The sequence below is a fragment of the Komarekiella delphini-convector SJRDD-AB1 genome, assembly GCF_014831675.1.
Classification (GTDB): Bacteria; Cyanobacteriota; Cyanobacteriia; order Cyanobacteriales; family Nostocaceae; genus Komarekiella.
On the sequence record NZ_VJXY01000021.1, the window covers coordinates 1 to 57,671 of the forward strand.

The window sequence follows — 57,671 nt, forward strand, 5'->3', positions numbered from 1 at the left end:
CCTATTAGTCGTTTTGCTTCTTGTGGATGTGACTCTATTCTCACTAAAGGGCTTGTCATGTTAGATGTCAATTCTTTATCGTTTCTTCTGATTATTTCATTATTTTTGTATTAAGGATAGGTCTATTCAGTCTTGATGATCGCGATCGCTCATATCTCTTGAGTAACCACAAACGAAGAACTTAAATCTGTAGCTGGTATACTTGAAAAAATACAAAAACTGTAAAAATTTGCGAGTTACTAACTTTCAATTAATACTTTTCGCCAACGTTGCCAAAGTGTTTGAAGGACTCTAAGCAAATCTTGCAGCAAAAAATACTCATTACCTCTCAACTGCTGGTACATACTTCTAAAACAATAAATATACTCATATAAACTCAATGAACTCTGCCACATGGAAAGCAAATGCTCCCAGAAAATTCTCCAATGTGGCAACATAATTTTGCCTTCATTTGATGAATCAAACCATACAGAATATGCATAGTAATCAGGCATCATACTTAATGAGTATTTTTGATCTTTGTTAGCAAATAATAAGTAATCATCAACAAACATACTCATTGATTGTTGCGGATGCTTTCTAGCAAAGAAGAGATATTCTGGAATTTCATAAAATCGACCTAAAAGACCAAGTCTTAATAAAAAAATTCCATCTGTATGACCGTAACCACCAAGAGGCGGTACCATCTTGAGTGCGCTGGTACGGATTACTCCAAAAATCTGATAACATAAATGCTTATGCAGCAATTCGTGAAAACGTTCGTGTCTTTTTAGTGAATCCGTCTTTAGGTGAACATCGTAGTTTCGGATAAATTCCCCATATTCATCAATAAAATATGCATAGGAGTGGCACAAGATGAAGCTAGAATCTTGGTCAAGCACCTCAACACACTTCATGATAAAATCTGGAGCATATAAATCATCATAGGCTGCCCACTTAAAGTACTCGCCCGAAGACAATTCAAAGACACGATTGAAGTTAATAGCACAACCCAAATTTTTTTCATTGCGGTAGTAGCTTATACGTTTGTCTTGGTCAACGTATGCTCTACAAATTTCCTCAGTATTGTCTGTAGATGCGTTATCTGAAATAATTAGCTCAAAATCTTCAAAGGTTTGAGACAACAGTGAATCTATGGTTTCTTTGATAAACTTTTCACCATTGTATACAGGTAATCCGATGCTTAATCGTGGCTGATTTTTATTCATAGGAAATATGTTAGTCAAAGGTCAAGGGGAGCCACTGCTTGACTAGGGTTTCCCGGCAACCGCGCAAGTGGCGTTCAAAAGTCAAGGGGAGCGCAATGAAGTGCCAACTCCTTTAAAAGTAATGTTTTGGATAGCTTTCACTCCAGCTTTGTAGATTAGAGCGATCGCAAAATCCTTATTCAACTCCAAGATAATGTTGTGCTTATTCCAGGCAGAATCACCCTGCAAGCAGATATGCAACGTCTATCTAACATTTAGCTTTCTACATTGCATTGCTATAAACCCACTAACGGTTAAGTGTTGTGAATTTCTTACAAGGTAGGAAGTGAGATGTTAATGAAGAATTATCGTGCGTGCCGAACCTCAGACGTATGATTCCGTAAGCCATGAGCCGCTGAAACCATCCTGGCATCCACTATCTAAATAATTCTAAGTTCAACATGTCTGCGTAAATCAAAATGATTGGTAAAAGCGTTCAAGTAATCCCACATGTTTTGAGCGCTGGAGAAGTCTGGGTAATTATCTGGTATTGGGAAACTGGCAAATTGGATAATCTTTCGTGATGACATGATGTGTGCGTTTTCGTAAACACCGTGATAGCAATTTCCGCCGATATTGTCGCTGGCATCGACTTGATCGTAGGGAATATCAACAGCCTTGAGTGCCTGAGCCATACCCAATCCAACAAAACCAGTCCCGATAATCAAATGTTTGTGAGTGGTATCAACCATTTTCTGAGTTCTACTGGAGCTACTCACTTTGATCACTTTTCATTAATCCAGTTAATTCACTTGGAGAAATATTGTTTGAAAAGATGGACACTGCTGGTTTAAATATAACCGTTTGACTATGTACTTGATGAGCGAATATTATCAGGCGCACACCAAAATAAACAATAGAAATGCAACATCATCTATCTAGCAAAAAATTTATTGTTAAAATGATATAATAAACAAGTAAAAATAATAAGCAACAAAAGTAAGATTTGATTGTCAATAATTTGCTATCATCATAATTTGACTAGTAAATCGGAATCAATTATTTAAGCGAACAAAGTGGCGATTAGCTCTGTGATCTACTGGTATGATGGATGTAATTCTCAGCTTGCATGGATTTAGTCTTTATGAGGCGATCGCTCGCGCAATACAGGCGGTTTTGGGGATAACTCATTGCTGCTGCGATCGCCTCTGGCAGGTGATTACGCCATCGCCACTGCACATTAAGGCAGCATAAACTTAACAGCGAATTAGGCAAAGGTACTATATTTACTATTTGCTTACCTTCTAAACAAATTAGAAGTCATGGACAAAATACATCTATTAATTAGCAGAATGTTGTAATTAGTAGACTTATTCGGAAATTAACTTAGTATCTGAGGAGCATCCAAAAACTCAGAATACAAGAAATTCTGAGCGTTGCCTAAATACGGGATGATTTAACGCAAGATTTTGCATTTCGCATAAACAAAGAGTGGCATGGTGTAGCGGTATTAGTTACCCACGTTTACCAACTACAGACTTGATCATACTATCATCTATATGTTGTTGCTTTTCTAGGCGCATCCGGTTAAATTTTGGTATATCAATCCACCGATAGATTGCATCTACAAATGGTGAATACAATTGTCCAATTGCAAACAGTAACCTCGTAAAAAACTCTGTTATTAGTTCTTTATTAACAATTATTTCTGCCTTATTCTGCTTAATAGCCTTGATTACAGCATTCGTTGTATAAGTTGGTGTAGATATACCAGCTAAATGTGGTGTAGTTAAGCCATTTTTAGAAACTGATGCTTCTTGATAAATATAGCCTGGACAAATTACAGAAATCTCTACTCCAGTACCAACTAATTCTTGTCGTATAGCATCACTCCACATAATTAAACCAGCTTTACTTGCAGAATAAACACTGCTGTAAGCAACGCCTTTTTTACCAGCTAGAGAAGCAATATTAACAATGTGTCCACTACGTCGCTCTAACATACTTGGCAAAAATAAACGGGTTAATTCTATAGGAGAAAGTAGATTGGTTTCCAATACTGACTGGATTTCATCTAGAGAGTAATCGGTAAAAAACTGACAAACTTCTATGGCGGCATTATTAATTAAGATATCGACTGGCCCGACAAATTGATTGATTATTTTTTTGAGAGTTGACAATTTTCTTACATTCTTAATATCAAAGGGAATGCTGATACTTTTACCACCCAAATTAGTTATTTGATCACATGTTATATCTAGTCCTTCCTTTGAACGGGAAACACAAATTACAGTTGCTTTTTCTATTGCTAGAGCACGAGCAATATATACTCCCAAACCGCGTGAAGCGCCGGTTAAAAGTACTGTTTTACCTGCTAAAGTTGTCATAACTAACACCTTATCCTGTCATTGCTAAAAGTATTTATTTAGAGAAGTGAAACTGTATAACTGCTTTTTTTAGTTCCTATTATTATCTGATTACAGCCACTTTTTACTTCACTTTTTTAACTTAATAACCTGAGTTAATAAAGTGCAATGCTGTAATTTGTAGTAACTTGGCAGTATACATCTACTGGGGTAAAAGCTTGCCAAAGAAAACCTGCTGTGTTCTCTTTCGGAATGCACGTAGTTCTAGTTTGAGTTTACTAGATTGAAAGAGCGATCGCCTCCGGGGGGTGGTTACGCCATTGCAACAGCACATCAAAATAGTCTAAAACTGACGAGCTAATTGGTAATCATTTACAACTGTGTTTATACTGTACTGCAAAAACTAACCTGCCATCCAACTTAAGCTAGTACAATATTAGAGTAGCTAAAGGTTTTTAAACTTTTAAACTCTCGTTTTCTCAAGTTGGAATTATTCATATATTATGCTGTTGAGATACTCAATTGCAACTCATATGCAACACTTTGGATAATCAAGAAATTACCATTAGTGATTTAGTTTTTTATTTTTGTAAAGAAAATAGCTAAATTACAGTTTTATGTAAAACTAAAATTTTTAACAGCTGAATACTTAATAATTACTATTAATAATAGTTATGTAACTTAACATAATGTTCAATAAATAATCATAATTATATCCGCTTAAATTTAATAAGCGATCGCCAGGTTAGACACTCTAGCTTTTCTCAAAGCTTTATCATTATAGGTGACTGTTGATATAGCATGTTAACAAAAAAAGCAAAGCGATCGCTCTTGTAATCCAGGTAGCGATAGTTTGGATTTACATATTACAAGAGCGAATACACATTAAAATAGTTTAGAAGTTACGAAAAAAGGAGAATCTAAATATTTTATGAGTTAAATACTAGCATGATATGTGTCAATTCCTCAACCTTCACCAACAGGCTTTTGCTCTGCTACCTTTTAATACATCAGGATTTTGTCTACTACTCTTTTTTATTTGTCGAGATGTTAAAAAGGCAATAATCGAGAATTTTAATTTCTTAATTACCGTAAACAAGTTATTTTCTTTTCCTCTTATAAGCTTAAAAATTTCAATTTGTTTTGTCAAAGCCAACCACCAAGGTAAGCTATCATCTACAATCCTTTTAATATTATGTTCACCATACAGTAATTTCAATGCTTGAACAGAAGTAGACCATCTATATACTTGTTCTATCCAAGCTTTTTTTGGCGGTTTACCTGTTGTCATATCTGTAATATGAGGAGATCTATTTGTAGCAACAACATCTACAAATATGTCGCCGATAAAGCCTGCATATTCTGCCAATATAGTGAGATGAGAGTCTTCACATCTACTTCCTGGATAGCTTTCAGCAATTACTGTTAACAAGCTAATTATGGTATCACTTTTACCAAATGTTCCACCTCCAGGCTTAGTCATAAAGCTACTAAATCTACCGTGAACAATATCTAAAAACCATTGGATAGGAGGTAAATCTTCGTTAAAATTGGGTACTAAAACTTCAGTTTTATTTACTATATCTTTTCGGTAAACTAAAAATTTATGTCTTACTCCCAAAATATCTATCTCTGGATGAGTTATAAGCTGATTTAATATTAGTTTTAACCCGTTAGAATCTGGCTCAATAAATGAATATTTCTGCTCAATTAAAAATTGAGATTCAGCATCAAAAGTTACCAAAATTGCAGGTGGTATCCATCCATTATCTATACTATTCATCAGTAATGAGCCATAAACATCGCCCAAAACTCGAATTTTTCCTGCTGAGTATTGCCCCTCTTGTTGATGGACAACAAATATCCTATGTTTAGCTTGCTGAAAGTTGATATTAGTTAAGCAATAGGGTTTACCTTCGCACATCAAATTGTCAAATATTTTAGCTGGAGTATTATTTGCCGTCTTTTCTCCAGTATAGAGATGAATAACTTGGACATCTGGACGCATAAAACGGTTGATAACAGATGGACATTGAAAGCCGTTATTTAGACCTATTACTATATCAGCCATCATCCCCATTTCAGAGATTTGTTGAATAATTTTTGGGATAGTATAGGGTAAATAATTTTCAGCTCCTTTGGTAGCTGCTACTATTCCTAATACTCTTGTACTATCAAAAATATTATTAGTTTTAGCTTGAATCCACGCTCTGTAAGATAAAACATTTTTTACATCTATTTCTAAAGTTTTATCTTGCTGTTTACGTAATGTAAGTATTTCATGTCCTAAAATGTTGGATAAGTCATATTTTGCTGATAGCTTGGTTAACAACATTGCTTAGCTCCTTTCCAATCATTAAATGTTAAACTTTTACTTTGCCGTATTCCAGTTTGAGAATCCGGTCTGCTAAATAAAAATATCGGTCATCATGACTGATAATCAATACAGTTTTTCCTCTATTTTTTAGCTCTGCCAAGAGTTGAGTATAAAAAATTTCTTTGAATACAGGGTCTTGATCTGCTGCCCATTCATCAAACATATAGATTGGACGGTCTTCTAGGTAGGCAGTAATGAGAGCAAGACGCTTACGCTGTCCTTGAGAAAGATCTGTTGTAGAAAGTATGCCATTATTGATTTTAACTTTATGATCAAGTTGTAATTGAACGAGGTATTTTTGAGTTTGAATATCTAACTCATTATTATCCAAACCCAGTAAACGTTCAAAAAGATAAAAATCAGAAAATACTACAGAAAACTGCTGGCGATACCACTCGCGATTTTGATTGTTAATGAGTTTGCTATCTAGATAAATTTCTCCATTTTCAGGGACGTAAAGCCCAGTAATCAACTTAGCAAGGGTAGACTTACCGCTACCATTGCCTCCTACAATAAAAACTAGCTCTCCTGGATGAAATTTCAAACTCATAGGCCCAAGGATAAAATTGCTTTCCTCTCGCTCCTGATAATAAGTGTGGGTTACATTTACCAATTCCAGAAACTTCCAATTTTTGTCTAACTCAAGCAAGGTATCAAACTCATTTTCACTTGAGTATTTATCTAATGATAAACCTAGGGATTCAACTTTTTTTAAAGCAACAAAGGCTTTAGTTACAGTTGGTATAAGACTCATAATATACTCCAAAGGAGCTATTAAATAAATTGTAGTTAGAGCATATGCAGTTATAATTTCTGGAGGAATATTATTGAGAGTTGGTATGGTAAATAACAATATACCAATAGCAACAAAGAACAGAATTTGTCCCCAACTAGCAGCAGCAGCAAAGATACTCATACCTACAATATTATGACGGCGATATGTTAGAGCAGTGGGATGAAGGTCTTCAGAGAGAAATGCTTGCCGTCGCTGGCTATGCAGCTTGAGTTCCTTTGTACCTTGAGTTATAGTACGAAAATGCTTAAACAAGTTATCTTCCTGCTCACGGGCCAATTTCAAAAAAGATGTAGCTTTCCTCATTGGTAGTAAATAGCTAAATATTCCTATGAACATAAAGCTAATACCTACAAGGAAGACAATTTTGTCAAGCCAGCAGAGATAAATCAGGCAAGCAATCACAATGGCAATGTTAATGCACAAAAAAGGTATAGTAATAACCGTGCTAGAAACTGTTTGGATATCTTCAGTGAGGACGGCTAAAAGAGCATGAGGGCCGATTTGTTCTAAGTGACGTAACGGAGAGGCAAGGATACTGCGGCTTAAAAGCATCCGCAAGTTAAGAATGGCTTTTTCTGAAAGATGAATTAACAAAAACTGGGAAGTAAAATTAGCAATTAGCCGTAGTAAACAAAGACCGACAAAACACCAAATTAGTATATTTGTTGATGGCTGTTTTTGAGTTAATGTTGTATTAATTAAGGCAATCAAACCTGCGGCACTGCCGCCACTGAAAATACCAGCTAATATTGCGAGACTGAGGTGAAGAGAGGAAGTACGAAACAGAAGGCGGATTAGGTTCATAAAGTCAATAATTTACGGCTTTGCATAATACAGCAGAATAAAGGCATCAGTCGTCAGGACGAGCCAGTGCGGTCTTTAGGATCTTGTAGATAAGGGGAGCCACTGCGTTGCAAACAGAAGTTGGAGCATCTAGGTTCAGGAGTAAAACAAGCGCTGTATGTAGATTTAAGTCTTCATTTCTGTACTTCAGTCACTTGCAGTGAACCTACATCATTGTGGTAAACAGAACTACATGGGCTTGCATAATGTGAAACGTTAAGCCGATTAGCTGAATTCTATTCTTAAAGAGGTAGGAATTTTATATATGCATTACTATACAAAAATAAAAAATGTGAATAAATGGGCTAGGATAGCGAACCCAATACTTCTTGATTAAAGGAGAAATAGGCAAGGGAAAAAGTTTTAATTTACCCTTGACCCCTTAATTTTTATCAACCTACAAGAGAGAGTTTTAGGCTTAACTAAAAAGTATTGATAGCGAATCTTTATTCAAAAGTTTATTGAGCATTAAAATTCTATAATTTCATTAAATGTACTCCATACATACGTTGAAATATTGTAAATAAGGACATTATTAACCGTTCAAATAAAGGAAATCTATTCAAGTATTGAGGAAAGTCTGCTGGTATATAGAGTGAACGATATACCTGATATCTTGAATCCCAAGTTTTAATTTCCTGAATATTGCGAATTCCCCACTGGAACTGAGCATTTGTATATTTAACTGCATCAAATCTGCGTCGAATTCTGATCAATAATGGGGAGGTGGCATCAAATAAAATCCACGAGCCTGGAAAGCGTTCTGCTAATGTTTTAAACAGATTTTTAACTTGCTGCTCAGAAAAATAAAGTAAAACACCTTCTGCAATAAATAACATCGGCTCATTGCTTAAGCTTTTTACTTCGTCTATCCACTCTGTTTCTAATACTGAAGCTGAGATAAATCGATGGCGATCGCTTTCCTGAAAAAAGCGTCTTCTGACAGCCATCGTATCAGGTAAATCTAGGTCAAACCAGTGTATTTTTCCATTATCTAATCGCTCAAATCTGTTATTCAGACCCGTACCAATTTCTAAAATTGAGGTCTGCAAATGTGTTTGTAAAAACTGTTTGGCTATCTCGTCGAATGCCCTGTTGCGAAGACATATTATAGCTTGAGAACTTTTTTCCTGGGAAAACTTATGAAAATCATAGTCAATTTTAGACAGGATATCAGTAGCTTTTGAGTCAATCAGAATGGGATTGAGTTGGTTCATCTCAAACGCTCGTGCCCAGAGTGTAATTAGCAGTGTTTCTTGGATAGTACCTAAGCTAACAGTGTTTGTATTAATCATTGCTATCTAAGAGAGAAAATTGAGGATTTGTGTTATCTACTTAGATGTTGCATCAGTTGTAAGAAGCTTGTGATATTATTTCATCGGCACAGCTTGCTGATTTCATCTTTTCACCTGACTTATTGACAATGATGCAACATTTAAATTTTAGAAACTTGTGCTTTAAAGTGAAATGTTAGTATCTAGTGACTTATTCGAGTGTTGATAAGGATAGTATTCAGTTAATCGAACATTCCAAGCATCTTTGATTTGATAGGTTATGCCACGCCACTCGACACTTTGCGCCAGTATTGCAGCTATGGTAGTGACTGCATAAACTAACTGTGTTAACGGAATCGCTATCAATATTTTTGCCATCATCAGAACTGAAAAACTCTGTGTAGATTCGCCTCGCGCCTGAAGCACTCGTCTAACGCCTTGCTCCCCTAATACTAGTAGTAGAGCCATTCCCAGAATATAGCTGACGGCTCCGCCTACAATCAAAATTGCGGTATCAAATTTACTAGTGATTAAGGCAACCAGTAGCATTGGCGGAATCATTAGCAAAGCTAATGTACTGATGAATACTGCGCTAGCAATCACAATCCAGTTGGGATTGTAGAGCCGTGCGACGAGTAATTGACGTGTAATAAAGCGCAAGCATTGGGCAAAGTTACACTCCTCACGATTGCTCATCATGACTGAGGGTACAAATTTGACTTTTAAGCCAATTTCTCGCAATGCTTTATGGATAGGCGTATCAACAGAAACTCCTTGTTTCCATGTTTCTAGCAACTGCGCTTTGCGTAATACTGAAAGTTTCAATGCCATTGAGCCTCCCCAAGGGCATTGGTAGACATACATGAAGGTGACAGCTGCCGCGTTCCACACATATCGAACTAGCGTACCCCACTTTCCGATTTGCGGTATATACCAGCGATTTCCTGTAGTAGCTCCGACTTGCTTATCTGCTAGAGGTGCAACCAGTTCACGTAGCCAATTAGGATGAGCGACAACATCAGCATCTAATAGTGCCACCACATCATAAGAATCATCTAGTTGTGAGATGGCTTGAACTAATGCACTACATTTGAGACTGCAAGTATCGTGTCGAAAGATTAAAGGGTTGACTTGAACATGTGTTGCTTGCTCTCGCTGGATAGTATCATTGACAATTTTCCAGGCGGGGTCTTCCTGACTATCGATGACAATGTGTATTTTATACTGTGGGTAATTCTGATTTAGCAGAGCATGCACACAATCAGTTAAAAACGGATCGGCACCTCGCAGGGAAAGCACAATTGCAGCTTTAGGCAATGGCTCATCCTCTACCGGCCCTAGACTTGGTGAATAGAATAACGATACTAAATTCAGCGCTTGCAGTGTTTGGTAAATCACCAAACCTGCTAAGATGCCAAAAATAATGATTGCTAGCTCGTTCATATTACCGATAATCCTATCAATTCAATTTCTGAAATCAGAAGCCTTTGTTGAAAGAAGCTCATTGGACTTAGAGACTAAACTTGATTAAGAAAAGCAGTACGCTGGGGACGAGAAGTGTTGGTATTGATCAGCTTTTCTGTACTAATTTAAATTACGCGTACTGCCAAGCTAAGTCTTAAGCATGTGCCTAATCAGCTTTTACGGAACATAACTGCCATTCCAGTTCGGAAACTCAACCAATAACCAAAAAGAGAGTAGAACCAGAATTTGTAAGAAGTCAGTGCTTTCCAAGGTTGAATAGATTCATAAACAACGTCAATCGACCCATCAAAAAGATTTTGGTACTGATTAAAAGCACGAGTATTCATACTAAACCAGGGTGTATCGTAATAAGATCGATCAAAGAAATCTACAGGCTTCCATCCTTGGAGACGCCCTAATGATTCAAGAGCTTCACGAGTGTAGATATGAAGATGATAGGGGACATGCACTTGATTATAAAAGTCGGATACATTGGGTTGGTTCAGATCAAGATGAGCAGCATTTGGTGTACCGATTAGAATCTGACCACCAGGTGCAAGCAAGCTATCCAACTCAGATAATAGTGTATTGGGATCTTCAACATGTTCAATCACTTCTTGGAGCAAGATGTAATCGAATGGGCCGCGTTGGAGTGTTGTGCGATCGCCAAAGCCGTCCTGAGGAGCATAAAGGTCATAACCGTGACAATTGGTGAAGCCGTGTTGTCGCAGATACTCTAGAAATAGACCATTAGCACAGCCATAATCGAGCAACGAATGATTTTTGGAAAAACCATGTTTTGTCAGTCTTCGAGTAAGATTTTGATAGATTAAGCGGTACTGCCACGTGAGTTTTGCCTGGGCAATAGGATATTTTGCATAGTAGTATGGCAGATCGACAACTTCTAAACAATTAATTGTCTGACATTTAGGACATCGCCAGACATTGAAGGTTTCATGTTTAAAAGCTCTAAGATTACAGGCAAAAGTCGCAAATGCAGATTTGTCATTCTCATTGATTAAGTGATCACAAACTATACATTGAACGCGCTTTTTACTAGTTTGTTCGTTGGATAACTGGGTTTTTAAGATACTCTTGATCATCTGTTCTTAACCTTAATTCCAAAGTGTTTTAACGGCTTCATTGAGTGGTTAGTAAATTTCTTACCCTGATTCCACCCTTTTAACTAATACATGAAAGATTTGTGGATAATTCATAGTGTTACGTTCATGTTTTGCCTATTTACATTTTCAAAAATTAAGATTTTTATCTTAGCAAATTGCTACAACTAAATTAGCTTTATGGTATCGGTTTTTTGTAGCCATTCCTGTGTGTACTGCATTCCCTCTTTCAGATGAATTTTGGGTTTATAGCCCAAAATTGTTTCTGCTTTAGCAATGGAATAAGCATAGGGGCGAGAGATAAAATCTATCGACTCAGGCAAAATATCAGCCTTTTTTCCAAAAAGTTTCTGTCCCTGGTAGCGCAGTTGTGCTAAAACTTTAAGTTCTTCTTTTGGCAGAGAATTAGGTACAGCTACACCTGCTATTTCTGCTAAGCGTGTGAAATACTCTTTCCAAGAAGTTTCTTGTCCGTCGGTGATATTAAAGATTTCACCGTAGGTTTCTTTTTCTATTGCCAAAAAGATGGCATCAATCAGGTTATCTACATATAGATGATTGATGACTCCTCGTCCATCATTAACATAGAAAAATAATTTTTGGCGCATTAAGAGAATCGGTTGGACTACCCAAGGAATGCTCCCTGGGCCGTAAACATCGCCTGGTCTGATGATAATAATTCCAAAATCGGGTGGGGCATTCAGTTGTAAGATGGCTTCTTCAGCTTCTATTTTCGTTTGACAGTAAGAATTATTTTCACCAGATAACGGCCCTGATTCTGTGATGCGATCGCCATAGTTGAAGCCGTAGACCATTACACTGGAAAGATGCACGAAGGTTTTGACACCAGCATTTTTGGCGGCTTTAGCAATGTTGACAGTACCACCTACATTTACCTCACGAAAACGCTCAAGTGACGCGCTTTCATTAGCCATGTCAGCCGTATGCAAAACAATGTCCACTCCCTGGCAGGCCTTTTGAGCAATAGCAGGATCGGTAATACTGCCCAAAATCACTTCAAAACCTAGTTCCTGCGCTTTTTTAGCTTCATCTGTGCAATGTTGCAGCCCACGGACTTTCATCCCCTGAGCTAGGGCTAACTCAGCAGCTCGCAAGCCAATAAACCCACTAGTCCCCGATATCAAAAGCTTTTTTTGCGAGAGATTCATAAAATTTAGTAACCAAACTTGGTTGAGAAATTCAGCATAATTAAGACGAAAAGCGTTGCTTAAATTTCGTCTTCGCCTACCTTTGCTTTCAAAGAAGCAAAATGTTTTCCACCTAGTTCAATTTGCCCATCTGCACACCCAGTCTTTAATCTTTCGACTAGATAATCTAAATCATGAGCTATGAAATTTGTGCCATGATCTGGTTCTACCAAACTAACTAAAGCATGATTTTTCACCTGTTGATTTGCCAAGCTGGCAATACCCAGAAAGTTGAATACTCCTGATTCATAGGTTCCACAAGGTACTGAAGGGTTGTGTACTCCAACGCAAAATTCATTAGGTTTAAACCAGTCAAATACCGGATAACCGTGGAAATGAACAATTGGTGCGCCATTTATAATTAATTCCGGTGTGTACAAAGCAGCACCAAGACTAATGGCAAGCATTACATAAACATCATACGAAGGCTTGATATCTACTAATTGAGAGTCAACTTTCTGCGGTAGCTCTAGTAATAATCTGTCTGTCAAACCAATTCTGAGAATATCACTCTCAAGACTCAAGTTTGTTTTATTTGAGCCAGAACGAGCACTTAAAATCCAAATATCAGGAATCTGCTTAAATTTATATTCTGCTCCTATCTTGGTTTTTAAATATCGTCTACCTATGGCATTTTGGCGAACTTCATTAATAGGCAATTCTGCAACAGGATCTAGGCTATTCCAATCTTTCTCAGTTAGCTCAATTTCACCTACATAATGTGGTGGTTCTGCGTAAGCTACAAAGCCGTAAGAAACACCAGTTCTACCATTAACGATGACATTAACAATATCTCTATGAGACTTTCTTTTAATTACCTCACTTAGCTTTGAGCCAGGAGGAAATAAATTTGTTTCTGCTAGATAATTACTCAATGTCACTAACTTTTTGGCATAGATAGATTCTTGAGGATTAAATTTTCCTAATTTAAATTTGCTCAATGGCAGAGGCAATATGGGAACATAGACTTTAGGAATGAGTGATTTTAAGACAAAATTGTTTATTTCATGGCGAGAGAATACAGAATCAGACAGATTCATGTTTAAGATTGAAAACTGAGTATCAGAAACTCCAATTACAATTTCTGAAAATGTTCTGATTAGAGCATTTAATCCAATTTTTATTTTCTGTTGATAGGGAGTTTGCGAATTAACAAACTCTTGATCTAAATCTGTCAGGACAATTATCTGAGTATTCGTGGGGTCTTCAACATATTTAGCTGCACACTCTTCAGCCCAACCTATTAAGCGAGCAATTCCTGAAACCGATATTTTGCGGTCTTTCAAAATAAAGCGAGAATAAAATTGATACAGCTTCTCAGCTACAAATGTCTCTACTCGACTTCTTACAGAAGGTAGCCTATCTACATCAATTACAGCATTGATACTAGTTTTAACTACTCTAGTTTTGATGCTTTGCTTCCAGTTAATAAATGGTATCTTAATTTCATAACAAAAATCTTTTGTAGCTTGTTGCCAAGGTGTAACTTTTACCCCATGTTCTCGGAATTTTTGTTCTAGTTCGGCTCTAAATTTAATAATTTTGGTATTTTTATATCCATTTTTTAGAGGTCGAAAGGTAACAGTTAACCTTTGAGCCATTAGCCTTGGATCAATAATCGGTTGCTTGAACTCTGGATTTGATTCATCGCCTACTTCTCCAATTAAACGACCAATTGTTTGCAAGCTTAAACCTTGAGCAAGTGGCATAGGAGAAGAATTATCAAGGTTGCGATCGCGTTGCAGAAATGCTACAATTTCCGATTTATGTTCAACTAAATGTGCCTGAATATCTTGTGTTATTACTCCTTTAGGAGAACGAATATTTAATGTTTCATTTTCAACCCAAATATCTACACCTTGTTGTCTAAGACTATTCACAATTTCGGTTGTATTCATAGTTTTAAGTAAAAACTAAATTTCAAATGTTTCTGACTCTGAAGCTTGAAGTTCTTCAGCTAAACGCTGGGAAAGTAATTCAATAGTAGGGTAATGCCACAGCACCAAAGGAGACAATTGAAATCCTAATAACTTTCCTGTTTGAGCAGCCAAAAGCATCCCCTGAACTGAATCTAAGCCGTAGCTATCTAAAGGCTCTGTGATACTTATTTCATCGGGATTAACTTTTAGCAATTCAGCAATGTGAGAGACTAGCCAGACTTGAATTTCTTCAGCCGTGTAATATGGCTTTGCAGTTGAATTAGGAATAAACTTGCTCATTTATATACCTCAAAATAACAGTATTAGACAATACTGATAGTAGTAAAATGGTATTTATATACCGGAGTTATTTAGATTATTATCCAGTATAAAAATGTATATTACGTCATGATCAAGATTGACAACATCAATCAAAGTACAATTATTTGGCTGAGTAAGAAATGCACATATCGTATGTAAAATGAAGGTTAAATTTTAAATTGCAAACATCAAAAATGCATGACATTACATTGTTTACCAGACCCTCCATCGTATCCTGACTGATTGAAGGCTCTGAAAACACGAAATTCAACAGCATTTTTCCCTGAAAGGTTGAAGCATGGGTAATAAACATACCTGCATATAAAGAATGTGAGCCAGCGAAACTAATTTCTTCTAATTCAAATTCACCGTAAATTTTGGGAATATTTACTTTGCCAGCATTGGAGACAGATACCGTGGCTGCGACTTCTTTGGGTTGTATGAAACAAAAATTGATAAGATCCTTAGTAATTAGCGCCATTTTGAAGATATCACCTTGCTTTGTACCAGTTTCCAGCTTTTGTTTGACCTCCCTAGCTAATTCCCAGAATGAAGTATTTTTTTGTATAGTGTAAAAGCCCATCATAGAGGAAGCTAATACACCCATTTGCTTATCACTGATTGCAGGTTCAATATGTCTCCTCAAATCAAAATATGATAGGCAATTCACTCGTACATCTTTTCTATTTACTTTAGTTATTTTTTTCGCTACTGTAAACATTAATGCAGCACATAAAGCGCTATTTACTGTCGTACTTTCTTGCCGACAACGATTTACAAACTGTTGGGTTAGTTCTGGGTCAAGTTGTCTATGAATAAGATTGCAACGACGTTGTGCAATGGGTGCGTACTTCTCAAAACCTAATGTTTTTGGTCGATGCCAAATCTTTTGAACTGCCAGCCGCAACAAAAAGCGTAGACTACTTATTCTACCTTTAAAACCCTTTGTCCATTCAGGTAATAGTTCTTCGGTAGGTGGGAGCGGAGCTAACTTAGTAACTGGGTTAATGACCTCGCCAGACACAATTTTTTGACAATAAGTCAAGATTTCTGAGTGCAGTTGTATGCATGATAAACCATCTGCGATCGCATGGTGTACTGTTGTAATTAAATAACTGATATGTTTATCACTTAAAGCATGAACTAGCACCACTCGCAGCAGACCTTTACTACTATCAATTTCCTCGTTCATCTCTTCATAAACGACTTCTTGCCACTGCTGAGCCTCTAACTTGTTCACAACACGCAAAGTAATCTTTGTTTGATCACTTTGAAAGTAGAGACTATTCTTAGAACGAACAATCTGAGAATTAAGACGGGGATGACGATACTGAACTATGTCTAAAGCCTGTTTAAGAATTTCTTCGTTGAGTGCTCCCTTGATGCGACTAATAGTCAGTATATTCCAAGTTTTGGCACGCCTATTTAAGATTTCCATAGCTTGCTCAAGGCGACCCAGCTTTCTATTATCAGTCATTATTTTTCCTTTGATCTAATTTTATTAGACTTCTCACACAAATATTTTTGACATTGCTGGATTTTAAAGCCTTAATCTTTATCTAATAAATTAATGTAAATCATTGGTAAATACTGATTGTAATCATCTGGAATTTGTAATCCTTGAATTTTTAAACTTTGTATTCGGTACAAATATCCGGCTCCAGTCATGATGTGGTGAGCAACATCAACTACCCGACGATTATTTGGCTCAGATAAATAAGAACCTTTCACCCAGTCATTAAAGCTGCCTATTGCAGGGCCACACCAGATTTGATAATCAATTTCCCGACCTTTTTCACCAGAATTAGACCACCGAGAAGATAATCCGAGATACCAGCGAAAAATTAAAGCCATTTTTAGTTTTGAGTTGCTGGCTGCTTTGATTAATTTATCGGGGCTACGCTGGGACAAATAGTTAACTGTTTCTTGCCAAACTGCTTCTAGACTATTTCTAAAAATTTGTTTTTCTAACTTCTCTCTTTCCTGAATAGGAATGTCTTCTATCGAGTCATAGGTTTTGTATAAATCAAACAGTTTTTGGGCGCGTAGAGGAAAGAGAGTCCCTTTTTTTAGTACTTGAAGTTTCACCCCCATTTCAAACATATCTGCGGCTGGAGCCATCATCACATCAGTCATCTCGGCTTGAGCCAACAATTGTTTGGTATATTGAGAAGCCCCAGATTCAATGCATGATTGATTAATGGAGCCAGTTACCACATAAGCAGCACCCATCATAAAGGCTGCTAAAGCTGATTGTGGTGTGGCAATTCCTCCTGCTACTCCCACTCTAACTGGTGTTTGGTAATGATATTTTTCCTGAATTTCATCGCGCAAAGCAATCATAGAAGGCAACAAACAAATCAAGGGACGATTGTCTGTATGACCACCAGAATCAGCCTCGACGGTAATATCATCAGCCATCGGAACTTTGGCTGCAAGAGTTGCTTGTAACTCAGTTATTAATCCTTGCTCAACAAGTTCTTTGAGGATTCTAGCTGGTGCTGGTTGGATAAATTTAGTCGCTACTTCTCGGCGAGAAATTTTGGCAATGACTTTATTTTTGATTTCAATTTGATTGGCGTCATTTAAACCAAGTCCAGCAGCACGGTAGTAGACGATGTTAGGAGTCAAATCGAGAAATGCTGAAGCTTCTACCGTTCTTACCTGATATTTGAGGTATAAATCTACCGCACGCCGTTCAATTGCGGGTTCATTGGGACTGTGAATTAAATTAAAAGCATAGGGCCCTTGAGGTAAAGCTTGTTGAATGCGATTAATCGCTACTTCTAAACGCTCAGGAGTTAAACCACCTGCGCCAAAGGAACTTAAAATTTGTTGTTTTCCGAGTGCAATGACCATTTCTTCAGAAGCGATACCACCAGCCATTGCACCAGTGACATAGGCATATTTGACGCCATGAAAGGAAATAAAATTGGGATCTCCTAATTGTTGAATGCGAATTGGTGGTACATATGTCAGCAGTTCTACTTGTGATGTTGTGCCATTATCAGCAAGAGATAAATATCCTTCGTTAGTGACACCGATTTTTCCAGCAACTTTAACGATGTAGCAAGGTTTATCTAATACCATCAATTTCTCTTTGATGGCTCTCTGTTCAAAAGATATAGATTCTAAAGAACCTTTCCAAACTTGGTTTTGCTTATAAGAATAAGCGGAAAAGCCAAGACTATTAACATGTTTGTTGAGTACCGTATCTACAGCTTGCATAATAGTTGTGTACATAGAAGAAGTAATTAACCACAGAGAGAAGTCGGAGCGGCAGCTTCCGCCGTTGGCGCAGCCCGCTGTAGGAAACTTTTAAAGACAGGCATCTTCACTTCAGTGTGAACACTGACAAACACTGATGAATTTGTACCTCAGCCGACTAGGAAACGCTATAAGCTATCACTTATTGATTAAGCAATTTTTGAACAGTAGATAATTGTAATTGGATGATTGCACTTAGTTGCTTGCTAGATTCTTGTCTAGCTTCTAAAAAAGCAGCGTGAGCTTTACTTGTATTGCAATTATTGACAATCAGTTTTTGAAACTGAGACTTATTGAAATTGGATAAGGAGCCTGTATAACTAAAATAGTTAGATACATTAACAGAATTCTGAAAGCTTTGAGTAAGTTTTTGTTGATTGACATTTGATTTTGAAGGTTGTAACTGTTCTTTTGGTTCCGAGTAGTTGTTGATCAAAGTTGAAGCCTGAAGAGAATTAATGACTTCCAATTCTCTAAAAATAGGCGTTTTTTCAGCAGGTTTATGCATGATACCAGCTTGATTTTGAAAAATTTTGCGGTTTTCTTCGTTCAGGATTGTGGCAGTAATTGAATTGCCACCCAAGGTAACAGTTTTAAGAGTTGTTGTACTTTGATTGGTAGTTTCTTCAGTGAAACTGTAAAGTGGCGATAAGTCCAAATCAACTTGATGGCTGATGAGTTTTGCTAATGCTTTGACAATAGAAGTATGGTCATCTACACCTTTGCGATTTAGGGATACTGTGATGTGTTCTTTATTTGTGAGAATTTGATCAATCCATCTAGAACAAACACTACCAGCGCCGGCTTCCAGAAATATTCGCGCACCATCAGCATAGACACGGTTAACTAATCGTGGAAAATCAAGTTGTTCACACTGGGTTTTCGCAATACTGCGAGCGATGGCTTCGCCAACGCCAAGGGCGGACGCTTCACTATCAAGTGTGATAGGTTGATAATCACCTGCGGAATAAAAGACAATATCTGGGATATTTTTAGATGGTAAATTGTTTAATTTTACCAACTCGTCATACTGCGATCGCATTACCTCGCAATGGATTACATGGTCGAAGGGAGCCGCAAAAGCATTGCAACCTAAAGTTTCAATTACTCTCTGACAAGCTGCCGTTTCACCAGCGATTAAAACTTCTTCTGGTGTATTTATCTGAGTTAAATAAACACGATTCTCAGATTTAAGACATTCTCTGACCTGAGATGGAGTGGCCATGAGAACATAAATACTCCAAAAATCTTTGTCTTGTGAATCTGGTGCATCTGGCAATCCCCAATACTCACGCACAGCATTTTTCGGGCCAGATAACTTGTTTCCAAACAGTGAGGATGAGTTTAAGGTGTTACTCCCACCATGAAAATTACTCCAAACTCCTTGAGCAACCATCATGCTAGTTTCACCAAGGCTATAGCCAAATACATATTGTGGTTTGACTTGGAAATCATCTCGAATAATTGTAGTAATGAGTCGAGAATAAGCTATTTCCGTTTCAAACATTGATAAGGAATCATCTAGAAATTGCTGTTCAAGAGTTTCTAGTTGTCTGGTTGACAATTTCTGCAAACTTCGGGGATAAAGTTGCTGATGAATTTTGGTGGCACGGCTAGCAAGACTATTAAATAGTGGGTCACTGAAGACTTTCGGAAATAAACGGAAGAGATTTTGAGCAATGCCAATATAAGAATTGACTGCTGCTGGATAAACGTAAGCTAACGCTCCAGTCTTACCTAGTGGTTTAGCTGTGAAATAACTACCGAGTGGTGTTTGCCAGTCTGCGTTTCGCTCAAAAGCGCTATTGACACCCTTACGCGCAGATGCAATTTCTTTAACTAATTCTTGCTGATTACGTCCTGCGATCGCTAAAGTATATTTTGTCTGTGAACGCTTTTGAAAGGTAACAAATGTCTGGCTAGCAGTAGTTGATAAAGCAGAACTGTTTTCAATGTTTTGTTGCAGATGATCCAAAGCTTCTAATAAATTTGAGCGCTCATTACCTGCTATGGGAAAAAGATAATAAGGTGTTTGCTGCAAATACCTGCTGCTGCGCTCTTGTTGATTGGGTTCTTCTGACAAAATTAAATGGGCATAAGTTCCATCACACCCCATACCATTAATTGCTGCTATTCTCTTGATGCCGTCCTTACCAAACAACCAAGATCTTGAGTCCGTGGCGACATAAAAAGGACTGCCTTGCCAAACTTCTGGTGTTTTGACGCCAGACCAGTTGGGGGTGGCCGGAATATATCTGTAATAGAGACAGAGAGCGGTTTTGATCAGGCTAGCAATTCCTGAAGCTACATAAGTATGACCAATATTGGCTTTGACACTACCCAGCGCACAGTACAAATCATTTCCCTGTGGGGGATAAGCTTGGATCAAACCCGTGATTTCGGCTGCATCTTCTTGAGGAATGCCGCTACCGCAAACTTCTACATAGTTCACCTCTGTGGGGTGAATACCTGCGCTCTGGAAAGCTTGATTGCAGACTTCGTTAACAGTTTCCGTATCTATAGAGATAGAATGGGCTTGCCCAAAACTAATGGCATCAATGACTGCATAAATGCGATCCGCTCCCGGACTCGTTAACACTGCGCTATCGCCGTTTTGTTGGGCAGTTTCGTAACGCTTCAGAACAACGACGCCTGCACCTTCGCCAATCATCCACCCATTCGCTTTCTGGTCATAACTTAAGGTATTAACACCAGTATTAACCTTTGCAAATAGATTTCGCAGCAAGACATTTTCCACCCCTCCTGCCAAATCGACAGCACCAACAACCACAGCATCGACTTCCCCAGTAGTTAGTAGCATTTGTGCCACTTCCAACGCTTTGAAGGCAGAAGTTTCCACCGCAGTTACAGTAAATGCCGGGCCAGTGAAATTCCACAGGGCAGAAATCCGACTCGCCATGATATTACCGATGTAACTTAGATATTCACCAATATCTACTTGATGATGGATACTATCTTTGACAATGGTTTCTAGTTGAGCAACTTTGTCCGCAGGTAAAGCTATGTTTGCAGCATTCAGTCCATCTTTGAGCTGCCAGGAAGAATTCCATCTTTGCTGTAGCTGGTGAACAGAAAATTCTGTCTCAGCAGCAATAATAACTGCGACATTTCCCCCTTCTTGAATGTTCGCATCTTTCAAGGCGCGATCGGCAACCTTTAGTAGTAATAATTGTTGAGGATTAAGTTTTTCTAGTTCATTTGGGGGAATTTTGTAAGCTAAAGTATCAATTTCAAAATCTGTGATGTACGCCCCTACGGGTGCTTTTCCATCTGCCAAACCGTATTCTTTAAGTAAGTTCTCTTGATGTTCTATGCCATACCATCTTTGAGGTGGCAGGGGAATAAAGTGCTGTTTGCCATCATAAATACTACGTTCAAAAGCATCTAATCCATTACATTCACCAAAAAAGGCATCCATGCCAACGATCGCAATTTTGGCTAGTGGCAGATGTTCAGCTATTTTGCTGATGCTTTCTTGTTCAAGACTCATTTTACTATGTTTCCTTGTTCAAGAATTAAATGGGAGTTAGTTCCACCAAAGCCAAAAGCACTTAACGCTGCACGTTTAGTTGCCGTATTATTTGGCCATGTTGTGGTAGTTTTCACAATATTTTTTGCGGAAATTATACTATCTTCAGAACCTAAAGGTTCAGCAACATTAATAGTTGGTGGAATCACACCATAAGACATACTTAAAATCGTCTTAGTCAAGCTAACCATACCAGCAGCAACTAGTAAGTGACCAACATTAGCTTTAGTAGAACCAACTAAAGGTACTGCTTGGTGTTGACCAAAAAAGGTTTCTATAGAGTTGAATTCGGTGGTATCTCCTAATAAAGTGCCAGTAGCATGACACTCCATATAATCAATTACTTTTGGACTGAGTTTTGCCTCAGTATAAGCTCTTTCAAAAGCCAGTATTTGTCCTTTAGAATTAGGGCTAAGCAGATGCTTACCTTTCCCATCATTGGAAAGCCCATTTCCGCAGATAGTTGCTAAAATTTTATCACCATCTCTGATGGCATCATTATATCGTTTTAACATTACCATGCCAATCCCTTCGGATGTAATTAGTCCTCTAGATGATTTATCTAAAGGGCGACTGAGATCGTTTTCTGGATAACCTTGAATACCAGAAAATAACATCCGTAAAAACAGCGGATCAGAACAGCTAATAGCTCCAGCTAACATCAAATCAGCTTTGCCTGACCACAGGTAGTGAGAGGCTAATTTAATCGCATAAAATGCTGAAGAACAAGCAGCGTCTATACAGAAATGGGTACTAGATAGAGCAAAAGCTTTGGCAATTAGGGCTGCCGGAAAGCCAGATACCATAGCATTATATGGAGATGCTTTCGCTGCGGTTGGTAGAGCAGCTAAACGAAAGTCTTGTTGTAAAAGTTCTGCGATCGCAGATTCAATCGTTTGCTGATAAATTGGTGCTAACAATTGATTAGACGATTTGGTTGGGAAGGATAGAGTCCCCAAAATAACGCCACATTTTGAGAGAACAGATTTTCCTGCATAACCACTCTGCTCAATTGCTTGTTTAGCAGCATAAAGCGACCATTTAAAGGTATCATCCAAACTTTCTAAAAAACTTGATGGCAAATTATATTCATCAGCGTCAAACTTAAAGTTGCGAATGAACCCTCCCTTCAGGGAATATATTTTTTCTGACTGTCCTTTAACTGAATCATAAAATATGCTGGGATCTAATCCCATTTCTTCAACAGTCAACGATGAAATCGAATCTTTTTGTTCAGTAATATTCTGCCAAAATTGCTCAGGGTTTGTAGCATCAGGAAAGAGACACGATAATCCAACAATTGCTATTTTTTCCATTAGTGATATTCTCCTCATCTACTAGGCAGTAAACAGTAAATAGTAAACAGTAAACAGTTATCAAGGGGTATGGTGGGGGGTTTAAACCTGCTAGATAGGGCTTGCCACTAATCGGCTTTGAGTTATTAGTTTTCAGTTGAAAGTAGTCGCCCCCTTAGTGGTTCTCCTTAAACCCAGTTATGTTTACTGTTTACCGTTTACTGATAACTGTTAAAAGTGCTTAAGAACGATTGCGCCTAAGTGATTGCATAGGCAAAATAATAGCTTTGGCTCCTAGAATACGTGAGTATATTTGTCCTTGAAGATTATGGATAATTAAATCGGCAGTTAAGCTCGTATCTGTTTTTGCTTTGATTTCACAAGAAACGTAAAAAGATTCATTGCATGGTATAGATGCAAATTGCTCATATTTATTTAACTGTCCAGGTAAACAAACTTCCTGATGAAAGTGGTTCAACCAAATCCATAACGGTTGCGTACTCAAATCAGTTGTATAAGGGTTAACCCAATGAACAGGAAATTGTCCTTGCTGCCAATCTTTTATTACTGTCCAAAGGCATTCCGCAGCAATCTTTTCAGAACTAATGTTTAAAACTTTGGTGATTTGCTGAAAAGCTGGGCCATGAAATAAGCTTGATTCTCCATTTTGATAAAAAGATTTACCAGTATTGATAATAATTTTATCTTCTGTCAGATCCACTGCATCATAAATTGGTGAAGCAGGTATTTTTCTTAAAAGTTTAATAAAAGCACTAAAGTGATAATGGGTTTTTCCTTCAGGTGTTTTACTCAATATTGTAGTCTTAAATTCAATTTCTTGAGAATCTATTTTAGAAAGTTCTTGCAGCTCTAAAATATGTTCGTTAGCAAGGGTATGATTAAAAGTAATCCCTTTCAAAACTTTGAACTCTCTACAACTGAAAACTCGATAACCTGGGTAGATTTCTTCACAGGCATTCATCATCCATGACATTGCACAGGTAGCTGGTAATACTGGATAACCAGCAATTACATGATCGAGTAAAAATGGATTGTCTTCTAGTGTGAGCCGTCGTCGAATTTGATAGCTTTTTAGTTCTGAATCTATAGGTGTGGGAGGTGGAACAATTGAATTACCTATCACAACTTGTGCAGTTGCATGATGAGCAGAATGCAGTTCATTAACTAACATTTGTGTGCCAACTTCTACAGGAATAATATCTATCCCTCGTTCAGCAAAAGCTTTTTTGAGTTCAGGTGTCACCATACCACTATCCCATCCTCCCCAATTAATTGCCACTACATGAGATTGTGGATAAGATTGCTTCATCAAATGGGCTGATTTGTTAAGAATTTCGTTGGCGATCGCATAATCAGTCTGACCAATATTCCCATAAAAACCTGTTACTGAAGAGAACAAAACTAGATGTTGAATTTGATTAGGTGGGATACAAGACAAGAGATTTTCTAAACCTTTAACTTTTGCATTATAAACTTTTTCAAAATCTTGTTCTGTTTTCTTTTCAATTAACTTATCGGCTAAATTTCCTGCGCCGTGAATGATTCCTGTAATCGCACCTAGGCGTTTCACAGTAGTAGCTAGTTTCTCCTGCAAAGCCACTATATCTGTAACATCAACGCTAATATATTCTGCTTGTGCTCCTGTTTGTTGAATTGAAGAAAGGGTTTTTTTAATTTCGCGGCTAGAGATAATCTGGTTATAGACTTTTTGCACACTCATCGGTATGGGCTTTTCTCCCTGGGTAAGAAGATTCTCCATAATGCGTTTTTTTAACACAGATTCTTCAAAACAATCCTGAGCAAAATCTGGCTCAGTTTCTAAAATTTCAGAACGACCAAGGAGAATAAATTTACATGGTTGGTGCTGTGCCAATTTAATAGTACATTGAGCCGTAATGCCTTTTGCACCGCCGCTTACGACAAATACAGATGATGGGCTAAGTTGCGCTATTTGTGTCATAAATACTCATATTTGAGAAGATAGTTTACTAATAAATAAAAGTTGCAGTGAGGGTTGTTATAGCGTTTCTCACTTGATTTAGCTACACATAAGAAGTAATTAACCACAGATAAATACCGATAGTTTGTACCTCAGCCGACTACGAAACGCTATATTATTCATGTGTATTGCAAAGGACTAATGACTAATGACGATATTGTTATCAGCAACGAGGGTGACTCGCCCCTGTGAACCGTAAGCAACTTCACTAATATAAAGATTTGGGTCGTGAAGTTCAGCAAGAATGTGTTGTGCTGATTGCTTGGGATCTAAATTGGGACTCAAGTCGATCGCACGCGTAAATACTTTTGGCCATTCCCATCTGAGGGTTTTGGTTAATCCAAATAAACCAGCACCGATCGCACCAAAGTTGACCTTGTATTCCAACCCAAATGCTCCATCGAGATGAGCTACAGTGCAGAAACAACTGCGTCCATAACGCGCCGCTTCATTTAACGATTGTTTGAGATGTTTTGCGATCAAAAACACATGCTTGACGATCGCCTTTTCTGGTTCTAAGTAAGGAACTGTCCCAGTGTGATTTGTTGTAAATACAGGATGTAGGTGGATAAAAGCCCCAATTGCACCGTAGTGAGTAGCGATCGCCGTTAATTGTTGTTGAAGATGTTCTTCACTCAAGTTCTCCAAGGTTACGCGAGTCACACCCTCGGTTAAAGGCGATCGCTGGGGGATAAGCGATTGGGGGAAACTTAAAACCACCACTTTCCAGCCTTGTTCAATCAGAGAATGAGCCAATTTAGAAGTAGTGAGGGAACCATCATCTGTGATTAAGCCGACGTATCCCTCTGGTAAACTGAAATCCAAATAATCTGATGGCGGTAGAGTTTTGAGTTTGACTGGACAACGGGGAATATTCTGGATTATTTGAGGTGGCTGCTCAAACTCATGCTCAGACTTTTTTTTTTCACCACCAACTAACTGTTGGAGATAATCAACAATTTGACCAATGGTGCGTAGTTCTCCCAAATCTTCGACATTCGGCTTGGGCAAATTGGGGTACATTTCTTGCATCGCTCCCAAGATTTCCACACGTTTGATGGAGTCAATCCCCAAGTCCGCTTCCATGTCCATGTCTAGCTCCAGCATCTCTACTGGATAACCTGTTTTATCACTGGTGATGGTTAACAAGGCTTGACTCAAGTCTGCATCATTAGTTATCGCTATTTCTGTTTCTGTATTGAATGTTACGATTTCGTTGACTGGGGATTTGGTAGATTCTTCGTCCAGTTCATTGGCGGCTAAATTTTGGACTTCCAAAGAGACAATTGGTGAAGTGCGAGATTGGAGATACTCTACAACTTGAGCGATTGTGCGTAATTCTCCTAGTTCTTCTACATTTCCCTTGGGCAAATCGGGGTACATTTCTTGTAGTGCCCCTAAGATTTCCACACGTTTGATGGAATCAATCCCCAAATCTGCCTCCATGTCCATGTCCATTTCCAGCATTTCTATTGGGTAGCCTGTCTTATCACTAATGACATTGAGCAGAGTTTGACTCAGGGTAGCTGGATCAATAGTTGTTGGTACAGGGGCGAATGTGGCGATCGCAGTCTGGTTATGAACTGGTTTTGCTTGATGATTTGTACCATCATCATTAGTTGAAACAAGCTCAGAATTGCTGACATTGAGCAGAGTTTGACTCAGTGTGGCTTGATTAATAGTTGTTGGTACAGGGGCGGCTGTGGCGATCGCAGTCTGGTTATCCTGTACTGGTTTTGCACCATCACCATTAGTTGAAATTCGCTCTGAGTTGGTGTTAAAGTCGTTGCTCTCTACAACCAAAACAGATTGATCTTCTGGAAGCAGTGGAGGCGCAGAGACAGCATGGTAGTTAGTGACATTACCAAGAAGCTGCTGCTCATACTGTTTTTGGAGCAATTGGAAGAAGTTTTTAGTATATTCCTGCTGATAGTTCAGATATTCTTCATGAACACGAAGAGTTTCAGCTTGATGATCGTGAAATCGCATGATATTGCGCTCTGAACTGGAAAGTGCAAGTTGCTGTGTTTGCGCTTGTTGCTCAGTGAACTTACCATTTCCCCACAAAGATTGCTGTTGTTGCATGAGTTGGAAAAAGGTTTTGGTATATTCTGTCTGATGCTTCAAAGATTGCTCGTGAACCTGCAAGACGCTACGTTGATGACGATTGAACTCGATCAGGGTGTACTCTAAGCTGTCTATAGCTCTTTGGGAATTTTCTGAACTTGGTTGCGGAGGATTGATATCCAGTTCCTCTGATTGCTCGTTGTTCACAGATTTCGCTCCACCGTTAACTGCTTTGCTCTTTATTGGTTCCAACTGATTAGTTAGCCAGCGCGTTGAGGAACCAGAACCGTTGTCAGCCAGCAACCTAGGCGACTGACTTAGTATTTCCATCGTAGGATTTGGCGTAGTCAAGAAGTCTGTTGCTATGTCTTCGATCAATATTGTTGGTTTCTTGCCGTTGCTGACGGGTAATTTCACTTGATGCCCATTTTGCAGCGCTTTTTCAAAGGACTGCTTCGTTTTTTCAGACACATAGTTAGTGCTGTCTAAGCGGACATTTAATAGTTGATTTGGGGAAACTTCTGAGATTTGGCTCTCCAGTTGATAGGGGTCAAAGTTGAGTAAAGGTAAACCAGCGACGCGCAATTGCACAACAGCTTCTCGGAGAGTGCGATCGCTATCTTTGGAAGAATTAGCATTTAAAGCCACAGCGATGTGAGGGCGATCGCTCAGGATATCTTTTACCAAACTTGTGAGAATACTTCGCGGCCCAAATTCAATAAAGCAAGAACCGCCTTCAGCATAAATATTTTCAATCTCCTGTTTAAACAACACCTGATTCCGCAGATGTTCTTTGAGGACTTTTTGAATAACTTGCGGGTCGCTTGGATAAGGCTTTCCTGTAACATTGGTATAAACCGGAATTTGTGGCTGTTTGAAAACAACTTTCTCAATTGCTTTGGCAAAAGGTTTCTGTGCATGAGCCACGAGTGGTGTATGAAAAGCCGCTGAAACTCCTAGTAAAACGGTAGAGAACCCTTGAGTTTTCAGAACTTCTTGCACTTTGGCAATTTCAGCTTTTGTTCCTGCTAAAACTAGTTGATGGTGGGAATTTAAGTTAGCAATGGTAACTTGAGGGAAATTCTTGATTAGTTCTGTAACCTGACTAACATCCCCTTTCACCGCCAGCATAGCTCCCGCATCAAATTGGGGATTGGGTGCAGCCATAGCTTGACCCCTAGCTTTGACTAGGAAGAAGTAATCTTCTTCACTCAAAACGCCCGCAGCCCACAAAGCCGTCAGTTCTCCAAAGCTATGTCCGGCGACAAAATCTGGTGCAAATCCAGCTTGTTGCAATAGCTTGTACAGACCAACGCTGAAAGCGGCGATCGCAGGCTGTGCATATTCTGTCAGTTGTAATCTTTCTAACTGGGCAGCCTTTTGATTTGAATCGAAGACAGGAGCAGGGAAAACGACCTCTGAAAGAGGATGCAAACCATCTTGGCGCAACAGACTGTCCATTTCAGCATAAATCTGCTGCAAGTCAGGAAAGTTTATCAAGATTTCCCGACCCATCTCCAAATATTGCGAACCTTGTCCAGAAAACAGCGCTACTACCTTACCTTTTGTCGTCATCCCAGTTTTGCGGTAGTAAATTCCTTGAGGATGCTCCCAGGATTCTGCTTGCAGTTTGTTTGTCAGCCAGTCAATACTTGTTTGCAATAAGTCACAAGCCTGTGCAAGAGAATTAGCAACAAACCCAACTCTGGCATTGGCGACAGGAATTTCTAAAGATTTACACGCCGAAACCAGTTCTGCATAATTGCGTTTTCCTGTATCAGATTGCAATTGAAGTTGGACTTCTTGAGCGCGCGATAATAACTGCTCAGGTGTTGGTGCAAATAAAAGCACCTGCTGGGAACTGTTGTGTAAACGATAGGAACTCGCTACCGCCGTTTTGGAAAGTGACCCTTTTTCTTTGGGAGACACTGGGCGGGAGCTTTTGTATTCTTCTAGAACAACATGATAATTTGTGCCACCAAAACCAAAAGAACTTACCCCTGCACGTCTTGGTTGGTCATCGGTGTGAATCCAAGGCCTCGTTTCTGTATTTAAATAAAATGGAGAGCTATCAATTTTCAGTTTCGGGTGCGGTTTGGTGATGTTAATTGTCGGTGGCAATACTTTGTGGTGTAAAGCCAAAGCCGTTTTGATCAAACTTGCTGCACCCGCAGCCGCTTTTGTATGTCCAATCTGTGATTTAACAGTTCCTAAAGCAATATATTGTTTTCGGGGATTGTTTTCGCCAAAAACCTCTTTTATAGATAAGAATTCAGTTGGATCTCCCACCATCGTGCCTGTGCCATGTGCTTCAACTAAACTGACACTCGCAGGCGAAAATCCTGCATCTTCATAAGCACGATGCAAGGCTTTGACTTGACCTTCTGAACTCGGCGCATAGATGCTTTTATAACGACCGTCGCTGGAAGTACCAATACCTTTGATGACTGCATAAATTCGGTCATTGTCTCGCTCGGCATCCTCAAGGCGCTTCAGCACCAACATCCCGACACCTTCACCCATCATCATCCCATCGGATTCGGCATCGAAAGGTTTAACATTCTCGCCTGGGGAAACAGCAGGAGTTTTACTAAAACACATATAGGCAAAAATCGAGTTGTCGGTGTCAACACCGCCAGTCAGCATCATATCGGCTCGATGCTCGGTTAGCTCACTCACAGCCATTTTGAGAGCACTTAATGAACTAGCACAGGCGGCATCTACTACACAGTTAGTTCCCCCTAAATCCAAACGATTGGCAATTCGTCCAGCAACTACGTTGGCTAGCATTCCGGGGAAGGCGTTTTCTTCCCATTGCACATATGCACTTTTGATTTTCTCGACAATTTTTTGCGTATCTTCATCGGATAAGCCGCTGCTTTTGAGAACTTTTTCCCAAACCGGATATTGCAATCTTGCACCCAATGGAACCGCCAACTGCCTTCCTGTTGCTGCACCCAAAATCACCCCAGTGCGTTGGCGATTAAACTGTCGGGATTCGCCATAACCTGCATCTTCAATTGCTGCTTTAGCAACAACTAAACCTAACAACTGCGAAATATCCGTGACTTCCAAGATATTGGGCGGAAGCCCAAATTCCAGCGGATTAAAGTCAATTTCGGGGATAAATCCACCTCGTTTGCAGTAGGTTTTATCAGGTGTTCTGGGGTTGGGATCGTAATAATCTTCTATGCTCCAACGCGAAGGGGGCACATCAGTAATACAATCAACTTTTTGAACAATCTTTTCCCAATATTCTTGTAAATTTTTGGATTGCGGGAATATCGAAGCCATGCCGATAATCGCAATATGGCTTTGTTGCTGTTGTGTAGTGACTTTGGTGCTGAGGGGTGCATTTTCAACCATAATTTTTTTCACCTGTATGAGCTTGAGCAGGGACTTCTCACAGTTGCTCACTTCATCTTGCAACTGTGCTAAAACAGCTTCAACTCTAGAAGCAGCCATGACTTCATCTTCACTATCGTGCTTGTGAAATTGTAGATATTTTGAGATCACTTCCTCAATCAATGAGGTAAATTGAAATTAGATTTAGGGGAAATACTTCTGTTGACAAATAAGTTGTGGATGGTTTCAAGGCTATAACATCAATTATTGAGCAGCTTGAGCTTGGATAGTTTCATGCAGAAGACTTATCCTACTTAGTGTCATCCTATTAAATTGTCACTTGCGCTTATACTAGATTGGTTAGTTATACATCGCAATTGATATGCAACTTACATGCAACTGAATCTGTCCTTCTAAATAAAATGTTTGTTCATAATTTTGTCGGTGATTTCAAATTAACAGTGCTAAGTTTGGGTTTGCTCATCTACCGATGATGATTGGGTATCTGGATCATCATCTGTATTACAAACTTCTATAGAATTGCTTTCAAAATTGGGTTTTTCATCTCTTTTCCCTATTATCGCCTGGCGCTGAACAGCAGCTAATAGCTTTCGCTCAAATTCACTAATACTAATTCCAAGCTCAGAAGCAGTTTTAGTTTTCCATTCTTCTAGCTCAAAATCATGATAATTGAGCCATTCATGCACCACAAGGCGGGCCATCTCAGCTTTGCGAAGAGTCTGGCGGGCTGCATGAAAAATCAGCCGCTGGTTATCAAAGCTTGGCAATGAGAGCATGAATCGCTGTAGTTTCATTTTGTCTGAGGTCTTTGGGGCGATCGCTGTTACTCACATAGCTATAAAACTCTTATTTATTAGTATGTCATACAGTAGTAATTAATTACAAAAGTTGCATACAAATTGCATCTATCTTAATTTATATCCTGATTATCAACTATTGAGACTACTAAGAAAATAATTTAGATCAAAGTAAGCTGATGCTGCACATAATTTCAGTCAATTATTGGGAAGTTACATAAGTTATATGTATTGGTTACACAAGAGTAAAATTTATTAACAAAAAATTTTCCTAATCTATAAATTAATTTACGAGGTTCATCAGCTTAACTTTGTTGAAATTAGCATTTTCAAACATTTCCCAGCCAACCTCTATCTAAACTTGAATTTCTTGACTATTAAAAGTACAAAGTATAAGAAACGACAATATGCTCTTAAGAGCAGCTTTAGTAACATATTAGACAAGTTTTATCTGATAATGAACTGTGTATAAGAAAGTATTAAGCAATAAAATGTCTTATGTTTACATCTATCCGAAAGTTGATTTATTTTAAATTGACATACATAGCAATCAATTATTTCTTTTTTTTGGTAAAATTTTTATTTATAGAGGACAATATTTTGCAGCAATGTAAAGTTAGCCACTAGTAACTATATCTAAAGAATGACAACTAATATGAGCAATAAACTATATACCATATCCCTTGTAAGCTACACCAATTCTTTTGAGATATCATTTAAAAGCGCGGACAAAATACGGTTAATTACAACAGTATAAAGTGACAAGCTATCACCACTATTTAGCTAATTTTATCGGACATAATGTTAGTTATTTAGTATCTAATCTGTTGCATATGGGTTGCAATTGAGTATCAATCAGTTTATCGTATGTGATTAAATCAAGGAATTCCATACTGTTCGATTAACACAATGAATAGATGGAAAGATTAGGAGAATAAAAATATTAAATTCACCTGATTAATTCATCACTTTTTACATTTTTAACCGCACAGTATTGTAATACGAGCTAATGCGATAAACCGTCTTGTATCAAGCGTTCTGCGTGATTTGTCTTACACGATATAAGGGCTTGCTGGCATGAGACTATCTGAGCTAGATCCACTCATACCGCTAACTGAGTTAAGAAATGAACTCCTTAAGTTGCCAAAAGGCTACTCGTTTTATGAAGAAGAACTGGTAGACTTTTTATCCCGACGAAGATGGCCTGAGAGCAATCGTCGCATTGACCGGACAACTTTCTGGCGGTGGAGAAATGACAATGGAATTGAGCATCAAAAAGTATTCAGCAGATTGGATATCTTGAAACTCTGCCAAATTTGCGATCACTATCGCATAGATGGGACTCGCAACGAATACTTAGCGATCATGAAAAAGAGCAAAGAAGTAGTATTAAACAAGTAAAGATACATCTGGTTAGACGCATAAAGTACCAAATAGCTCTACTAAAAGTCGATTTTGCTAACGGATTGATGGATACTTTTTCGATAGTTCCATCTTCCGAGCTTTTTCTTTGCCAACAATTTAGACCGGATGTTATAAAAAGGCGTCGGGAAAACCCATTTCTTCTCGGTAGGTGATGAAAGATGCTCCAATGCCGTTGACGGTTGACGGTTAACAGTTAACAGTCTTTCGTGTTATCCCATCACCTTTTAGGGGTGGGATAAGCCTAACAGGCAATGCTATAAAGTGTACTTTATCTTCTGTCTTGCTTGAAAATCTACTTTCATCCTGCGTTGTCAAGGTAGTTTATGGGCATCTCTTGCATATAGCAATTCTCACTTGGGTTAGATACAGAAATTTCACCAAGAGGTCTAAGGGAAAAGCATTTATCCCTTCTCCTTTCCCCAAAATCCATACAGTTGTATTGCACAGAATTTTAAACCGCTATAGAGTGAGAGATTCCCCGTTATTTGTGTCGTTCAAGTTGCTCTAAATATTCAAACAACGCAGTCAGTAATTCAAAACTCTCACTTCAAAATACAAAAATCGGCATTGCTGAATTTGAATATGAAGTTTAAAAATCAACTCTTCTCAACTCTTACTCTCTGTGGCTCTGTCTTGGAAAGTTCTGTTCGCCGGAAGCCGGCGCACCCTGCGGGAAGCAAGCTACAGACTTTCCGCTGCGTGATACAAATTCATATTTCTACTCAGCAACGCCCAAAAAGAAGTCTAATCGCTGGGAATTAGTGATTAGAACTTCAAAAGTAGCTTGTTGTTAGACATCGCTAACTTGGAAGGCATGATTATGGTACACAAACAAAAGCAATCATTCATAAAACCAGCAGGTTGGCCGTCGATAATTTTGGCAGCTGCGCTGGCTGTAGCAACTGGTGCAGTCTCTATCTATAGCTTTTCACGATTTCAAAACTCTATATTAAACCCTCCAGCACCTACCCCAACTAGCCTTCCTACTATGGCTGCTGTTGCTGCTTTAGGACGTTTAGAACCGCAAGGGGAAGTTATTCGTCTTTCAGCCCCCGATTCCCAAGCGGGTGTTCGAGTTGCAAAACTCCTGGTAAACAAAGGAGACAAAGTGCGTCGAGGGCAAATAGTTGCAATTCTTGATAGTTACGATACTCGGCTTGCAGCCTTAGAAAAAGCCCGAAAACAAGTCTTAGTCGCCCAAGCTAGTCTCAACCAAGTAAAAGCGGGAGCGAAAGCTGGAGATATCTCTGCACAACAAGCAACAATTGCTCGTTTGGAAGCTGAGTTAAATGGTGAAACTTCTGCACAACAAGCAACCATCGCTCGTATAGCAGCAGAATTGCGTAATGCTGAAAGCGAAAATCAGCGATATCAGCAGTTATATAAAGAAGGTGCAATTTCATCTTCCGACTCAGACGCTAGGCGTTTGCGAGTCGAGACTGTTCAACAGCAACTCAACGAAGCCAAAGCTTCCCTGAATCGCACTATTGAAACTATTCAAAAGCAGTTAAGCGAAGCCAAAGCCAAGCTCAAGAGTATTGCTGAAATCCGTCCCACCGATATACAAGCAGCACAAGCTGATGTTAACAGTGCGATCGCCTCAGTGAAACAAGCTCAGGCAGACTGGGATTTAAGTATTGTGCGATCGCCTCTAGCAGGACAAATCCTAAAAATTAATACTTGGCCCGGAGAAATTATTGGCAGTGCGGGAATAGCTGACTTAGGTCGCACACAGCAGATGTATGTAGTAGCAGAAGTCTATGAAACTGATATCAAAAAAGTGCGTCTAGGTCAGTCTGCTACTATTACTAGCGATGCCTTCTCAGGAAAACTACGAGGAACAGTCACAGATATCGGTTTGCAAGTTGGTAAACAAAATATTTTTAGTAACAATTTACAGTCAGACACAGATAATAAAGTTGTTGATGTAAAAATTCGCATCAATAACTTAGCAGAGAATCAACAAGTTGCTGCTCTTACTGAATTACAAGTGCAGGTACTCATTGATATCTAAACTCCTGAAATAACTTGATAGTGTGGGAAAAACTTAAAGGGTAAAAGGTAAGGGATAAATTTTAGCCTTTTCCTTTTTCTTTTCCCCATTAACCAAAATGTGGGTAATGACATTGCACTGTACTCAACATAACAATTCAAGTATTTTGACCAACATTCTAATCTGCATCATTTGAGGTTTACAAGATGATTCTCAATATACCTCTAGCTTGGCTGCAACTGTCACGGCAAAAGGCTCGCTTTCTTGTAGCTTTAGCTGGTATCGCCTTTGTCGCAGTTTTGATGTTTATGCAAATTGGTTTCCAAGATGCCCTTTATGCTAGTGCTACAAAGCTGCATAGAAATCTTCAAGGAGATTTATTTATCATCAGTGCCCAATATAAATCTTTGACATCTAATCAAAGCTTTCCTCGTTGGCGTTTGTATCAAGCATTAGGCGTTGATGGGGTAGAATCAGTTAGCCCTTTATACATGCAATTTGCTAAGCTAAAAAATCCAATTAATGGTCTAAAGTTTCCGCTATATGTGATTGGATTTGATCCAGTTAGATCAGTTTTTAAATCTCCAGATGTTCAACAGAGTTATAAGTTATTACAAAACCCTAGAATAGTTTTATTCGACCGTGCTGCTAGACCAGAGTTTGGAGCGATCGCTCAAGATTTTGAGCAGGGCAAAAATGTGAATGTTGAAATATTCAGCTACACTGCATTAGTTGGCTATAAAGTTAAAATTGGAGGCTTATTTACCCTAGGGCCTTCCTTTGGAGTTGATGGCAACTTAATTGTTAGTTCCTCAACTTTTCTCAGAATCTTTCAAGATCGTTCAGTACAAAATATAGATATAGGATTAATTACACTCAAACCCGATGCCGACCCCAAAAAAGTTTTAGCAACTTTATCAGCTAGCTTACCCAAAGATGTTATGGTTGTTACCCGCAACGATTTTATTACATTTGAAAAAAACTATTGGACTCTCAGAACACCTATTGGATTTGTATTTAATCTGATGGTAATAATGGGGTTTGTTGTTGGTGTAATAGTCGTCTATCAAATTCTTTATAGCAATATTTCCACTCATTTAGCTGAATATGCAACCTTAAAAGCAATGGGCTTTAAAAATAAATATCTGCTGAATGTAGTTTTTCAACAAGCTTTAATCTTAGCATCTCTGGGTTATATTCCAGGTTTTGCTATATCCATAGCTCTGTATGATGTGGCAAAAAATGCTACTAAATTACCAGTTATTATGAGTTCAGATAAAGCAGCTATAGTATTGATTTCTGCAATCATAATGTGCTTAACTTCTGGATTTTTGTCTACAAAAAAACTACGAAATGTAGACCCAGCAGATATTTTTTAGCTTGATGTTTATCTTGATAAAATAATGAAACCAAAGTTTATTGTTGACATCAAAAATCTGAATCAATATTTTGGCAAAAAAACATTACGAAGTCAAATCCTATTTGATATTAATTTTAGGATCAAATATGGAGAAATTGTAATTATGACTGGGCCATCAGGCTCAGGAAAAACAACCTTACTAACTTTAATTGGTGGGCTACGTTCTGTCCAAGAGGGAAGTCTTGAATTTCTAGGTCAGGAGCTTTATGGAGCCAGTGATGAGCAATTAGTAAAAGTACGTCGCCATATCGGCTATATTTTCCAAGCTCATAACTTGCTAGATTTCTTAACAGCCCGACAGAATGTTCAAATGTCTCTTGAATTACACAAATCTATTCCCGAATTAGAAGCTTGTAGTAAGTCTGAAGCGATGCTTAATGCCGTTGATTTAGGGAATCGAATTAATTATTACCCACATGATCTCTCAGGAGGACAAAAGCAACGAGTAGCTATCGCTCGCGCTTTAGTCAGTCATCCTAAATTAGTATTAGCTGATGAACCTACTGCTGCTTTAGATAGCAAGTCAGGTCGAGATGTTGTTAACTTAATGCAGCAATTAGCTAAAGAACAGAATTGCGCCATTTTAATGGTTACTCACGACAATCGAATTTTAGATATTGCCGATCGCATAATTCACATGGAAGATGGCCATCTGATTAAAGAAGTTTTGTAACTCTAAATAGGATGATCCTAAAAGTTTGTGTATTCCGCTTGTATCCAGGGTAACAACCTACTTATAACAAGGAGCCAGAGAAAACTGTGAAGGTCAGCTTCCACCATAGACGCGGCTAAACCTTCTCTTGGCAATGCACTGGCTCCTCCTAACTTCTAATTTGTTCTTCTTCAATAAAAATATTCCTGAAGTCTCAGGTAGAACACATCTGGAGTATGAGGTTATGTGTTCACAGGTAATAGAAAATATAAAAGTAGTTTTAAATAAAGTTATAGAAATGATAATTTATAGTAAGCAAAAGCATATCCTGATAAAGTTGTTTTAAAGTATTATATAAATCTAGCTTAATCATGCGATCGCTCATATTTATCATATTTATTTTATGAAAGTCATCTTCTAACTAATTAAAAATTCGTAATTATTGTATAATATGGTAAAAGATTTTGTTTTCTGCCTCCAAGAAGCAGCTTTATCCCTGATATTTAAAAAGTCTTGGACACCTAAAGAACCTTCAGAATGTTACGTGAATCCTCCTTGTGGATGTAACAATCCAGGGAAAAACCTCAAGTGTGAAGATTGTCCTTATCTTGAGGCTTGTCTATCTAATTGTAGGCTTGAAGCAGCTTATAGAAAGTAATTTTCAAGCATTTCTGTGAGTTTCTTCAAGTGATTGGTTGGAAACAACAGTTATTCTTAGCATTTTAAGACAGCAGGCTGGCAGAGTTGACATCTAAAAATAACGTTGCTTGGGGTTGCTGACGCAAAATAGAAGCTGGATAGTCTGTACTTATAGACCTCTGCAATATCTCCTTTACCACATGTGCTTTACGTTTTTCTGGCGCTAGGCAGAGAATTTTTTTTGCTGTACAAATCATCGGGATTGTCAAAGTAAAAGCGTATTGTGGCACAGCTTCTAAATTTGGAAAATGACCTGTGCTTACTTGTTGCAGACGATTCGCAGTATCCAGTTTCACCAGTTTTACACTATAAGGATCTTGAAAATCTGCTACAGATGGATCGTTAAAAGCTAAATGTCCATTTTCACCAATACCAAGACAGCATAAGTCAATAAGTTGTGCTTGCAGTAGCTTGGTGTAGCGATCGCATTCTGCTACAGGTTGTAATGTATCACCTTCTATATAGTGAAATTTCTTCGGCTCAACTCGCTGCTCCACACGTTCTCGCATATATCGCCGGAAACTTGCAGCATGGTCAGCAGCAATTCCTAAATATTCATCTAGATGAAACAAGGTAATCCGTGACCAATCTACACCACCTAATGTAATCAAAGCATCAAGAAATTTGAGTTGCGAGTTACCTGTTGCTAACAATACTGCGGCTGTATCCTGTTGCGCGAGAACGTCCTGTAAATACTTTTGAGCAATTTCAGCAACGTTCTGCGCCATTTCGACTTCAGAATTGTAAATCTGCACTAGTAAATCATCGACGCGAAAAATGTTTGTGGCGGCTAGCATGTGCTTACACAGAAGGTTGTCAACTTAATTCGTAATTCGTAATTACTACTTTTACAAGGAAATAACTTGAGGGTCGGTACTTGTCCGCTCATCAATTACTAGAGGTTTTAGGATTTAGCAGTTTCAGTTAACCTATGACCAGTTTAAAACAATCTCCTATTCTTTAGCAGGTTCGTTTAATTCCCATGTTTGACTGCTTACACTATCATCTGTCCCCCGCTTCCGCCAGAGATTAAAATCTCAGGCTAATAACTAAAGTCGTCTTAAGACGACTATTAACGGGTTTGAGTCCACTTAAGTGGACTTCTGCTATTAGCCTGGAAATAAATTTCCAGACGAGCGGAGAATGGAGGTTAGCGGACTCGAACCGCTGACATCCTGCTTGCAAAGCAGGCGCTCTACCAACTGAGCTAAACCCCCATAAAATTAAAAAGGCAGACTTTGTTCGCCCTTGTTATTTTAACTTATATTGTTCCTTTGTCAAAGAGATGAAGTCAGAAAACACCCAAGTCGTTGCAGCACTGTATAAATTTGTCAAATTGCCAGATTTTGCCCAAAAACGAGATTCCTTGTTGTCTTACTGTCAAGCGCAAGGTGTCAAGGGGACAATTTTACTAGCAGAAGAAGGTATTAACGGTACAATTGCTGGTTCGCGTCAAGCGGTTGACTCTGTTATTTCCTTTCTGCGTTCTGACCTCCGTTTTGCAGACCTAGAATACAAAGAATCTTATACTAATATCCCGCCTTTTGAGCGAATGAAAGTGCGGTTGAAACCAGAAATTGTCACTCTGGGATTGCCTGAAGTTGACCCGAATGAGCAGGTTGGTACTTATGTCAATCCTCAAGAATGGAATGATTTGATTTGTGATCCAGAAGTAACCGTGATTGACACTCGCAACGATTATGAGGTGAATATCGGTACTTTCCAAGGGGCGCAAAATCCTCAGACTAACTCATTCCGAGAATTTCCAGAATATGTTTGCCAGCATCTTGATCCAACTAAACACAAAAAGGTTGCCTTATTTTGTACTGGCGGCATTCGTTGCGAAAAAGCTTCATCCTTTATGCTTGCCCAAGGATTTGCAGAAGTCTATCATCTCAAAGGCGGCATCCTCAAGTATTTGGAGGAAGTCCCAGCAACAGAAAGTTTATGGCAAGGGGAATGCTTTGTTTTTGATGAGCGGGTAGCCGTTAGTCATGGTTTAGAAGAAGGAAGTTATGAATTGTGTCTCAGTTGTGGACATCCAATTTCTGAAGAGGATAAGATGTCTCCCCAGTACGAACAAGGTATTTCCTGTGCCTATTGTTTTGATAGCTTAACTGAGGAGAAAAGAGCGCGTCAGCAAGAAAAATGGCGACAGATACAGTTAAAGGGGAATGGGGACTAGGGATTGGGAATTGGGAATTGGGGAAGGGGAAAAAGGGGAAATGGAGAACCATCTTCTTATATTTAACGTTGTTACTTTGTATTTTTAATTCTTTAGCGCTAGGGTTAAACCATCTGCAATAGGTATCAAACTGAGACTAACTCGCATGTCTTGATGCAACTTTTGATTAAAAGCGCGGATCTTTTTGGTTCGATTGTCCTGCACTTGGGGATCTGCAACCCTTCCTGACCAAAGGACATTATCGATCGCAATCAGTCCACCCGGACGCACAAGTTGCAGCGATCGCTCATAATATTCATCATGCTTGCTCTTATCGGCATCGATGAAAGCAAAATCAAAAGTTTCCGCCTCTCCAGCTACTAGCAATTTATCTAAAGTTTCCATTGCAGGAGCGATGCACAGATGAATTTTATCAGCCACCCCTGCTTGCTGCCAATAACGCTGGGCGATCGCTGTAAACTCCTCACTCACATCACAGGCTATAACTTTCCCCTCTGGCGGTAACGCCAATGCCACCACCAAGGAACTATAACCTGTAAATACCCCCAATTCCAAAGTTTTCTTCGCTCCTAGCAACTGCACCAGCAACGCCAAAAACTGCCCCTGTTCGGGAGCAATCTGCATTCTCCCCATTGGATGCTGCGCTGTTTCTTGCCTCAATTGAGTTAAAATTTCTGGTTCCCGCAGAGAGACTGACAGTAAATACTCATATAGATTTTGTTCGAGTCCTAATGTTTGAGTTGTCATAACTAAGCAAAGAGCTAATTCTACAACACGCGATCGTTCAAACATTCTATGTGTAGAGATGTTGCAGACAAACACTTAGCTTGAGTTACTTGCCTAATCCCTTTTAATATTAAAAAATATTGTCTGAAAAATTTATTACTATTGCTTATATCAGGGGGGAGTATCAATGAGCCGTCCAATAATTCTTGGTATTGTCGGTGATAGCGCCGCTGGAAAAACAACACTAACTAAAGGCATCGCTCAGGTACTCGGCCCTGAAAATGTCACGCTCATCTGCACAGATGATTACCACCGTTATGATCGCCAACAACGTGCAGAAATTGGGATCACAGCCCTCCACCCCGACTGCAACCATCTAGATATTATGCAGCAGCACCTATCGCTGCTACGCACAGGACAGGCAATCCTCAAACCAGTTTATAGTCACAAAACCGGCACCTTTGAGCCGCCGCAGTACATCAAGCCCAATAAATTCGTGATTATTGAGGGATTGCTCGGTTATTCTACCCGTGCCGCCCGCGACGCTTATGATGTTAAAGTTTATCTTGCGCCTCCTGAAGAACTACGCGCCAAGTGGAAGGTCAAACGGGATACCCAAAAGCGGGGTTATACCGCTGAACAAGTGCTGGCGGAACTAGAAAAGCGCGAACCAGACTCAGAGCAATTTATCCGTCCGCAGCGACAGTGGTCTGATATAGTAATTAGCTTCTACCCGCCTACAGAAGAAGAGGATGAAACCAATGGACACCTAAATGTCCGCCTGGTACTGCGTCCAACAATTCCCCACCCAGATTTTACCCAGATTGTCCAATCCTACGATATTAATTCCCTCTCAGCGATCCGCCTTGGACTAGACCGGGATATGAGTAAACCCGTAGATGTATTGGAAGTTGACGGTCATGCCACTTTAGAACAGGTGAATAAGCTAGAGCATATTATATGTTCCGATATGCCGCATTTACGAAATATATGCGATCGCGAAAGTAATCCAGAACTAGGCAAAATTGCTGGTACAACTGGGGAGACACTCCAAAGTTACCCTCTTGCGCTTACCCAATTAATCATTACCTACCACATGCTTAAAGCTACGCAAACCTACCAATAACAAGCGAAGATAAAGGGGTTTAACTGGCTTGCGAACCGTTTGGTGCAGCCCGGTTTTGGGCTAGGCTACTGCTCGTGCGATCGCATTACTCAAATTTCAGATACAGAAACACGCCTTTCAATCAGCTCATATTCATCCTCTAGCAACCAAAGTTCAGCCTCTTCGTAAGTTGAACTAGTAAATATGACTTTATAACTTTTGGCGCGGTCATATACACGACAACTTCCTTCCCAACCATCAAGGAGTAACAACACATAAGGCGGTGACAGCATTGCATCAATCCAGACTTCTGCAAACTCCCAATTATTCTTTACTGAGTCGGGTGCGGGGAGTGACGTGGTATCGATTTTCTACATCAATTTTCACCTCTCTATAAAGCTACTATTACTCACCTTTAAGCAAACCATAAGCAAGAGTATTGAAAATACCGTTTCGAGTTCTCGTGTGTTGCCTCAAACACCCTTCTAGCTTAAATCTGTTTTTTTTAAAACCTTGACTGAAGCTGTATTGAAATCAAGAACATGAGCAGTTAGGCGAGTCACTTCAAGATTGTCAAACGCATATTGAACAAAAACACGCAGTGCATCAGTAGCTAATCCCTGCCCACAATATACTTTAGTTAGCCAGTAGCCAATCTCTGCTCTATGCACTTTCCCAACTTTGAAGTCATCTACCCCAACTGAACCAATTAAATAACCTTCAGCGTTGCGAAGCGCAAAAGATATTTCTCTTGCTGTTTCTCTCAAAAACTCAAGCCTACGCTTTATCCACCAATCTGCGGCAACTTCTGTGTATGGATAAGGGATGACAGGAATTGCATCGGAAATACTTCTGTCGTTGAGATGTTCCAAGTAAGCAGCTTTATCTGTGGGGTAAATGCTGGTTAAATGAAAACCGTCACGGATATTTAGTTCCATATCGGAGATATATGAATGAAACATTATTGAGCTACAGCGAGTAAATTAACACGGTTCTAATCTCAATTGTCACGCGCTTAACGCCACAGTAAAGCTTCACAGATAATCTTCAGCCCTGTCCTCACCGACTGATAAAGCCGCCTAACTTGAGATATGACACCTTACTAGTAATAATCGTTATTCTTGTGAAGGCAAGATGTACCGCAAGAAGAAAGTCGGTAAAGATTAAAGATTTTGTCAAATAAGAATGATTTGTAGAGTAAACAAGGGATAACTAAAGATAGTTATATCTAGGTAACTATTCTCTTAGTTCTTCTATGACTTATTGCCTCAGAATTGCCGATATACCCACAAATGAACGTCCGCGTGAGCGGCTAATGACCCACGGCCCCAAAATTTTAGCCACAGCGGAGTTAATAGCAATTCTTTTAGGCACGGGTCAAGGGCCAGGTAAACTGTCAGCTGTCGGTCTGGGACAATATATCTTGACCGAATTAGGCAAACACCAGCGCGACCCATTGGCAGTTCTCCGAGAAGTCACCCCCGCAGAGTTGATGCAAATTCCTGGTATTGGCCCAGCAAAAGCTACTACTATACTGGCGGCAATTGAATTAGGCAAACGCGCTTTTCAATCTCGTCCCCTAGACCGTACATTAATCGATAGTCCAGTTGTTGCTGCTGCTGCTCTCAGTCAAGATTTAATGTGGCAGACACAAGAACGTTTTGCAGTGCTGCTATTAGATGTCAAAAATCGCCTACTTGGCACACAAGTGATTACCATTGGCACAGCAACCGAAACCCTAGCTTCCCCCCGTGAAATTTTTCGGGAAGTTATTCGTCAAGGAGCAACGCGGGTAATAGTTGCCCACAACCATCCTTCTGGTAACATTGAACCCAGCCAGCAAGATATAGAATTGACGCGCCAATTATTAGCAGGAGCGCAGTTTTTAGACATTCCGCTGCTAGATCACCTCATTTTGGCCAATGGCAATCACCAGAGTTTGCGGGAGACGACAACCTTATGGAACGAGTATCCTCAAGGTGATTAATACAATTTTGGATTGGAAATTCTCCCCTATCTCCTCATTTTTCCTGTTCTTGATTGTTATTATTGTGCGTTAGCCATGATATAATCAGGAGTCTTGGGCGATTAGCACAGTGGTAGCGCACATCCTTCACACGGATGGGGTCACTGGTTCAAATCCAGTATCGCCCATTTTATGTTTTTTAATGGCTTAATTAAGCGTACTGCGACAACAAGTAGAAGTCGTGCCAAATGGTCAATCTACGCTTATGGTTTTCAATTATCAACTTATGTTATTTGTCAATTATCGCTGGGGATGATAGGCAAGAAGAAAGATACAGGTATATATTCTTAATTCTAAAGATTTAAGGCAATATATCGAATTTTATTATCATAAAAAACGTTGAATCAGACTTCTACACCAAGAATGCATAAGTGATCTTCTATTATTTGTTTACCTAAATGCATTGGATATGCTAGAAGAATATTACCCATAGACCATGCTGGTGAAAATCGTAAGTAGTGTGGCACTCGGCAAAGTGATTTTAGGCTTTCTTCCGTTTTTTGAAAATCTGGGTGAACGAAGAAGGGTATTATCTCTAGCATCTGTTGGTGCTTGAATGCAATATTCGCACCGGATTCAGAATTTTGCGAGTCGAGTATGTAAAGTTCGCGTGCTGTTGGCGTATCTTGTGCTTTTTGTGTTTCTGGTAATCTTCCAATCGAGAAATAATGTAGCAACTCAGGTATAGAGTTATCGTAAAAGCCACTTAAGCGAATGAGATCTCGTGCTGGAGAATTCTCATTCCAAGTTTGTCGATTGGTGATGTATTGGGTTGTCTCGTCACCAGTGCGGAAGCGAATTACTCCGAGTAAATTCTTAAGTTTGTTATGGTCACGAGGATATACACAAGCATGACCTGGAACGTGTTGGAAGTCTAAAACATCCTGCTTTGCAAGCAGATATTCATTTTTTAACTGGAACCAAGCTTGACCTCCATTTTCTTCACCACGCTCATTACGCCATACATCGGCTTCGATTAAGACAAGGGTAGGTTGTTCGCCTACTTTCGTCATGACATCCGCCGCAAATTTTGCAAGTTCTATTCCCTTTAACTGAACTGTTTTAAGATAATTGCGATCGCAACGTACCCGTGAGAAAATCTGTCCCAGTTCAATCCCCGCCTGTGCGTAAGGAATCCAATCTTGACTATGCGGAAATAACACATCGACTGCACCTGTTGCCCGCAAACGGACAGCCAAGGCATAGTGAATACTATCTTGACCTTGATTGGTTTTTCGGCGACAAAGGGCAATTACATCTAGATTCTGTGCAGTTTCCTTTGGTATTCCTGCTCGCTCGTAGACTTCTGAGGGTATTCCATAGAGTGCCCCAACCTGGCGTAGCGTTACATCCAGTACAGCATTCAGAATACGTCCTTCTGTCTTCTTGCTGTAAGATGGCGATGTATCTGTGCTTTCATCTTCTTTGTCAGATGATTTTGGTTTAACCGTTTGCACCATTTGAGAACTGATTTTTTCTAACACACAAGCTTCACGAACTGTTCTATAAATATTTTGTTTAGGATGAACTCCCTTTTTTTTCGTTTGTCCAATTTCAATAATTGCAAAGCAGTAAGGCTTAGTAGTAAAGTCAATTGAAGCAATAACCTTCTGTTTTAAAAAATTGCGCCATGCATCAAGCTTGATTTGATGTTGCTTGCGGATTTGTTTATCAAAGTCTTGACCATCTTTAGGTACAAATCCGGCTGTGTCGAGGGGTTTCAAAATATTTGCATCATCAATCCACACAGGTGATACTTTGATATGCTCTGGAAAATTTTCTTCTTCATTCATTAAGAAGGCATCACGCAACTTTTGGTAAGTGACATCATAGGTATCTCGCTCGCGCCACAGAATAAAAAGATGCATAGTTTTTCCTTGCAACGCCCGCTCAATAGCATCAGCAATGATCGTTTGTCTTTCTTGACGACGTTTATTTACACGTTGCTTAATTTCTTCTTCACTCAGCTTTTCTTTTTGTTGTTTTGTGAATGTTAGAGGCTTAGAAATATCTTCGTAATCGCGCATTGATAAGGGTGTTTTTTGACCAGATGGAGCAGGAATATCACTTTGCAATGGATCATCTGCTATCAAAACGCCATTTAGGAGATTTAATACTTGAGCAACGATATCACCTCGTTCACGCAAACTAAATCCAGGTTTAATGCTGTGTCCTCTTTTATGCTTTTCATGTTCATACTTGTATCCTTCAGCATGAACTAAATAATATTCATCTTTCTTCCAGTTAGAATTATTATCTAAATTACCGTATGTAGCAGGATTACAAAGAATATTTTCGGTTGTTTCTAATGCACGCGCTTTGAATGCAGCTAGCAGATTTGGCAATTGAAATTTCCACAAATTACTATCTTCTCTTCCATTGTTCTCAATGGTAAGACGTATCAGCGTTGAATCTACTTCGTAACCAGATAGGCGTTCCTCATTCATTCCCATCAGTACAGAGATATCACGACCATAATTAGTTTCGATTAATGGCTCATGAGCATATCGTTGGCAACTTAAATGCAAAAAAATCCACGGTTTAAGCTTGCCATTTTGGTTGAATCGCCCTGCTTGAGTCTGAACACGGAAATCTAAACGATAGACAAAATAACCTTCCCTTTCCTTGCCATAATCATCTGTGTACAATGCCGGAAATGGTTGACTGATTAAGAATAGTCCAGTACGACCTGAACCATCGCCTTGTACCTTGCGCCACTCGATTTCTTGCTCTCGTTGTCCAGAGCGAATAACACACTTTTTTCCATGCAGCAATGTTGCTAAGAAACTAGGAATTGCTTGGAATCCAAGCCCTTTTTCGACATTGATGTTTTGGATGAGCGTTTCTGGACTGATTGGTTGCCAATTCCAATTAGTGTGAATTATTGCGATGTTTTCAAGGAAGCGATCGCAAACACTATTTATCTGATCTGCTTTCCCTTTACCATAAAATTGCTCTGTCCACTGCTGCGCCCAAATGCTCACTAACTCATGTATTTGCTCAGGTGTTGGAACTCGCAGCAGATTTTCAACCGTTCCTACAGCTAAAGCTCGATAATCACCTGTATCAAAGTATTCAAAACCATGCGTCAAGGTTGATGCACAAGCAAGCAACCCATTGTTCAATTGCCGATATGGCGCACTCACCTTTTTTTTACGATTAGGCGGCAGAACCGCTTCTATGCTGTTACGAAAGTCCGCTATAATCTCTGCAAATGGAAACTGAAGTACCACAATTTCCAAATTTGTCAGAGCATCTTCCGCAAGACTCATTCGCGCAGGTAAAACCAAAGGATATGATGCATCTTTTTTAGGCATTGTCAATTCCTTTACGCAAAAAGCTACCAATAGAGGTCGTCGATTCTTTCCATAGCATCGGCAAGAGGTTTGTAAAGCGCATTTCCCACTGTGTTTTCCTCGCTGGCGTAGTCGCAAATTCGTAGAAGCATGGCAACCAAAAGGCTTGTCTGCTCTGTGTCCAGTTCAGAGAGTTCTGGATCAGCTTTCCTAGCAGCACTCTTGGGGGCCCAAGCTGCATCGACAAAATAACCACGAAATGGTACACCTCCACGCAAAAGACGACCAACGGCTTGAATAACTAACCCAGCAGTAGTTGCAGCTAGGTCGAACCGTGGAAAAGCCAGTAATTCTTGATGATCACGTAGAGTTTTATAGTAGGAACGTTGCTCAACCGATCGCCAGTAACGCGCCGCTAATTGGCGCACTTTTTCAGCACGTTGTACAATTCCATCTCCTTGTTGCCATGCTAGAAAGTCTGCTTTATCTGCCCACTCTAAAGCACGACGGTTCATTTCTTGAGCGATCGCTTGTGTATCATGTGGATGTGGGTATGGTCGAGTCAGAAAGTAAACAGCACCAAAAGCAGCTTTACCGTTGGCATTCAAAATATTGAAACCACGCCCGATCGCATTCATAGGAGCAACAAGAATCTTTGGGTTAATTTGCCCAAAAGTTTCAATATCTGCACGATTGAGCGCACCCTTATCGGTTGATTTAGGAAGTTCTCCTGGCTCATCATCCCAGTAAGTGTCTATATTGTCAGGGACTAGGTAATAAACTAAGTCCTGCATACTTGACCAACAATTGCGAATTTCGTTTGCTGCCCAACGAGCTTGGTCGTAAGAGTTTACCAGTAAGAGAAGGCGTTCGCGATCGCTCCAGTGGTTACTTAAATCATTTTCGCCAAGGTGCTTTAATTTCTCAAGTTCTTGTCCTAAATGGCCTATACCATTACTGCCAACGAGCGATCGCGCTATTTCCTGAAACAAGCTCATTTTGCGTCGTTCGGACATACCAGAAACGCGGAGAGGTTGGTTCTTTTGGTTGAATTGGGGAAGAAATTTGAAGTGGCTTTGAGCGATCGCATCTCTCGCCCCCTGTTCTGGCATTAAAACACCCTGCGGATTACCAACATGAAAGCTGGTAGAATCCGGTAAGTAGGATGTTCCAGAAAGTGATAGCACATTAGGGCCACGTTGACCATTAAAATCTGTGAATAAACGATAAAAGTTTAAAATGTAGCAGCGTCCAATATTGGTGTAGGCAAACAACGTCAGTGCATTATTGCTGCCTTTTTTGGCTCTTTTGTCGTCATCATTTCCTCTGGAGTAATAAGTGCCGAACTGTCGTCCGGTGGGAGGTAATGGCAAAATATTCAACATTGCAGCAGGCATTCGACGATGGGGTGAATCATCGTTGATTGATGTCGGTCGATTGTGCCATTCATAAAAGACAATTTGAGTGTGCCGATCCAGAAGGGCGATCGTCAGCGCAAATTGGAGACGATAAGCCAAGGTTTCAACAGTATCTACTGACTCTGCCTCATCTTTTTTGGTTGATTGTTGCGAACTTTGATTGCGATTCTCCAGTTCTGTTCGCAGTCGCGCTAAACGCCGTTCTGTATTTGGGAAAAATTCGATAATCCAGGCTCTACAAGCCCTGTAGATGTTCTCATCTGAAGCACTTTCTCCAGTACTATTGATCTCTTGCATAAGACGCGCAAGGCGAAAGACTGGATCTCGGTATGGGTCAGATGAAGGCTGCATCCGTAAAGGATCATCCTCGTTGAGTAGTGCATCAATATAGCGCACAATTGGCTGTACAAGCCGAGCATTTGCTCGTGAAAGCGCGTCAGATGTATCTGGATCTTCAAATTCTTCTAATCCAGCAAGACGACGAGCAAATTTGAATAGAAGAGAATTAGGTGTAAAGTAACCTCGTTTGATCCAATCTCGGAGAACTTGATGTCCAACCTGTTTATCGAGTAGGGTCAATGTTGCTGTAATAGCTTTTTGTGCATCACGTTCTGCACCAGTCCATCGCTGTGTTGATGGGGGCATAACACGGTTAGTTTTTGAGAATTGTTCTGTTTTCACGCCAATATCATCAAAAACGCCGCTATTACCGCCGTCAGTAAGAACCACCTCCTCAGCGTAGGTGTCATCAAACCACTTAATAACCGTCTCTACCTCATCAAAGACCACAAAATCTGATTGTTCGTTGACGAGTTCACCGATTTTGATCCGGCGCAACTCTAAATGACGGGGTAATCCTGCCATTGCCATCGCGCCAGGAGTTGTAATCCAAACACGAGCATTTGGCATATCACGGTAAGCTTGTTGGGATGGGCATTTATCAAAAAATGGACACAAATAGGATGAACCGAGGTTTTTACGTTGCTGCTGGCGATCGCTTTTAGGCATCTTTTTTAGATAATCACAGGGTTCAGTTCCCGGTTTGAGTGCTTTGTTATTTAAGAATTGTTTAACAAAATTCTGATTGAGCCGACCTTGTAGAGGGCAAGCAGTGCCTAGCCAACGCTCACCCCAGTGAGGCTGTCCGCGTTGCTGATGTTCTTGATAATCTTTTGAGGCTGAGAAACTCCGCAGATGTGCATCGCGTTTGCTGCGCCCCAAAATTGGCACTGCTACCGGATCATCATTCTCTGGATCGTTACAAAACCACCAGTTAATTTGGTTAGCTAATTTAATCGCTGATTGCACATCACTAACGACTAACGTAATGCGGCGATCGCAATGATGCCGCAGAATATTAACACTGAACAACTGCGAAACCGTGGTTTTTCCAGAAGCAACCATGCCTGCAATATTTGTAAAGCCATCTAGCTCTAGAATTTGCTCCTCTTGCGGAACCAGTGTTCCGTTTTCCTGAACTTTGTGAAAGTTAATTTTGCCAAACCGATCAATCCAGTGTCCCTTGACAGTCTCATGCCAGCCATATTGACGCGCTAACACTTCCTCTCGCTGATCAATCCATGCTGCATCTAACTCTAAATCTGAAAGGCCAAGCGAAAACGAACTACGACGACGAGATGTTGCAAACCAGGATAGGCGCTGTACCTGTGCATTTCGCACCTGCTGCTGCGTAAATTTGACTGGTACTATAACCGTCTCTTCTCCTATCTTTGCCTCAAATTGATAAGTGGCTCCAACTTCTACTTGTTTAACTTTGCGAAGCCGGAAATCTAAATTGGCAGTTAGACACCGTTCGTACAAATCTTGATTAACTGGATGGCGGAGATTTTTAGCAGCATTGATAATATAGCTATCCCAGTTTTGCGGAGTGAATTCGCCATAGTTACGCCAATCTAGAGGAATTCTTAGATAAGAACGCAGTGCGCCTAACCAAGCGAAACGGGCAGAAAATGGAACTATTTGGCGAGTGTTGGCGATCGCCCGACGTTCCATCTCATTCAAGTTCTCTAAGCGTGGATGTCTCAAAGGCATTCCACTCAAGATTGCCCAAGGTGCGGTAACTGACTCATCATCAAGTTCCAAATGCTCCATCAGAGCAAAGCCAAGCTCTACCTGAAGCAACAATTCAGCTTGAGTACTATCCAAACCTGCTTCCTTTAACTGTTTGAGGCGCTCTTTAAACTCAGTCGGTAGCTCAAATAGAGTCATCTGGCTCATTCGCTATTTCCTTACTTCAAGCACTCAATTTTATTGATCACCCGTTCCTGAAATACAGCATCGCTCAAAAGGTGGGTACTGCTTGGCAGTTTTATCGCCTGTTCACGAAGAATTTCGATGTAGTCCTCTCGTTGTTGCAGACGTTGAATAGGAATAACATAAAAGCTCTCGTCATAATGCAAATCGCCCTCACCGAATAGAGGTGTAAGCTTGGGTGCTAAATTGTAAGGATTTTGGTAATCTTTAATATCCACAGCCCAAGTTGCTCCATCACAGAAGCATAGCTGTAAGTCATAGCGATCAATGCCAGGGTAAAGATGTGTGGCACAAAGCTGATCTGGGTATTTTCTTTGAAGTTCTTTTAAAGTATGAAATAAGCGTATTTCAGGTAAACCCGGTAAACAAATACGCAAGTGAATACCAAACTTTAGGCGACGCAGTCCTTGTTGCCAAGTAATCTTTCTAACATACGGCAAATCTTGGCGATGGTCGTTGCAAGCACTAGGTTTAATGCCACGTAACTTTCCATACTTTTTAAACAAAGGGCCGCAGCGATCGCAATTCCAGCAAGGCTCATTTTCTTCACAATCTTCGTATAAATCGCCAACTTCTTCAATATCAATATGTCGAGTTTTGAAAAATACCTTGCGGAGCTGCGCCGGAGTTGTGTACCCATTTTCAATCAAAAATGACCGCAGCAAAACATATTCCTGTTGAATGCACTCAGGATCGCTATCATTGTTGTACAGTTCTTGCAACCGCCCCAAAATTTTGTAAAATTGATAATTTTCTATGGCAATCTGCTTAGTCGCAGCAGTGGCGAACTCAGGTATTTTGCCTTGCTCAAGCAGTTCCTCATAAAAGTATCGACTTGTTTCTTCACTCAATCCCCCTTCATAGAGTAGACCAAAATCAGAGTCGAACTCTTTTGGCAGTAAACTTCGTGGATACCATGTTTTCACAGGTTTTTCCAGTAAGGCTAAAAGACCAGTTAGAGTCCGCGGATATGGGACAGCAGTTAACTCTAGAGCTAATTTATTGAGGGCATAACGCAGCAGTTCAGGATATGGATACCTGCCATCTCGACGGACAAACTCTGCTAAACCAAGAACAAGACTATCAAATTCATTACTTCCCATTAGAGGTAATCCTTCATCTAGAGGATTTTCTCAACAACACGAAATTTTTCATTCGTGATACATTTGTTGCATCAACCGTACAATATTTATTGATAGTGTGTCAACCAAGAAACATTTCATTCTTTTGTGAGACAGGAGCAAAGGAATGGAAAGTTATCTAGATATAGAAAGGTTAGCAAGTCTAGTTCGCAAAAAACGCGGCAGCCGGGGACTGCGTGAAACGGCGACGGATATTGGTAATGTTAGTCCATCTACTCTTTCAAGGGTAGAGAGCGGCAAAATGCCGGACATGGAAACCTTTGTAGCACTTTGTAACTGGCTACAAGTACCACCTGCTGAATTGTTTAGAACCTCAAAGGAGGAGCAACTGGATACACCTGAAGCGATCGCTATTCAACTACGCGCTGATAAAAACCTTGATCCGGCGATCGCCAATGCTTTAGCATCCCTAGTCAAAGCAGCGTATCGCGACCTCTCTCAAAATGATGGTGAATTGAAGCAAGATCCTTAAAGATATGTCATTAATTCAAAGTCTACCGCCGGAATTTAGACAACGCTGTGAGGCGATCGCGACGGAACAACGAAGCTTACTTCGAGTGCGAGCGTTTGAAGCTTTATCCGCAGACACTCTAGCAGCTAAGTTAGGAGCAACACTTTTTACACCCGATCAGGTTCCAAATTTAGAGCCAGAGCAATTAGCGGTATTACTTGCTAGCGATGGGTGGTCAGGAGCGATTATAAGCGATCGCCCACTTTGGATTGTATACAACCCGCGTCATGCACCTACACGGCGTGAATCAAATTTGATGCATGAGATAGCTCATGTATTGCTGGATCATAAACCTGTAGGCTTTGATCCTGTAACCGGACTACCAAAACGTAAACAAAACAACGAAGATGAAGCAACTTATTTAGGGGGATGTCTTCAAATTCCTAAACGCGGTTTACTATGGGCAACACAACGAAAGATACTGTTACCTCAAATTGCAGTACATTTTGGCGCTAGTGAAGCGATGGTGCAGTTTCGCAGCAATGTGACTGATGTGCCTCTCAAATGCTAATACTATGTGATCTGTCAACGAACAGAATTCGTTTAATGCTTATCGATAATTGTTTTTGTCAAACTAATTAAACAAGAACAACTGCGTACATATGGTTTGATTCCTTATCAATTGAACATAATTCGGAACTACACTAAATACTTAATGTACTGAAACGCTTGTGTCAATTTATTAGTTAAAAGTAAGTTTATCTATTAACTGAAGCTTTGTTGATTTTGGAACTTTACTCTTAAATTAAAAACTGCTCTTGCTGAGGATAACAGACAAAAGCAGTTTTTAATAGCAATGCCCAAACTAAGAATTTAGGCATCCTCAAGTTCAAATTGAGCCACCGTAACAGCGTTAAAAGCAAAAGCAAATACTAAAGGCATTGGAGACTGGAGCCAAAAGGTAAAAAGAACAGCTAAAATTGTCCCAATTACTGCGGACATCGACCACAGGCGTTCCTCAAAAGTTAATCCTTTTTCGGCTTTAATTGTTCTAAGAACTTGAGAGGGAATTGGTTCAGGCATTACTCCGCCGGGAGGAAAAGCCCAGAAGTTGTTACGCCGTTCGACAAACAAATCTGTCCAGCCATTTTCTTGGCACCATGCCTCGATCCATTGAAGAGAGTAATGATTCATCATTGTCGGGGTTGTGAGTTCGGCTTGTTGAATTTGTATAGTTGGCGAAATATAAATATCTTGGAGATTCCTGACAAATTAGATGAGCGCTATTAAAGTGAATATCAAATTATTCTGCTTTGTTAAGCACATAAGACACATTTAATTACGCTCAAATATTGCTTTCCTTAATTAAAAGGCTAACAGTCGCTAGTGGCTATTTAAAATAAAAGACAATAAACTTTACTTATAAGAGAGAAAGTAAAGTTTTGTAAATAAATTAGCTATTCCTCGCTGCATCAACACAACTGTGCGTATCCTAAAAAGCAAATTATAAAATCAAGAATTGTAAACATATTCATGAGCGATTGCTTTCGATTATTAACTCATTGTGAATTCTGAAACTTAAGTTAATATTCAAATGCGATAAGCTGAAAATGCAGCGACAGGATACAAAATTGGCTAGCGATATGTTTTTGCGGCGATGGTTGGCGTTACTTCTGGGAATTGTAATATGGTGTGCGGCTCATCCCGCACTGGCAGTAGATTGGACTCATCCACTGTCATTTAGCAATGCAGAGTTGTCAAGACACGATTTTTCTGGTGAAAGCTTGCAAGCTGCGGAGTTTTCTAACGCTAATATGGAACTGGCTAATTTTGCAGATGCAGACTTGCGGGGAGCAGTATTGAGTGCTTCGGTGATGACGCAAGCGAATCTGCACGGAGCGGATTTAACTAACGCAATGGTTGATCAGGTAAACTTAACTAAAGCTGATTTGAGCGATGCAGTTTTAAAAGAAACTCTTTTGCTCCGCGCTATCTTTACAGATGTGAATATAGACGGTGCAGATTTCACTGATGCAATTTTAGATAAGGTGCAAATTAAAGAACTGTGCGGGAAAGCCAGTGGTGTGAATTCTAAAACTGGCGTAGAAACTCGTGATTCTCTAGGATGTCAATGAAGCGTGTTGGTATAATTGGTGGCGGGCAGCTTGCCTGGATGATGGGAGATGCAGCAAAGAAACTAGGTGTAAAATTGGTAGTACAAACTCCTAGTCAAGATGATCCAGCTGTGTCAATTGCCCAGGAAATTGTCTTCGCTCAAGTTGATGACGCCAGCGCCACAGAAATATTAGCGACAAAATGCGATGTCATTACCTTTGAAAATGAATTTGTTAACTTAGACGCTTTATCTCTGTTAGCACAACAAGATGTTTGCTTCCGCCCTAGGTTAGAAGCCTTGGCTCCTCTTTTAGATAAATATCATCAGCGTTGCTATTTGCGCGATTTGGGATTACCTGTCCCCCAGTTTTTTGCCCTCGACGAGCTAGAGCATCTCAAATCCAAAATGAGATATCTGAGCTTTCCAGTAGTCCTCAAGTCCCGGCGTCACGGATATGACGGTCAAGGTACTTTTATAATTCAGGACTTTGCTGCTTTACAACAAAAGCTAAATGAAACCGCAACAAAAACTTCAAGTCAACAACTTTGGTTGTTAGAAGAATTTGTGCCCTTTGAAAGGGAACTGGCTGTGATTGCGGCGCGTTCTGTTGATGGGGAGATTGTAACTTACCCAGTTGTAGAAACCCAACAAGAACAACAAGTCTGTCGGCGGGTGATTGCCCCAGCGCAGGTTACGCTTAATCAAGCAGTGGAAATAGAGGCGATCGCACACACTTTATTAAATAGCTTACAAGTAGTAGGCGTTTTTGGAATAGAGCTATTTCTCACTGCTGATGGCAAAGTGCTGGTCAATGAAATCGCCCCCCGCACCCACAACTCTGGACATTTTTCCCTTGACGCTTGTGAAACTTCTCAGTTTGAGCAACACCTTCGAGCAGTTTGTGGTTTCCCCTTGGGTAATCCTGCTTTGCAGTGCCTTGGTGCTGTGATGGTCAACCTCTTAGGGTACGAAAATTCTCAAAGCGACTACCAAAGTAAGCGCCAACAATTAGCAAAGATTCCCCAAGCACACGTTCATTGGTACGGGAAGAGTGAATCGCGTCCTGGGCGAAAGCTGGGACACGTTACCGTTTTGCTGGATAATCAGCACCAGGATAGATTGAGTGCGATCGCGATCGCCCAAACCATAGAATCCATCTGGTATCCCAGTTAAATTTTCTAGAAAATTCCCATATGGAATACACAGCATCTTTTAGAAGGCTATAATGAGTTAGTTGCACTACGACGTTGGTGACTGCCATCAAGTTTTTTGATCTATGCCTTTAAAGACAAGGGAATCAACTGTTCTCGTGGCAGTAGACCGGGCATGTACCCGGAAACTTTAAACGAGGAATTTAGGTTCCCACCTGGTTTAACCAGGTCATAAACTTAGGTAAAACGGCGTCGCGGTGAACTTAAAATTATTAGCTCCCAAAGTTAATTAGAACTTGGGAGCTTTAATTATTTAAATTAGTAAAACTTATAATACAAATAAGAAATTAAAAACAGAAAATATCAAACGAGGCGTAGTAAGCATTTTAGCTATATTAATCAAACAAATTTAATCTTCTGTAACTTAAAAGTTAGTAATGCCTGTTTATGAAAACAAAATCTGTATAAATTGATTCTAATTTAGGTATCGTTCAGAGTTAAGATGACAAAATTGCTTCAAATTGTGGTTAAAGCTACAAAAAATTGTCACAAAAACCAACTAATACAGTGTTTCCAGCCTCGGTTTTCCGACTCGACAGTGGTTTAACATTTATTCATCAAGAAATTCCCACTACCCCTGTAGTTGTGGCTGATGTTTGGGTGCGTGCTGGAGCTACCCTAGAGCCAGAACCGTGGTTTGGGATGGCACACTTTTTAGAACACATGATTTTTAAAGGTACGGCGACGCTACCCCCAGGAATGTTCGATCACAATGTTGAAAACAGGGGTGGCGTGAGTAATGCGGCTACGAGTTATGATTATGCTCATTACTCCCTCACAACAGCAGCCCCTTACCTGAAAGATACTTTGCCCCACTTGGGGGAACTGCTGTTGAATGCAGCAATTCCAGAAGATGAATTTGTCCGCGAACGAGATGTGGTGCTAGAGGAAATTCGTGCTTGCCAAGATGATTCTGACTGGATAGGATTCCAATCCCTGATTACAAGCATCTATCAACACCACCCTTATGGACGTTCAGTTTTAGGTAGTGAGCACGATTTGATGCAGCAATCGCCAGAAGCAATGCGCTGTTTTCACCGCACTCACTATCAGCCGGAAAATATGACAGTGGTGATTGTCGGGGGTATTGCTCAGCAGCCAGCCTGGGAAATGGTAAATGACTCATTTTCTGATTTTGCCAAACGTCCTGATTGTCCACAGTCTAAAAAAGTGGCAGAGCCAGCAATAACAAAAATCCGCCGTCAAAAACTGTGTTTACCACGCATAGAACAAGCGCGGCTGCTGATGGCATGGCTAGTACCAGGAGTAGAGGAACTTCGCACTGCTTATGGTTTAGATTTGTTATCAGTGTTATTGGCAGAAGGGCGGACTTCGCGTTTGGTACGTGATTTGCGGGAGGATATGCAATTGGTGCAGGGAATTTGCAGTAATTTTTCCCTACAACGAGAATCGAGTTTATTTACAATTACTGCCTGGTTGGAACCAGAAAATCTGGAGGAAGTTGAATCTTTAATTTGCACTCATTTGGATGATTTGCAAACTATAGGAATTAGCGAACAGGAACTTGCTCGTACAAGTAGGCTGCTGTGTAATGAGTACGCGTTTTCTACTGAAACGCCAAATCAGCTCACGGGGCTTTATGGCTACTACAATACCATCGCTCAAGCTGAGTTAGCAGTGACTTATCCTCAGCACATTCAATCGTTTGATACCCAAGAACTGCAAGAATTAGCTAAAAAGTATCTTTCACCACACAATTACGCAGTTACCGTACTTAAGCCTTGTTAGTCATTAGTCATTGGTCATTGGTCATTGGTCATTAGTCATTAGTCATTGGTCATTGGTCACTAGACAACTGACAACTGACAACTGACAATTGATAATTGACAAAGGACAAATGACAAATGACAACTTTGCTGCAAAATTCCCCTATCCATCGCACCGTGTTGAACAATGGCATTGTAGTGCTGGTGGCAGAAAATCCGGCTGCGGATATCATTGCGGCGCGAGTCTTTGTGCGTGCTGGTAGTTGTTGCGAAAACCGGGAAAAGGCGGGATTAGCGCATTTGCTATCAGCAGTGATGACAAAGGGATGTGATGGACTCTCTAGCTTGGAAATTGCTGAAAAAGTAGAGTCTGTGGGAGCGAGTTTGAGTACAGATAGCTCTACTGATTATTTTTTGCTGTCTTTGAAGACGGTATCATCTGATTTTGCTGAAATTCTAGCATTAGCAGGGCTGATTTTGCGATCGCCCACATTTCCCGAAACCCAAGTTGAACTAGAACGGCGTCTGGCACTACAAGACATTCGCTCACAAAAAGAACAACCATTT

General features: G+C 39.8%; 38 protein-coding genes, 2 tRNA genes, 1 other RNA gene and 1 pseudogene (1 of these 42 running past the window's edge). 16 read left to right on the forward strand and 26 right to left on the reverse strand.

The window, feature by feature from the left end:
* Positions 1 to 239: 239 nt before the first annotated feature.
* Both FNW02_RS19095 and FNW02_RS19100 read right to left on the reverse strand, forming a co-directional pair.
* Positions 240 to 1,208 carry a glycosyltransferase family 2 protein gene (locus tag FNW02_RS19095; RefSeq protein ID WP_191759092.1) on the reverse strand — a complete coding sequence of 323 codons (969 nt, stop codon included), beginning with the start codon at positions 1,206 to 1,208 and terminating at the stop codon, positions 240 to 242.
* Between the two features lie 419 nt (positions 1,209 to 1,627).
* Entirely contained in the window at positions 1,628 to 1,939 is a 312-nt protein-coding gene (locus tag FNW02_RS19100) for an NAD(P)-binding protein (RefSeq protein WP_191759181.1), read from the reverse strand.
* Between the two features lie 352 nt (positions 1,940 to 2,291).
* Between FNW02_RS19100 and FNW02_RS19105 the strand changes: the two genes are divergently transcribed.
* Positions 2,292 to 2,441 (forward strand): hypothetical protein, encoded by a 150-nt coding sequence (locus tag FNW02_RS19105; RefSeq protein ID WP_191759093.1) that lies wholly within the window; start codon positions 2,292 to 2,294, stop codon positions 2,439 to 2,441.
* 260 nt (positions 2,442 to 2,701) lie between these two features.
* Here the strand turns inward: FNW02_RS19105 and FNW02_RS19110 are convergent, their stop codons facing one another.
* The 15 genes and pseudogenes from FNW02_RS19110 to FNW02_RS40160 form a co-directional block, all read right to left on the reverse strand.
* Entirely contained in the window at positions 2,702 to 3,574 is an 873-nt protein-coding gene (locus FNW02_RS19110; protein WP_191759094.1) for an SDR family NAD(P)-dependent oxidoreductase, read from the reverse strand.
* Between the two features lie 952 nt (positions 3,575 to 4,526).
* Positions 4,527 to 5,888: a hypothetical protein gene (locus FNW02_RS19115; RefSeq protein ID WP_191759095.1), complete on the reverse strand. Its 1,362-nt coding sequence runs from the start codon at positions 5,886 to 5,888 to the stop codon at positions 4,527 to 4,529.
* A gap of 28 nt (positions 5,889 to 5,916) precedes the next feature.
* Entirely contained in the window at positions 5,917 to 7,530 is a 1,614-nt protein-coding gene (locus FNW02_RS19120; RefSeq protein WP_191759096.1) for a cyclic peptide export ABC transporter, read from the reverse strand.
* A gap of 515 nt (positions 7,531 to 8,045) precedes the next feature.
* Positions 8,046 to 8,864, reverse strand: a complete 819-nt coding sequence (locus FNW02_RS19125; protein ID WP_225225767.1) for a class I SAM-dependent methyltransferase — start codon at positions 8,862 to 8,864, stop codon at positions 8,046 to 8,048.
* Positions 8,865 to 9,026: 162 nt separating this feature from the next.
* Positions 9,027 to 10,286 (reverse strand): glycosyltransferase family 2 protein, encoded by a 1,260-nt coding sequence (locus tag FNW02_RS19130; protein WP_191759097.1) that lies wholly within the window; start codon positions 10,284 to 10,286, stop codon positions 9,027 to 9,029.
* A 191-nt stretch (positions 10,287 to 10,477) separates the two neighbouring features.
* The gene (locus tag FNW02_RS19135) at positions 10,478 to 11,410 is read right to left on the reverse strand and encodes a class I SAM-dependent methyltransferase (RefSeq protein WP_191759098.1); all 933 of its coding nucleotides are present in this window, start codon (positions 11,408 to 11,410) and stop codon (positions 10,478 to 10,480) included.
* A gap of 185 nt (positions 11,411 to 11,595) precedes the next feature.
* Entirely contained in the window at positions 11,596 to 12,597 is a 1,002-nt protein-coding gene (locus FNW02_RS19140; protein ID WP_191759099.1) for an NAD-dependent epimerase/dehydratase family protein, read from the reverse strand.
* A gap of 59 nt (positions 12,598 to 12,656) precedes the next feature.
* Positions 12,657 to 14,534: a TubC N-terminal docking domain-related protein gene (locus tag FNW02_RS19145; RefSeq protein WP_191759100.1), complete on the reverse strand. Its 1,878-nt coding sequence runs from the start codon at positions 14,532 to 14,534 to the stop codon at positions 12,657 to 12,659.
* Between the two features lie 15 nt (positions 14,535 to 14,549).
* A complete protein-coding gene (locus FNW02_RS19150; RefSeq protein ID WP_191759101.1) occupies positions 14,550 to 14,855 on the reverse strand; it encodes a phosphopantetheine-binding protein in 306 nt (101 codons plus the stop codon).
* A gap of 142 nt (positions 14,856 to 14,997) precedes the next feature.
* The gene (locus FNW02_RS19155) at positions 14,998 to 16,353 is read right to left on the reverse strand and encodes a phthiocerol/phthiodiolone dimycocerosyl transferase family protein (RefSeq protein ID WP_191759102.1); all 1,356 of its coding nucleotides are present in this window, start codon (positions 16,351 to 16,353) and stop codon (positions 14,998 to 15,000) included.
* Between the two features lie 71 nt (positions 16,354 to 16,424).
* Positions 16,425 to 18,104 carry a PfaD family polyunsaturated fatty acid/polyketide biosynthesis protein gene (locus FNW02_RS19160; RefSeq protein ID WP_191759183.1) on the reverse strand — a complete coding sequence of 560 codons (1,680 nt, stop codon included), beginning with the start codon at positions 18,102 to 18,104 and terminating at the stop codon, positions 16,425 to 16,427.
* A gap of 181 nt (positions 18,105 to 18,285) precedes the next feature.
* Positions 18,286 to 21,654: a PfaB family protein gene (locus FNW02_RS19165; protein ID WP_191759103.1), complete on the reverse strand. Its 3,369-nt coding sequence runs from the start codon at positions 21,652 to 21,654 to the stop codon at positions 18,286 to 18,288.
* Positions 21,651 to 23,009, reverse strand: a complete 1,359-nt coding sequence (locus tag FNW02_RS19170; protein WP_191759104.1) for a beta-ketoacyl [acyl carrier protein] synthase domain-containing protein — start codon at positions 23,007 to 23,009, stop codon at positions 21,651 to 21,653. The genes FNW02_RS19165 and FNW02_RS19170 overlap by 4 nt, the downstream gene beginning before the upstream one ends.
* A 220-nt stretch (positions 23,010 to 23,229) precedes the next feature.
* A pseudogene (locus tag FNW02_RS19180) lies at positions 23,230 to 30,540 on the reverse strand (SDR family NAD(P)-dependent oxidoreductase).
* 344 nt (positions 30,541 to 30,884) lie between these two features.
* Entirely contained in the window at positions 30,885 to 31,235 is a 351-nt protein-coding gene (locus tag FNW02_RS40160) for a hypothetical protein (protein ID WP_431356817.1), read from the reverse strand.
* 1,080 nt (positions 31,236 to 32,315) lie between these two features.
* Here FNW02_RS40160 and FNW02_RS19190 point away from each other — a divergent pair.
* The 4 genes from FNW02_RS19190 (at position 32,316) to FNW02_RS19205 (ending at position 36,749) form a co-directional block, all read left to right on the forward strand.
* On the forward strand, positions 32,316 to 32,639 hold the full coding sequence (locus FNW02_RS19190) for a hypothetical protein (protein WP_191759107.1): 324 nt from the start codon (positions 32,316 to 32,318) through the stop codon (positions 32,637 to 32,639).
* Between the two features lie 844 nt (positions 32,640 to 33,483).
* The gene (locus tag FNW02_RS19195) at positions 33,484 to 34,677 is read left to right on the forward strand and encodes an ABC exporter membrane fusion protein (protein WP_191759108.1); all 1,194 of its coding nucleotides are present in this window, start codon (positions 33,484 to 33,486) and stop codon (positions 34,675 to 34,677) included.
* A gap of 185 nt (positions 34,678 to 34,862) precedes the next feature.
* Positions 34,863 to 36,035 (forward strand): ABC transporter permease DevC, encoded by a 1,173-nt coding sequence (gene devC / locus FNW02_RS19200; RefSeq protein WP_191759109.1) that lies wholly within the window; start codon positions 34,863 to 34,865, stop codon positions 36,033 to 36,035.
* Positions 36,036 to 36,059: 24 nt separating this feature from the next.
* A complete protein-coding gene (locus FNW02_RS19205) occupies positions 36,060 to 36,749 on the forward strand; it encodes a DevA family ABC transporter ATP-binding protein (RefSeq protein WP_191759110.1) in 690 nt (229 codons plus the stop codon).
* Positions 36,750 to 37,450: 701 nt separating this feature from the next.
* On the opposite strand, the gene FNW02_RS19210 is transcribed toward FNW02_RS19205, so the two are convergent.
* The gene (locus tag FNW02_RS19210; protein WP_191759111.1) at positions 37,451 to 38,224 is read right to left on the reverse strand and encodes a glucosamine-6-phosphate deaminase; all 774 of its coding nucleotides are present in this window, start codon (positions 38,222 to 38,224) and stop codon (positions 37,451 to 37,453) included.
* 347 nt (positions 38,225 to 38,571) lie between these two features.
* Positions 38,572 to 38,644: transfer RNA gene (locus tag FNW02_RS19215), tRNA-Ala, on the reverse strand.
* A gap of 68 nt (positions 38,645 to 38,712) precedes the next feature.
* Here FNW02_RS19215 and trhO point away from each other — a divergent pair.
* Complete coding sequence (gene trhO / locus FNW02_RS19220) at positions 38,713 to 39,612, forward strand: oxygen-dependent tRNA uridine(34) hydroxylase TrhO (protein WP_191759112.1); 900 nt, start codon at positions 38,713 to 38,715, stop codon at positions 39,610 to 39,612.
* Between the two features lie 84 nt (positions 39,613 to 39,696).
* Here trhO and FNW02_RS19225 read toward each other — a convergent pair whose 3' ends face one another.
* Positions 39,697 to 40,359, reverse strand: coding sequence for a class I SAM-dependent methyltransferase (locus tag FNW02_RS19225; protein WP_191759113.1), 663 nt, complete (start codon positions 40,357 to 40,359; stop codon positions 39,697 to 39,699).
* A gap of 166 nt (positions 40,360 to 40,525) precedes the next feature.
* Between FNW02_RS19225 and FNW02_RS19230 the strand changes: the two genes are divergently transcribed.
* On the forward strand, positions 40,526 to 41,464 hold the full coding sequence (locus tag FNW02_RS19230; protein ID WP_191759114.1) for a phosphoribulokinase: 939 nt from the start codon (positions 40,526 to 40,528) through the stop codon (positions 41,462 to 41,464).
* A gap of 89 nt (positions 41,465 to 41,553) precedes the next feature.
* Here the strand turns inward: FNW02_RS19230 and FNW02_RS19235 are convergent, their stop codons facing one another.
* Entirely contained in the window at positions 41,554 to 41,736 is a 183-nt protein-coding gene (locus tag FNW02_RS19235) for a hypothetical protein (protein ID WP_225225768.1), read from the reverse strand.
* Between the two features lie 192 nt (positions 41,737 to 41,928).
* Positions 41,929 to 42,405 carry a GNAT family N-acetyltransferase gene (locus FNW02_RS19240; RefSeq protein WP_225225769.1) on the reverse strand — a complete coding sequence of 159 codons (477 nt, stop codon included), beginning with the start codon at positions 42,403 to 42,405 and terminating at the stop codon, positions 41,929 to 41,931.
* A gap of 293 nt (positions 42,406 to 42,698) precedes the next feature.
* On the opposite strand from FNW02_RS19240, the gene radC reads away from it, so the two are divergent.
* Positions 42,699 to 43,430, forward strand: a complete 732-nt coding sequence (radC, locus tag FNW02_RS19245; RefSeq protein WP_191759115.1) for a RadC family protein — start codon at positions 42,699 to 42,701, stop codon at positions 43,428 to 43,430.
* Between the two features lie 95 nt (positions 43,431 to 43,525).
* Positions 43,526 to 43,597: transfer RNA gene (locus FNW02_RS19250), tRNA-Val, on the forward strand.
* A gap of 216 nt (positions 43,598 to 43,813) precedes the next feature.
* Here the strand turns inward: FNW02_RS19250 and FNW02_RS38805 are convergent.
* Genes FNW02_RS38805 through FNW02_RS19270 form a run of 3 tightly spaced genes read right to left on the reverse strand, consistent with a single transcriptional unit; the run spans position 43,814 to position 51,560 of the window.
* A complete protein-coding gene (locus FNW02_RS38805) occupies positions 43,814 to 46,786 on the reverse strand; it encodes an RNaseH domain-containing protein (RefSeq protein WP_225225770.1) in 2,973 nt (990 codons plus the stop codon).
* A gap of 23 nt (positions 46,787 to 46,809) precedes the next feature.
* Positions 46,810 to 50,421, reverse strand: a complete 3,612-nt coding sequence (locus tag FNW02_RS19265) for a pPIWI_RE_Z domain-containing protein (protein ID WP_191759116.1) — start codon at positions 50,419 to 50,421, stop codon at positions 46,810 to 46,812.
* A gap of 11 nt (positions 50,422 to 50,432) precedes the next feature.
* The gene (locus FNW02_RS19270) at positions 50,433 to 51,560 is read right to left on the reverse strand and encodes a restriction endonuclease-related protein (protein ID WP_191759117.1); all 1,128 of its coding nucleotides are present in this window, start codon (positions 51,558 to 51,560) and stop codon (positions 50,433 to 50,435) included.
* A 145-nt stretch (positions 51,561 to 51,705) separates the two neighbouring features.
* Between FNW02_RS19270 and FNW02_RS19275 the strand changes: the two genes are divergently transcribed.
* A complete protein-coding gene (locus tag FNW02_RS19275) occupies positions 51,706 to 52,071 on the forward strand; it encodes a helix-turn-helix domain-containing protein (RefSeq protein WP_191759118.1) in 366 nt (121 codons plus the stop codon).
* Positions 52,072 to 52,075: 4 nt separating this feature from the next.
* Entirely contained in the window at positions 52,076 to 52,621 is a 546-nt protein-coding gene (locus tag FNW02_RS19280) for an ImmA/IrrE family metallo-endopeptidase (protein WP_191759119.1), read from the forward strand.
* Between the two features lie 302 nt (positions 52,622 to 52,923).
* Here the strand turns inward: FNW02_RS19280 and FNW02_RS19285 are convergent, their stop codons facing one another.
* On the reverse strand, positions 52,924 to 53,247 hold the full coding sequence (locus tag FNW02_RS19285) for a slr1957 family protein (protein ID WP_461824390.1): 324 nt from the start codon (positions 53,245 to 53,247) through the stop codon (positions 52,924 to 52,926).
* Positions 53,248 to 53,693: 446 nt separating this feature from the next.
* Between FNW02_RS19285 and FNW02_RS19290 the strand changes: the two genes are divergently transcribed.
* The 5 genes from FNW02_RS19290 to FNW02_RS19310 all read left to right on the forward strand — a co-directional run.
* Positions 53,694 to 54,185: a pentapeptide repeat-containing protein gene (locus FNW02_RS19290; protein ID WP_191759187.1), complete on the forward strand. Its 492-nt coding sequence runs from the start codon at positions 53,694 to 53,696 to the stop codon at positions 54,183 to 54,185.
* Entirely contained in the window at positions 54,182 to 55,339 is a 1,158-nt protein-coding gene (locus tag FNW02_RS19295; RefSeq protein WP_191759120.1) for a 5-(carboxyamino)imidazole ribonucleotide synthase, read from the forward strand. The genes FNW02_RS19290 and FNW02_RS19295 overlap by 4 nt, the downstream gene beginning before the upstream one ends.
* Positions 55,340 to 55,399: 60 nt before the next feature.
* A non-coding RNA gene (gene ssrS / locus FNW02_RS19300) (6S RNA) lies at positions 55,400 to 55,582 on the forward strand.
* A gap of 302 nt (positions 55,583 to 55,884) precedes the next feature.
* The gene (locus FNW02_RS19305) at positions 55,885 to 57,126 is read left to right on the forward strand and encodes an insulinase family protein (RefSeq protein ID WP_191759188.1); all 1,242 of its coding nucleotides are present in this window, start codon (positions 55,885 to 55,887) and stop codon (positions 57,124 to 57,126) included.
* A gap of 116 nt (positions 57,127 to 57,242) precedes the next feature.
* Positions 57,243 to 57,671 carry the 5' end (the start) of a M16 family metallopeptidase gene (locus tag FNW02_RS19310; RefSeq protein ID WP_191759121.1) on the forward strand. Its footprint extends 843 nt past the window's final position, so the window shows 429 of its 1,272 coding nt (coding positions 1-429); the start codon lies at positions 57,243 to 57,245; the stop codon falls past the right edge of the window.

Excerpts from the sequence above, each read along its gene's own strand:
- FNW02_RS19135 (WP_191759098.1), bottom strand. The coding sequence starts at position 11,410 with ATGATCAAGAGTATCTTAAAAACCCAGTTATCCAACGAACAAACTAGT.
- FNW02_RS19160 (WP_191759183.1), bottom strand. The coding sequence starts at position 18,104 with ATGCAAGCTGTAGATACGGTACTCAACAAACATGTTAATAGTCTTGGC.
- FNW02_RS19285 (WP_461824390.1), bottom strand. The coding sequence starts at position 53,247 with ATGATGAATCATTACTCTCTTCAATGGATCGAGGCATGGTGCCAAGAA.
- FNW02_RS19230 (WP_191759114.1), top strand. The coding sequence starts at position 40,526 with ATGAGCCGTCCAATAATTCTTGGTATTGTCGGTGATAGCGCCGCTGGA.
- FNW02_RS19170 (WP_191759104.1), bottom strand. The coding sequence starts at position 23,009 with ATGGAAAAAATAGCAATTGTTGGATTATCGTGTCTCTTTCCTGATGCT.
- FNW02_RS19125 (WP_225225767.1), bottom strand. The coding sequence starts at position 8,864 with ATGATTAATACAAACACTGTTAGCTTAGGTACTATCCAAGAAACACTG.
- FNW02_RS19115 (WP_191759095.1), bottom strand. The coding sequence starts at position 5,888 with ATGTTGTTAACCAAGCTATCAGCAAAATATGACTTATCCAACATTTTA.
- FNW02_RS19150 (WP_191759101.1), bottom strand. The coding sequence starts at position 14,855 with ATGAGCAAGTTTATTCCTAATTCAACTGCAAAGCCATATTACACGGCT.
- FNW02_RS19195 (WP_191759108.1), top strand. The coding sequence starts at position 33,484 with ATGGTACACAAACAAAAGCAATCATTCATAAAACCAGCAGGTTGGCCG.
- FNW02_RS19190 (WP_191759107.1), top strand. The coding sequence starts at position 32,316 with ATGAGACTATCTGAGCTAGATCCACTCATACCGCTAACTGAGTTAAGA.
- devC (WP_191759109.1), top strand. The coding sequence starts at position 34,863 with ATGATTCTCAATATACCTCTAGCTTGGCTGCAACTGTCACGGCAAAAG.
- FNW02_RS19275 (WP_191759118.1), top strand. The coding sequence starts at position 51,706 with ATGGAAAGTTATCTAGATATAGAAAGGTTAGCAAGTCTAGTTCGCAAA.
- FNW02_RS19140 (WP_191759099.1), bottom strand. The coding sequence starts at position 12,597 with ATGAATCTCTCGCAAAAAAAGCTTTTGATATCGGGGACTAGTGGGTTT.
- FNW02_RS19205 (WP_191759110.1), top strand. The coding sequence starts at position 36,060 with ATGAAACCAAAGTTTATTGTTGACATCAAAAATCTGAATCAATATTTT.
- FNW02_RS19130 (WP_191759097.1), bottom strand. The coding sequence starts at position 10,286 with ATGAACGAGCTAGCAATCATTATTTTTGGCATCTTAGCAGGTTTGGTG.
- FNW02_RS19210 (WP_191759111.1), bottom strand. The coding sequence starts at position 38,224 with ATGCTAGCCGCCACAAACATTTTTCGCGTCGATGATTTACTAGTGCAG.
- FNW02_RS19235 (WP_225225768.1), bottom strand. The coding sequence starts at position 41,736 with ATGCTGTCACCGCCTTATGTGTTGTTACTCCTTGATGGTTGGGAAGGA.
- FNW02_RS19265 (WP_191759116.1), bottom strand. The coding sequence starts at position 50,421 with ATGAGCCAGATGACTCTATTTGAGCTACCGACTGAGTTTAAAGAGCGC.
- FNW02_RS19165 (WP_191759103.1), bottom strand. The coding sequence starts at position 21,654 with ATGAGTCTTGAACAAGAAAGCATCAGCAAAATAGCTGAACATCTGCCA.
- FNW02_RS19295 (WP_191759120.1), top strand. The coding sequence starts at position 54,182 with ATGAAGCGTGTTGGTATAATTGGTGGCGGGCAGCTTGCCTGGATGATG.
- FNW02_RS19120 (WP_191759096.1), bottom strand. The coding sequence starts at position 7,530 with ATGAACCTAATCCGCCTTCTGTTTCGTACTTCCTCTCTTCACCTCAGT.
- FNW02_RS40160 (WP_431356817.1), bottom strand. The coding sequence starts at position 31,235 with ATGAAACTACAGCGATTCATGCTCTCATTGCCAAGCTTTGATAACCAG.
- FNW02_RS19240 (WP_225225769.1), bottom strand. The coding sequence starts at position 42,405 with ATGTTTCATTCATATATCTCCGATATGGAACTAAATATCCGTGACGGT.
- FNW02_RS19290 (WP_191759187.1), top strand. The coding sequence starts at position 53,694 with ATGTTTTTGCGGCGATGGTTGGCGTTACTTCTGGGAATTGTAATATGG.
- FNW02_RS19095 (WP_191759092.1), bottom strand. The coding sequence starts at position 1,208 with ATGAATAAAAATCAGCCACGATTAAGCATCGGATTACCTGTATACAAT.
- FNW02_RS19110 (WP_191759094.1), bottom strand. The coding sequence starts at position 3,574 with ATGACAACTTTAGCAGGTAAAACAGTACTTTTAACCGGCGCTTCACGC.
- FNW02_RS38805 (WP_225225770.1), bottom strand. The coding sequence starts at position 46,786 with ATGCCTAAAAAAGATGCATCATATCCTTTGGTTTTACCTGCGCGAATG.
- FNW02_RS19280 (WP_191759119.1), top strand. The coding sequence starts at position 52,076 with ATGTCATTAATTCAAAGTCTACCGCCGGAATTTAGACAACGCTGTGAG.
- FNW02_RS19270 (WP_191759117.1), bottom strand. The coding sequence starts at position 51,560 with ATGGGAAGTAATGAATTTGATAGTCTTGTTCTTGGTTTAGCAGAGTTT.
- FNW02_RS19155 (WP_191759102.1), bottom strand. The coding sequence starts at position 16,353 with ATGACTGATAATAGAAAGCTGGGTCGCCTTGAGCAAGCTATGGAAATC.
- FNW02_RS19100 (WP_191759181.1), bottom strand. The coding sequence starts at position 1,939 with ATGGTTGATACCACTCACAAACATTTGATTATCGGGACTGGTTTTGTT.
- FNW02_RS19105 (WP_191759093.1), top strand. The coding sequence starts at position 2,292 with ATGATGGATGTAATTCTCAGCTTGCATGGATTTAGTCTTTATGAGGCG.
- FNW02_RS19145 (WP_191759100.1), bottom strand. The coding sequence starts at position 14,534 with ATGAATACAACCGAAATTGTGAATAGTCTTAGACAACAAGGTGTAGAT.
- radC (WP_191759115.1), top strand. The coding sequence starts at position 42,699 with ATGACTTATTGCCTCAGAATTGCCGATATACCCACAAATGAACGTCCG.
- trhO (WP_191759112.1), top strand. The coding sequence starts at position 38,713 with ATGAAGTCAGAAAACACCCAAGTCGTTGCAGCACTGTATAAATTTGTC.
- FNW02_RS19225 (WP_191759113.1), bottom strand. The coding sequence starts at position 40,359 with ATGACAACTCAAACATTAGGACTCGAACAAAATCTATATGAGTATTTA.